The following is a 49,922-nucleotide window of genomic DNA, read 5'->3' on the forward strand; positions in this document are numbered from 1 at the left end:
GTACAGTGCTGTCGCGAGGGTTTCGAGGTCTGTCGTCACAAACGGACCAACGAGACCCTCGCTTCATGCGCCCGAAGACTTCGGACTTACTCGTCTAGGAGATCATGGCCGCGGGCCGGTCGGGCCGGTCGGGCCGGTCGGGTCGAGGCAGAGCACAGGGGCAGGGGAATCATGGTCGCTTTCCACGCATCCGCGCTGGACGGAGTCGCCGCCAACCCGGCACTGCCGACACCGCTGCTGCTGCGCTTGCTGACCTTCGACGGCGGCGGTCACGGCCCGCCCCGTCGTGTCCTGCAGCGGGCCGCACTTCCTGAGCCGGCCATAGCGGCGATTCTGGCTCACCCGCTCCAGCGTGCTCGGATCGACTTCGCGATGAGCGCCGGGGCCCGGCCTGCCGAGCGCGCCCGGCTCGTGGACGACCCCTCACCCAAGGTCCGGGCAGCTCTCGCGTACGGCCCGGAGTGGCCCGACCCGCGTACGCCGGTAGCACCTCTACCGGACGCCGTGTGCGCCCGCCTCCTCGACGACCCTGACCCTTCCGTACGGACGGCCCTGCTGGAATCGCCCTATCTGACACCGGCATTCGTGGCCTCGCTGGCCACGCACGGCGAACCGGAGGCGCGCCGCATCGCGGTGCGGGAATGGGAAGCCCTGCCGGCGGGCGAGCGGTCGGCGCTGTCGGTCGACCCCGACTCCGAGGTGCGGCGGGCCGCCGTACTTCGGGAATGTCGGCGGGACGCACGCCTCACCACCGAACTCCTCCGCGATCCGAAGGCCGCCGCCCAGGCGCTGCGCTACGGACTCCTCACCCTTGCCGACGCCGAACGGTGCGTCGCCGAACGGACGCACTTGGCCTCCCTGGCCGAGAACCCCTCCCTGCCCGCCGACCTCGTGGAACGGCTCGCCACCGACCCCGACGAGGCCGTACGGCTCGCGGTCTCCCTCAGGCCCGAACTGGACGAGCCCCAGCGCATGGCGATCGACTTCACGGTCGGGGACCACGCCAGGGGGGATGTGGAGTGGGTACGTCACGGACTCACCGATCCCGAAGTGCTGCGCCGGGCCGCGACCTCCGCCCATCCGCTGCTCCGGCGCACCGCCGCCCAGAGCCCCCACCTGCCGTCCGACCTCCTGCGCAGGCTCGCACGCGCCGAGGACCCCGTAGTGGAGAACCTCTTGAGCATCCACCACCCCGACACCCCGCAGGAGGTCTTGATGCGTGTGTTCGCGCGGCTCGGCGGGACGTTCTCCGCCTGGATGGCACAGACGCACCCCCGCTTCCCTCGCCACGGCCTCGCCGCGCGCTACGCGGACCACCCGGACGGGAACTACCGCCGGCTGGCCGTCCGAGACCCGGCCGCCACCCCCGAACTGATCGAACGACTCAGCCACGACCCCGAGGTCTGGACGCGCCAGGCGGCGGCCAGTGACCCCCGCCTCCCGCTTGGCCGCCTCCGGGAGGCCCTCCGTGTCCCCGAGCTGGCCTCCAGCGCGGGAGCCAATCCCGCGCTCCCCGAACGCGAGATGGCCGCCGTCCTGGACCGTGCCGACGTTGCCGCCTGACCGCCGGCCAGAGCCTGCCCAACCGTGTGTGGCGCTTTCCCCGACGGATCGCCCGGACGGTCTCGCCACACCCCGCACCCCACGCCCTGCGGCGGCGGCAGCTTCTAGGATCTGCGGCATGGCAACAAGACTCGTGCAGATCAATATGAAGGCCCAAGACGACTCCGCGCTCGGCCGGTTCTGGGCGGAGGCGCTGGGGTGGGGGGTCGACAGTGAGGGACCCGGCGTCACCAACCTCGAACCCGTGGGTTTCGCGTACCCAGACCCCGTCGCCGTCTGCATCGACATCGTCGCCCGCCCGGAAGTCAAAACGGTGAAGAACCGGGTGCACCTTGATCTGGCCACCACCTCGACCGCCCATCAGACGGAGTTGGTCGCGCGCTTGAAGGATCTCGGAGCGACGCTCGCCGACGTGGGTCAGGGAGACGTCCCCTGGACGGTCATGGCCGACCCGGAAGGCAACGAGTTCTGCGTCCTGGAGCCCCGCCCGATCTACCAGGACACCGGGCCGATCGCCGCCGTGGTCGTCGACTGCACCGACCCCCGAAGGATGGCCCGGTTCTGGGACCAGGCGATGGACTGGACGCTGCACGAGGTCACCGACGACCACGCGTCCATGCGATCCGCCAAGGGCGTCGGCCCCTACCTGGAGTTCATCCGCACCCCCGACACCAAGAGCGTGTGGAACCGCGTCCATCTCGACATCAGCCCCTACCCCGGTGACGACCTGGAAGCCGAAGAAGCCCGACTGCGTGCCCTGGGCGCCTCCGACCCCGGGATCGACCAGTCCGCCATCTCCTGGACGGTTCTGACCGACCCGGAAGGCAACGAGTTCTGCCTCCTCACTCCTCGCTGACCTGAGTAGCGGCTCCCGTTTCGCTTTCGGGTCAGCGGTCAGCGGTCAGTGGTCAGCGGGGAAGACCGCTGGCGTCAGCGCAAGCCGGCAGAGACGAGGACGGCGCTCCCGGTGATCCCGTGCGTCATTGGACGCCAGGAAGATCACGAGCTGCCCGCCGTGGTCTTCGCCGGTGCCGTCCTGCCCGTCCTGTCTGTCCTGCCCGTCCTGCCCGTCCTGTCCGGCCTGCCCCGGCGCACCCGGGCCGCGGCGGGGACCGCACAGGCGGGCCGCTTGGCTGAAGGTGGCGCACCGGTTCCGCCAGATCACCTTGGTCTCGGAGTGGTTCGCGAGGCAGGCGGCCACGACGTCCGCGGTGCGTCGGGTAGCCGGTCGATGCACCTGTTCCGCCATGGCCAGGCGGGAGCACAGCCCGTCGTCGCATAAGGACCGCCGGGTCCACAGGAGGAGCAGCACCCGCCTTGCCGGCCCCCAGCGGCCGGCCCGGCCCACGCACGTACGTACTGCGCGCACGCGACGCCGCAAAACCGCACGAAGGGCACTTCACCATCGTCTGACCGGCATGCAGACAGATCCGATTCCTCACCCGGCCTTCCTCCACCTGGGGCACTTGTCGGCGCGCATGCCTCAGCATGTAGACCTGCACCCGGCAGCATGACGGCGTGAAGCAGATCGGTGGTGGGAACGAAACTGCTCCAGCGTTCGACGATATTCAGGCCGGAGTGGGCAAACGGCTGGACGACGTGGCCAAGATCCTCGCCGGGGCCCTGGTCACAGTGGCCGGAGTCATAACCGCTCTTGGGTTGACGAGTGACCTCGTCTTCGTGGCGCTCAACAACGACTCCTGGCCCATCTACGTCGCCTCGCTCTGCGCCATCCTCGCGATCGTCTGCAGCATCGTGGCGTTGCTCATCCGCCCGACCAAGAGGGGCAACCTGTGGGAGACCGTCGTACTGGTGGTCGGCGTGATCCTCTACATGGTCGCCCTGAGCGTGGCGGTCGTCGGCGCGGCCAAGGCAGCAGGCGGCAACGGCAGACCGACGATCAGCAACGTCGAACTCGAAGGACCGAGATCGAGACTCAAGCTGAGCTTCGGCGTACGGGCCGACGGTGTCGAGACGTGGGCGACCGTCGGCGTCTACGTCGTCGCCGTCGACAAGGAGGGGAACTCCCTCGACGGCCCGTCAGACCTCTATGCGAGCAGCCTGAGGCCCGACGACCGGGGCAGGATCATGCAGAACGTCAGCATGCCGGTCTCGGCCGCACGAGACGCCTGGGGCCTCGAGATCGTCGCGATCAACGCCGGCGGTTCCGATGAATGCGAGGCCAAGGTGGTGCGCGGAGCCACGTGCACGACGATCCAACTTCCTTGATCACGATCTTCCGAAGACAGCGCTGCCACAGCCTCGTCAGAAGCGATCACCTGTGGGTGGGGACGTCCACTGAGCAGGTGTGCGGTCGTGGTCGAGCCAAGCCGAGCAAGGACGAGCCAAGCCGACCCGAGCCGAGCAAGGACGAGCAGGGACGGCCGGTACTCAAAGGTCGCCATCAACGTCGAGGACATGGAGTTGCCGCGAGGATGCTCCTCGTTCGCGCGCGTATGGCCCCCACGGCTGTGTGCGTCGTCCCGTACGTCATGACATCGTGGCGCCATGACCATCGCAGTTCGCCCGGCTTCAGTCTTCGAGGATGTCCGTACGCTCGTCGGTCCGAAGTCTCCTGAGGCCAACGTCTGCTGGTGTCTGAGCTACCGGATCCCGTCCAAGCTCAACAACGAGCTCCGTGGGCCGGCCCGCGGTGAGTACGTCGCCGATCTGTGTCGGAAGGCAATCCCTCCGGGGGTGCTGGCTTACGACGGTGACGAGCCGGTCGGCTGGGCTGCCGTGGCACCGCGTTCGGACACCGCATTCGCGCGCAGCCGCAAGATCCCGCACGTGGACGACCTGCCGGTCTGGTCGCTGTGGTGCATCCGTGTACGCCCCGGTCATCGCAAGAAGGGGGTCTCGCACGCCCTCATTGCCGGTGCGGTCGAGTTCGCCCGAGACCACGGCGCACCGGCGATCGAGGCGTACCCGCTGGACAGCGGCGACGCCAAGGTCGACATGACGATGGCGTACGCCGGGATCCGGAAGAACTTCGAACGCGCCGGGTTCACCCATGCCGCCGACACCACTTCGGTGCTGGCCGGGCATCCCCGGGTCGTGATGCGGCTCGACCTGCGCTGACGGATCCGCCCCGGGTCTGTACGGCCGACAGGCCGGTGGCCATCGGTCGGCGATCGAATGCGGCCGGCGACCGCAGGACCGACGTATTGCAGTGAGGGCTGGAGCCCTTCACCCGTTCGCGGTGGCGGTCTTCGACGTCCTCGATGGGGCATTGCTGCGGAATGGGAACGCGCGACGCGACCGGTTCACACGCGGCCGTGATAGGCCAGGTTCACGGCCAAAGCGGCCGCAGGCAGGCAGAGGAACACGAACCACGGGCCCAGTGCGTAGTCCCCGATTCGGAGATGAATCCAGAGGGCGCCGGTGAAGTACAGCATGAGACCGGCAGCGGCGAGGGCCCCCACCAGTGGCACGGCGAACCCGGTCAGCAACCCCAGCGCGCCCGCCCCCAGCAGCGTTCCGAGCGGTCGCATCCAGGAGCGGGGCACGCCCAACTTGTCCGCCTGGCTCTTCGGGTAGTCGTGCCCGATGAGGTTGGCGACGGCAGCCACACCGTTGACCAGCGAGGCGACGAGAGTGACGCATAGGTAGGCGGCGAACATGTGGGTCTCTTTCCTTCCGGACGGGCGACGAGAGCGGGGTGTTCACCGCATGGACGAAACGAGCCCCCTGGAACGTGACACGTCAGGTGCTCGTTTCGTACGCCATTCGCGGACGGCTGTCCGAGCGTTGCCCTGGTTCGTCGCATCCCCTCCTCGATCCATTCCGATGGTTGGTCTTCATGGCCCTGCATCGAGGCAGCCCTGACTTACGGGTCATGCAGGGAGCGATGACCGCCCAGTGCCGGGTCGGTTCTTGACGGGGTAATAGGCTGTGCCAATGGTGTTGTTGAACCTGCGTCATTCGGTTCGTGCGATCATTCTGGATGAGGAGGACCGCATCCTGCTGTGTCGGTTCTCTCTTCCCGAGAGGGTCGTCTGGGCTGCTCCGGGGGGAGGTATCGAGCCGGGCGAGAGCCCTTATGCGGCCCTGTGCCGTGAGCTGGACGAGGAGGTCGGACTCGTCCTCGTGGAGCCGCCGCCTCATGTGTGGCATCGAAGAGTGGTCGAGCCCGGCTACGTACAGGAGTATGACGGAGCCATCCAGGACTACTTCCTCGTCCGCACCGCGGCATTCCAGCCGCGGGGAGCGCTGTCGCATGAGCACCTGGTCGCGGAGAACATCACGGGTTTCCGCTGGTGGCGTTTGTCGGAGGTCGCCGAGTACCAGGGGCCGGATCTTTTCGGCCCGCGTGATCTCGCCGGCCCGCTGAGCAAGTTGATCAAGGGCGGAGTTCCCGAAAGGCCGCTCGAACTCGGTTTGTAATGCCGGTGGTTCCTGGTATGGGTGGCTGTGCTGGGGAAACGCTCGTGTCTGTGTTGTCGTCGGTCCCTGCGAGCTCCGTGCATCCGGCCGTGAGCGAAGCAGACCGCGCCTTGTGGATTCCTCTTCATGTCTCGTGATCGCATACTCCGGACGCTGTTGCCTGGTCCGCCCTGTCCCCGCGACACGGCTTAAGATCGAGACCGTGACCGAGGAGATCCAGAAGATCGTGGCGGAATTGCCGGGGCTGACCGACGTAACCGGTGTGAATGCGATTGTCGATGAGCGGGTCGCGCGCGGGGAGGCGGCTTTCGCCGCGGATCTCGGCATCGCGCTTTCTGCGGCACGCAAGGCCGCAGGGCCGTCGGCGTGGCAGTACGAAGCGGTCCTGGATCACCTGCTGCGGCTGCTGGCCACCACCCCAGGCCCCGGGAACGCCGCCCAGGCGCTGCGGTTGGTTGCCTCCGCGTTCGACTCCAGCGGCAAGGGGGCGCGGTACCCGGCCTCGCTGTTGGCCACCGGTCACACGGCGGAGGACCTGGCACCGGCGTTCACCGGCTCCGCCTCCGACGAGCTCCGCAGCTGCTTGCTCCAAGAACTGGTCCTCAGGGGTGCGCCCGTCGCGCAGAATCCGGCAATCGCCACTTGGGCGGCCGCGCCGGAGCGGCTGGGCCACCCCTTGTCGTGGCTGCCGCTGACGTTGTCGGGCATCGAGTCAGAGGCGGCACTGCCCAGCCACGGCGTCGGGAGCAGCGGCTGGGCAACGCCGTACGGGCCGTCGAGCCACAGATCCGCTGCAGCGGCCCGCGGCACCGTCACAACTGGGGTCGTCGACACGACCTCGCCGGCTCAGGCCGCAGCGATGGCCGCGGCAGTGGCGACCTGGACCGACGAGTCCAACGGGCGGGTCGAGGCTCGCGTCTTCGACCTCACGGAGCCTCTGGACGCCGAGGCGATCCCGGGCGCGCTTCTGACGCTGGGGCTGGAGTGTCTGGCCGGCGTAGAGAAGAGCTCCGGTCTGTCGGGCATCATGCGGACGCCGGCCGAGGCGTGGCGGGTGCTCTTCGCGGCGGCATCGACCGGAGGGGCATACGGGTACGGCGCCTTCGGCGCCTACGGCCGACTGGCGACCTGGCGGTCCATGGCAGCGCTGGTGGGGAGCCCCGAGGACGCGACCCCCGCCGAGGTCGAGGCGCGGGCGCTGGACTGCGTCTGGTACGGCTTCGACGCCGACACCGAGTGGTTCGAGCAGGTGGCCTGGGACTTCGGTCTGGCCGCCCTCTCCCCGAACCGCCGACGGCTGACCGTACTGGCGGCGACGGACACCGACTGACCCTCGTTGCGGTTGCGGTTGCGGTTGCGGTTGCGGTTGCGGTGTCCGGGGAGCCGGCCCGTCGACGGTGTCGACGGCGTGGGCGCCTGCGTCCGGCGGGTGGGGTGGCTTTTACGGGGGAGAGCTTCGCTGTTTACGGCCCTGGGGGACTGGCTTGGACACCCGCCCCAGAGGCGCGGGGTGGAGAGTTCCCTCTGGCAGTGGAGCCGGCGGGAAGTGGCTGTGGGGTGGATCACGGTTGAGGTTGACCTTGGGTCAAGGTGGAGGCTCATCGCATCGGCGCGACGCCGACCGGGGTACAACCGATGTGAGGGAGCAACATGTCCATCAACCTTTCCGGCCAGGGGCAGGATCGTCCGCAGCTGCAGGAGGCGATCGAGGAGTTGGTCGAGTCGGGTTTCGTCGGGGTCCAGCTCCGGGTGAACGACGAGCAGGGGGAGTGGGTCGGCAGCGCCGGAGTGCGCAGGCTGGGGCAGAACGCCAAGGCGGTGGCGACCGGGCACTTCCGTATCGGCAGCAGCACCAAGAGCTTCGTCGCCACCTCGGTGCTCCTACTGGTGGCCGAGGGCGGGATCGGCCTGGATGCCCCGGCCGATGACTATCTGCCCGAGTTCGGTCTCGACCGGCGGATCACTGTGCGGATGCTGCTGCAGCACACCAGTGGGATCTTCAACCACACCGGTGAGCTGTATGAGGACGGGACGATCGCGCGAGGGGTTCCGTGGCAGGGCAAGGAGTGGGTGGACAACCGGTTCAAGACCTACCTGCCCGAAGAGCTGGTGCGGTTGTCGTTGTCCAAGCCGGCGCGGTTCGCGCCGGGTACGGGCTGGAGCTACGCGAACACCAACTACGTGCTGGCCCGACTGGTGATCGAGAAGGTCACCGGCCGTTCGTTCGCGGAGGAGTTGCAGCGGCTGATTCTGGGACCGCTGGGGATGACCGGCACCCTGGCGCCCGGCGCCTCGCCGGAGATCCCCGAGCCGCACAACCACGGCTACTACCGCTACGAGGACGGAGGGCAGGAACGAACGGTCGATGTCACCCGGCAGAACCCGTCCTGGGTCGGAGCCGGCGGAGACATGACCTCGACCACCCGTGACCTGCACACGTACTTCTCCGCGCTGATGGGCGGCAGGCTCCTGCCGGCCGAGCTACTGGCCGAAATGCGCACGCCGGAGGCGACCGTCGGCTACGGCCTGGGGGTGTTCGCCCAGGAAACGCAGGGCGGCACCGTCTTCCACCACAACGGCGCCACCATGGGCTCGGCGGCGCTGATGTACAGCACCCCCGACGGCAGTAGGACCCTGACCGCCGGACTGTCCTGGGTCGACGACGCCGACCTTTCGATAGCACCGGCATTCCAGACCGCCCAACAGCGTTTCGTCGACCAGGTGTTCTGCGGCAAGCTGGACTGATGAGGAACGGAGTCACGATCGGGCAGGCGGCCGCGTTCGTCGGCGTAACGGTGAAGACGGTGCGGCACTACCACAAGCTCGGCCTGGTCGCGGAGCCGGAACGCGACAGCTCCGGCTACCGGCGGTACGGATCCGGCGAGCTGCTGCAGCTGGTGCAGGTACGGACACTGGCCGCCGCAGGCGTGCCACTGGCCGAGATCGAGCCCATGCTCGACGCCGACGCTACGCAGTTCGGCGCCGCGCTCACCGACGTCGAGCGGCAGCTCACCGAACACATCGACGAGCTGGTCGCCCGCCGCGACACACTGCACCGACTCGCCGACGGCGACCGCGCCCTGCTGCCCGACCGCGCCTGCGCCATCCTGGACCGGATGCCCGGCCTCGGCTTCGGCCCCGACTACGTGGCCGCGCAACGCGAGGCCCTCGTCCTGGCCCGGGCACTCGTACCGGAGGGCTTCGACGGCTTCCTGACCCAGCTCGAACACGGACTGGACGACCCCGAGTACATCGCCTTGACCAAGCGCGGCTGGGAGGCCGAGACCTGGGAACCGGACGACCCCAGGATCGACGAACTCGCGACCGCCATGGCCGACCGCTACCTCGCCAACCCCGCACTGCTGGGAGACCACGCCAGCCGCCAGGCATGGGCCAAGGCATCGGCCCAGTACAAACTGATCAACAGCCACCGCGAGGACCAGGCCCCGGTCGCGGCCCGCCTGACCGCCCTCACCGAGACCAAACTCCGCTCCGCAGGCGTACCCATGCCGTACCGATGACGGAATCCCCGTCCCGCCGAAAACGGGACCCCGCACCTCGCTCCGCCAGAGTCCCGAGCTGGCGCGGGCTCAGTCCGGTGAACGGGCTGTGCAGGACGGCTCCGATGCCGTGAGCACACCGGCCACAGCGTGCATGGGGCCATAGCGACCTGGCCAGGCCAGGTCAGATCTGGTGTCCCTCATGTTCTTGGGCGGCGTTGTCCTCGGCGCTGCCCGAGCGGTCATGGGATGGCCCAGCCGTCAGGGCCCGGAGAACTTTTGCGGTACAGCACTTAGGTGGTGCTGGTGGTGCTGGTGGTGCTGGTGGTGCTGGAGGGCGCGGCCTGCTGGTAAAGCGCCACCAACACGCCGTGCAGGGGCTGTTCCTCAGTGTCTTCCTCGGCCTCGTCGACCAGTCGGGCGAGGGTCTCGCCGAGCTCTCTCGCCTTCGCCGGGTCAAGGCGCAGGTGGCGCAGCGTCAGTTGGGTCTCGGCGGGGGAGCGGTCCAGTTCCTGGGCGACGGCGGTGAGCATCGCGGCGGTGCCGGCCGCTTGGGGTTCGGTGACGACCATGTGGCGGGCGGTGCGCTGGTGGTACTGCTCGGTGCCGCCGCGGACCTGGCGGGTCTCGGCGATGTGGATCAGCCCGGCTTCGCGGAGCACTTTGAGGTGGTGGGCAACGTTGCCCTTCTTCGCGTCGAGCTGCGCCGCAAGTTGGCCGGCGGTGGCGGGCCGGTGGCCCAGGGCGAAGAGCAACCGCTGACGCAAGGGATGTGAGAGCGCCGCGAACTGTTCAGGTGCGCCGATCTCCAGGACGTCCTCAGGAGGCGGCAGGTAGGGAGGCTGATCATGCATACCAAAGTGTCTAAAGTCTTTGACGCTTTGGCAAGGGCGGTGCTCTACTTCCTGCCGTGACGACTTCAACGAAGCTTCTGCCGGCCCCCGTCATCGACGAGACGGTCCGTCTGGTGACCGAGCACTACGTGTTCCCCGAGATAGCCGAGCAGCTCGCCGGCCTGCTGCAACGACGCCTCGCCGAGGGCGCCTACGACGTCGGCGACGCCGAGGAGCTCGCTCGGCTGGTCACCGCGGACCTGCAGTCCGTCAACGGCGACCGACACCTGAGACTGAAGCACCACGCCGACCCGGTGCCCCCGGCAGAGGGGGCGGCCACCCTGGACGCCATCCGCCGGGACTTCGACACCTCGCTGGGCGGTGCGCCCCGGGTGGAGTTGCTCGACGGAGGCATCGCCGTCGTGGAGCTGGCACCGATGCTGTTCCCGCTGGAGTGGGCCGCCGAACCACTGAACGCCGCGCTCACCCTGGCCTCCCGCGCCCAGGCGCTGATCGTGGACCTTCGAGCCAACCGAGGCGGCGCCCCGGACACGGTCGCCTTCGTCTGCAGCTACCTCCTGGACGAGCGCACCCACCTCAATACCATGCAGTGGCGCGGAGGCAAGCGCAGCGAGCAGTCCTGGAGCCAGCCCCACGTTCCCGGCGCGCGCTTCGGCGGCACCAAGCCGCTGTACGTGCTGACCAGTGACAGCACCTTCTCCGCCGCCGAGGAGCTGGCGTACGACCTCCAGCAGCTCGGCCGCGCCGTAGTCGTCGGCGAGCGCACCCGCGGCGGCGCACACCCCTGCCAGGGCTGGACCGTGCACCCACACCTGGAGGCCACCGTTCCCGTCGGCCGCGCCGTCAACCCCGTCTCCGGCACGAACTGGGAAGGCACCGGTGTCCAGCCGGACATCGCTTGCGCCGCCGCCGACTCCCTCGACCGCGCTCACGCGCTGGCCCTCGCCCGACTGGCAGGCTGACCCAGTCCGTGATCGTCCAGCGGTTCGGCGAGATCGTGCGATGGTCCGACTGGGGAGTCCCGTAGGCGGCTCGCGCCGGCATGCCCTGCTCTTCGCCGGAGCCCCACTTCGACTTCGACGTGAGTCGGTACGACGCCGAAATCGCTTGCGCCGAAACGGACCGCTGGTGGCAGGCGTACCTGTAGCCAGTGCCGCGGGAATCACGTTTGCTCCCGCCATGCGTGGGACGGTCGTACGGCCAGGGGCCCATGGGTTTGGTCAAGGCGGTCAGGTCGGTGTCGGGCGTGAGTTCACCCGGCGCGGTCACCAAGAAGCCCGCGCCCGCCACCCTCGCGTCCGGTCCGAGGATCTGTGCGACGTGACGGGGGAATCCCGCCGTACCACCGGCGCCGTTCTTCTCCGTCTCGTCGCCTGGCATCGGGGATCAGCCTCCGGACTCGTCCGTGGGCGAGGGATGCTCGAGGGCCTCCCACTGCCAGGACACCGTCGCTTTCAAATGGCCTTCGGCCCGGCTCTTCGTGATCACCGTCCCGGCCTCGAACGCCAGGTCGACCCCGAACTCGACCGTGATGACGTCCGGCCGTGCCTTGCGCAGCTACTGGTGAGTGGCACGGGCCACCTCCGTGACGGGTTCCAGGGACGCCTGCAGCGTGCCCGGCAGCTCGCGCACGGCCTCGCCCATGTGCCCGGGCCTTCACCGGTCCGCCCGTCGGGGACGGGCCTTCGACAGGGACGAAGCCTCCGCCTTCCAGGGAATGCGGGTCGGCGATGTCACGACGCCTCTTCCGTGCGTCGGGCCGCTGCATGCGATCGGCTTCGCTCGACGGAGGTGGGCGGAATCAGCCCAGGGCTCACTGCCCGAATCGTCGATTTCGGCGGCCTTGGCATCCCGACCCGTTTGCGCGAGACACCCGGGCGTCGCAGCGCGACGGCCGTGTGACACCCGATCGCCGTATCACGCACCGTGTCGGGTGCCTGTCGAGGGTCGAACGCCTGATAGAGCTCTCGTGTGAGCACGCTCCCCCGCTTGAAGCACTCGGTCGTCACCGTCGTCACCTGTGCCGTTCTGGCCGCCTGCGGCACGGCCCAGCCCACCCACGTGACCGCACGTCAGGCGACCCCGACCGCTCCTGCGGCCACCACTCCGTCCACGGTGCCACCGAAGCCGTCGCCCACTCCGTCCCGTATCGAGCCCCATCCGGTGGACTGCCGCAAGGCTCGCTGCGTGGCCCTGACCTTCGACGCCGGCCCTGGCCCCTACACGGCCCGACTCCTGGACATCCTCAAGGCCAAGCGGGTCAACGCCACCTTCTTCCTCATCGGGAAGAGCGGCATCGCCCGCTTCCCCGACCTCGTACGCAGAGAGGTGGGGGAGGGGCACGAGGTGGCCAACCACACCTGGAGCCATCCCCGGCTGACCGAGGTCCCGGAGGCCGAGATCCGCCGCCAACTCACCCTCGTACAGGGGCAGATCGAGCAACTCACCGGGCGCCCCCCGACGTTGATGCGGCCACCACAGGGCCGTACCGACCAACGGGTGGCGGAGGTCAGCCGCTCGCTCGGGCTCGCGCAGATCCTGTGGACGGTCACGGCCAAGGACTACCGCGACCACGACCCCGAGCTCATCACCCGGCGCGTCCTCGCCGGCGCGGCTCCCCGCGGCATCATCCTGCTCCACGACGTCTACCCGGGCACCGTCCCGGCCGTGCCCGCCATCATCGACGGACTGCGCCGCCGAGGGCTGACCCCCGTCACCGTCTCCCAGCTGTTCGCCCCCGACACACCTCAGCCGGGTCGCGCCTACCGGAACGCACCGTGAACGCACGGCCGGCGGCCGCGGCGACGGCTACGGCCGGGAGCCCCAGGGCGCCGGGCTCCGGTCGTCAAGCAGGGCGCAGAGAAGCGTTCCTCGGTGGCACCTGGACGCGTCAGGAGGGCCGGGTTCAGCGTGACCTGGCTGGTGACGGAGACCGTCACCGAGCGCCGGCCGTCGCGGGTGGCGGCGGCGAGCTGTGTGTAGCCAGGGTGTTGCCGGCGTGTCCGAGGACCGCGCCGCAGCGGGCGGTGTAGGGGAACGGACCCATGCCCGCCGCGTTGGCACCGGGGCCGGCCGGTTCGGAGGCGCCGCCGGGGAGGAAGTCCTGTCGGGCGTGGCGGGTGGCGGGGGTCAGCACCGGCTGCCCGGCGGGAAGAGCAGACTCTGACCGGCCACGAAGTCGAGGAGGCGACGGGAGTCGAGGTGGTGGCGGGGTCAGCCCGGACGGTGTCCTGGAAGGCCTTGCTCTTGCCGAAGTCCGGAAGTCCGCTGTCGTGGTTGAGGAGTTGACGCAAAGTCACCGCGTTTCAGCCGGTGAGCAGATGGGGCAGGCGCTGTCCGATCGTGTCGTCCAGGTTCAAGGCGGTCGGTCCACGAGACTCAGCGCGACCGCGCCGCTGAAGGCCTTGGCCACACTCGCGACGCGCATGTGGTCGCGGGGCCGGGGCGCGCCATCCGTGCCGACCTCGGCCGTGCCGGCCCGGTAGGCCCGTCGTACGCCGTACTCGTCAGGACGGCGCTCGCACCGGGCGGGTCTCCCGGAGCCGCCACCAGGTCGGTGAGGGCCCGCTGCAGCGCCGGGTCACCGTGATCGGAGTCGTACGGAGCCGATGGGGCGGCCTCGACCGGTGCGGTCACCGCGCCGCTTGCTCAAGCCCCTCATCAGCGGTCCGTCGATGCCTCCGGGCCCGGTGACACCACCCTCCGGATCATCAATGACAGGAGGGGGAAGTCATGCCGGACCCGAAGGCCGGAGGCCCCGTTGCGGAGCCACGGGAAAGGTGACGGGGATGGGGAGACGTGGGCTGTCTGCTCCCGGCTGCGTGGGGCCGATCCAGCATTCGCGTCCAGCATCGAGCGCCTCGACCGCTCTCTTCGCACGTGCGGGGGGATGTCTCGGAAGCCGACTCCCAGGCTCTGCGTCCCGTCATGTTGGATGGCTGCATGGCTAGGCGTCAGAGGAAGAAGCGGCCCCCCTTCGGTTTACCGAAGACGATCATCTTGCTGGCGACGCCGGAGGGCTGGGGCCACAGCATCCGCACCGTCGAAGGCGGCATGGTCTGCGGACGTCTCAGCACAGAGTTGCTCGATCCCGAAGTGGCGCTGGCTGCTGCTGCCGCGAACCTGAAGGAACTTGCCCGTGCCCTCCACGACACCACCGTGGAGGTGATGTGGGACCCCCGCCAGGAACCGTGGACTTGGACTGGGCAAGTCATTTCCGTTGCTGACGACGAGACCGTCCAGGCTGACAGCGGAAGTTAGAAGGCAAGCAGACTGCACGAGGACGAGCCCGGGGATGTCCTCCTCGCCCGGATGCGCCGCACACTCGAAGCAGTCGATGCTCACCGCGTCCACACCGAGGCCCTGCGCCTTGAGGGCGTGCCGCACGGTCACCGCCTTGTGGATCACCTTCACCCCCGTGTTCTTGAACGCCGCCACGTGCTCCGCCGGATTGCTCCCGGTCGTCTCGACCACCGTCACGCCGCTCTCGACGACGGCCGCGCGGTACTCCGCGTACGGCACGGGCTTGAGGGTGGGCAGGATGGTCAGGTTGACGCCGAACGGCCTGTCGGTCATCTCCCGGCACTGCGCGATCTCGCGCGAGAGGGACCTCCGGCGTGGACTGTGTGAGCGCCGTCAGAAACCCGAGGGCGCCCGCCTCGGCCACGGTGGAGATGAGCTCGGCGGTCCCACGCCGGTCACGCCGCCGCAGACGATCGGATGATCCACGCCGAAGAGGTCGGTGAAGGGAGTCGAAATCATGAGCGGGGCCGGCCAAGGCCCTCCCCGTTCTTGCGGGCACCGCGTACACACGCGGCGACCTCCGTGTCGCGGGCGGCGTGGCGCACCGACCGTTAGATTCGAACTCGAATCGACTTTGGATTTAATAGGCGCGGGCGCGGGCGCGGGGCTGTCAATCCCGCCCCTCGGAGGGAAGTTGTCTTGAGCGGCGAGACCCACAATGAGAACCAGAACCAGAACCAGAACCAGAACCAGAACGAGAACGAGAACCACGATGCGGGCTATGTGACTGAGCGATGGAAGATCAAGGGCACCGCATGGCGCGTGTTCTTCTGCGTCTTCGGCACGTACGTGTTCCTCAACGTGGTGGGCATGCTGGGGGCGCACGCGCAGAAGTAGTGCCCCTGCCCGGCGAACACGGCGGAAGGTCGGCCATCGGCCATCGGCCGACGGCCACCCCTCCGCCGTGATCCAGCCCGTCCCCGCTTCCCGTCGGCCTTCCCGGTGGCGGGGGGCGACCGCGCCGACCTGCACGACCCGGGATCGCACTACGAGCCCCCACGACCTATCGCGTCCACACGTGCCGGTGCCCCGACTGCCGCGCCGCCAAGAAGCGCTCCGCTGTGCGGGCCCGGAAGCAGATCCGGTGAACGCCGTGCGCGCCTGAAGCCTCCCGTGGGGAGCCGGGAGGCGGGCGCGGCCCCGCCCTTGCGGGCGACGCAGGGTGGGGCCGGTGCGGTGTCGCATCGGGGGATGTGTCCGCTGCGTTCACCCTGCCACCGGGCCGGTCGGGTACGCCAGAGGCGTGCACGAAGCATCCGTCGGCATATGCCCCGCTCGCACCGCCCTCAACGCATGCAACATGCGCCGACAGGAAAGGGCACTGGGGCCTTTCCGCTCCTCGTGCTTGTGGACACGGCATGAAGACGAGAGGACGGAAGGCCCAGCGGGTGAAGGTGACGACCACGACGGTCCCCGTGGAAGCGGAGCGGGTCGGGGGAGAGGTCCGGGTGGTCGACCTCGTAGCGGCATGAGTACGCGGCGACGTCCAACAGACCGCGGTGCCTCGGGTCCAGGGTGACCAGCGCCCCTGTGCCGCCTGCATGGCAGATGCCATGGGGCGCCGGCGCACTCCTCGCCGGCTTGTCACGGACGCGGAACAGGTGAGCCGGCCGGAGGTGCGACCGAGTTCTCGGCGGATGCGTTCCGACGAGGCCCGGCGAAGCGAGGGCTTCGCTCTGCCTCGCTTGGTGCCCATGTGGGATGTCCCGTAAGGGCAGCCGCTCCTCAGCGCGGTGAATCACCGCTCCCCGCGCGCGGTGAGGAGAACGGCTGTTGGGACGGGGTGGGGCGCGCTGAGTTGGCTGTCAGGGGCGAGGGCTAGGGTCGGTGGCGGACGACGACCACCAGCAGGAGACCTCATGCCGTCATGGCACACGCAGCAAGACGCCGTCGGGGCCCGGCCGGCCACGCCCCGGTTGCTGGCGCCGGTCCCATTCGACGTCGAGGCTGTCTTCCCGGAGCTGACCGGCACGGCCCGCGGGGTCACCTTGCTCTACCCCCGGGTTGGGCAACCGGGCCCGGGTGACAGTTCCATCGGTGGTCCGCTGTTGTGGCCGGCCGACGAGCCCTGGCCGATGTGTGCCGCGCAGGATCACTACAAGCCGCTCGCCCCGCCCGTCGGGCCCGAACCGGTCGCGATGGTCCCGGTGGTCCAGTTGTACGCATGGGATGTGCCCAGCCTCGTCTTCCCCGCAGGCACCGATCTGTTGCAGATCCTGTGGTGCCCGCTCGTACACGAGGACGGGCAGTACGCGGCCAACCCACGGCTCCACTGGCGCAGCGCGGTGGTGACGGCCGCCGGCGCGGTTGCCGGGGAACCGCCGCGCCCGCACACCGCGGAGGGGGACTATCTGCCTCGCCCGTGCACACTGTCGCCCACCACGGCCGTGGAGTATCCGAACTGGGACTTGCCGGAGGGGCTCGGTGCCCTGCTCGAGGAACGGTTCGAGGCCCTCAAGGAGGAGCGGGGCTACGACTACTTCGAAGTGGCCACCACGCAGCAGAGCAAGGTCGGCGGCTACCCGGCATGGACCCAGCAGCCTGACTGGCCGGACTGCGCCGACTGCGGCACCCGCATGGAGCGCCTGCTCAGCGTCACCGCGACCGAACCGGGCGTGGGCCGTTGGCTCCCCCTGGACGACCGGGACCCGCGCCACGACGCGACCCCGTCCTGGCGTGTCGAGGCCGATCCCGGCGCCCTCGACACGTTCGGGCACGACATGTGCCTGGGCGACCTCGGCGGCATGTACTTCTTCGTCTGTCGCCGCTGCCCCGACACCCCGTACACCCATCGCTACGACTGCTGAGCCTGACCTGGCCGGCTCGCGCGGGCAGCAGCAGGGCGCCCCGAAGCCATGACGGCCAGTTGACGCCCGCGCTGCCCGCGTGCGGGATGGTCTTGTATCAGCGACACGCTTGGGTCGCTGTGGTGTGTGGTGAGCGCTGTCGGGTCTCCTGGCCGCCGCCCTGGTCCGATCCGGTGCCGGTTCGAGAACGGCGTCCTGGTCGAGCGAGAGGGGGTCAGTGATGCGGCATGACGGGCCTCTGCCCCGGCGGTCGGCTGATCAACGCGGCACTGCGGGCCGGCCGGGGCATCACCGCGGGTGGGGACGTTGTCAGCGGCCGCTCGATGGGGCGAAGGGCCCGTCCAAGGCCGCCCATTGCAGGAGGAGGATGGTCTTCCCGTCGATGACGCGTCCGTCGCGGGTCATGGCGAGGGCCTGGGCGAAGGGCAGTTCGAGGACCTCGATGTCCTCCCCGTCCTCCTCGAGTCCGCCGCCGGTCCCGGTCCGGTCGGCCGGTGTGTAGGGGGCGGCGAAGAAGTGGAGGCGTTCGGTGACGGAGCCGGGGCTCATGTAGGCGTCGAGGACATGGGTGAGCGGGCCCAGGGTGACGCCGAGCTCTTCGGCGCTCTCGCGTCGGATGGCGGAGGGCGGGTCGTCCGCGTCGAGCAGGCCTGCGGCGGCTTCGACGAGCATGCCGTCGGGGTGGTCGTTGACGTAGGCCGGGTAGCGGAACTGGCGGGTGAGAAGGACGCAGCCGCGTTCGGTGTCGTAGGGCAGCACGACGGCACCGTTGCCGCGGTCGTAGGTCTCGCGCTGCTGGGTCTCCCAACGTCCGTCGCGGCGGCGGTAGTCGAAGGTGGTGCGCCGCAGGACGTGCCAGCCCTGGGAAGTGAGCTCGACGTCGCGGACCTGGATGTCGGGGTTGCGGTCCAGCCCGCGTCCGGCCTGGTCGAGGCCGGTGCGGCCGCGGTGGTCGGGGGTGTCGGTGCCCGGGCGGATGGTCACGCGGTCTCCCGCGGGGTGCGGCGGGGGATCTCGGCCACGTCGTGGTAGACGGGCAGGCCGAGGCGGCGGGCGGTGGCGACGTCCTGGTCGGCTCCGGCGGAGTCGCCGGGCAGGCGCAGTACAGCGTCGCAGTGCGCGAGCAATCGGTCGGCGGTCGGGTAGAGGACCTGGTCGGCGAGGGGGTCGGCGGGGCCCGCGCCGGCTGAGCGCAGGACGGGCAGGGCGATCCACTCCCCGATCACGGGCAGGTGACCGGTGGCGAAGACGGGCCAGGCGGCGGCTTCGAGGCGGGCGAGGTTGGCTGCCATGGCCTGCGCGTCGCCGTCGGTGCCGGAGCGATAGGGGCCGGCGATGAGGATGAGCATGGGCTTGTCGGGCATGTGCGCTACGATACATGCAGAAACGTGCAAGAACAGGAGAGAATGCGGATGCTGGCTGCTGAACGGCGTGACCACCTGCTCGGTCTGCTGGCCCGCGAGGGCAAGATCGTCGCCAAGGACGTCGCCGCCGACCTGGGAATCTCCGAGGACAGCGTGCGACGCGACCTGCGCGATCTTGCCGCCGAAGGACTCTGCCAGCGGGTCTACGGCGGCGCGTTGCCCGTCTCGCCGGCGGTGGTGGACTACGCCGCCCGGCAGAGCGTGGCCCCGGACGGCAAGCGGAAGGTCGCCTCTGTGGCCGCCGCACTGGTACGGCCGGGCGGCACGCTGATCCTCGACGGCGGCACCACCGCCCTCGCCGTCGCCCACGCACTCCCGCAGGACCTGGCCTGCACCGTGATCACTCACAGCCCGACGATCGCCGCGGCCCTGCTCGACCATCCGCACGCGGAGCTCTTCCTGCTCGGAGGCCGGATCTTCAAGCACTCGGCGGTCGCCTGCGGTGCCGCCGCGGTCGAGGCCGCGCAGAACATCTCCGCCGACCTCTGCCTGCTCGGCGTCACCGGCGTGCACCCCGAAGCGGGACTGACCACCGCAGACGCGGAGGAGGCCGCGATGAAGCGCGCCCTGGCCGCACGTGCCGCGGACACCTACATCCTCGCCTCCTCCGAGAAGATCGGCACCGCTTCACCGTTCCGCGTCCTGCCCTGGGAGAAAGTCAGCGGCCTGATCACCGACGCCGACCCTCACGACGCAGTCGTCGAGCAACTCAAGGCGCTCGGCCTGGAAGTCCTGCCGGCCGACTGACGGTTACGAGCCGACACGGGGTCGCGGACCGGCCGGTATCTGTCCGGAGCGCGATCCCGCCACCACCATGGCGCCGTCCGCTGCGTAACTGATGAAGAGGCATTGTTCCGACCGTGCGCAGCTCCGCAGGGCCTCTATCGGCGGCAGTTCACCAGCCATGCTGAACATGACCGTGTCGCAGGCGGCACAACTCTTTGCCGATCCGCGGATGGCGTCCTATCCTCGGCCCCCACTGCTCCCGCCCGGAAGGCCGTTGATGTCTGTCCGCCCCGCGGTCGCCCGCGACGCCGACTTCCTCTGGCGCGTCCTGCTTGAGGCGTACGACTGGAACGGCGAGCAGCGGTTCACCGCTGAGCAGCTCGCCGCTGACCCGTGCGCCGCGCGCTACCTCGTCGGCTGGCCTTGCAGGGGCGATTTCGGGGTCATCGCAGAGACTGACGCCGGTGAACCGGTCGGTGCGGTCTGGGCGCGGCGTTTCTCCGGAAGTGAGCCCGGATACGGCTTCGTCGCTCCGGACGTTCCCGAGCTGACCCTGGGCGTGTTGCCCGAACACCGCGGGCGGGGGCACGGCCGGGCCCTGATGGAGGCGCTGATCCAGGCCGCCGTGGAGGGACCGGCTTCGGTCGCTCGGCTCAGCCTGAGCGTCGAGGACGGCAACCGGGCTGTGCACCTCTACACCGCCCTCGGCTTCACTCGGGTCGGACGCAACGGCAACTCGGACACCATGGTTCTGGACGTCCAGCGCGCCCCGCACCACTGAACATTCCTCGCCTCGTGCGAGGACGTGGTGGGGTGGCTGTGTCGGGTGGTTTGCCGGATTCAGCGGAAGCGGTCCGGCCGGGCTGTGTCCGGACGATCGCTCGCGAGGCGTGGGGACCGGGAGAGGTCCTGGTCTCACACGTCACGGTCTGTCGGAGCCGGGGTGCCACTCGGCCAGCACGATGGTGGCGTCGTCCCGGAGGCGGTGGTCCTGATGGTTCAGGAGGTCCTGTAGCAGGCGGCGCAGGGCTTCCGGGGCGGGATGGCCCGCGGCCATGGCGCGGATCACGATGTCGGCGAGTCGTTCCTCGCCGAAGAGGTCCCCCTGCGTGGAGCGGGCCTCGGTGACGCCGTCGCTGTAGAGCAGGACCCGGTCGCCGGGCTGCAGACGTGTCCGGTGCACTGTCGGCGGGGAGGAGGTGTGGAAGGCCCACCCGAGGGGGAGGTCGGGCTCCCGTTCGAGCATGCGCGGCAGTACCTGGCCGTCGCGGATCAGCAGCGGCGGCGGGTGGGCGCAGTTGACCCAGGTGAACGTGCCGTCGAGGACGTTCAGGTTGGCGATGACCGCCGTCATGAGCCGGTCGGTGAACCACTCGTTGAGGACGGTGTCGATCGCCGGGATGATGTCGGCGAGGGTGCCGCCGGAGCGGCGTGTGGCTCGGCAGGCGGCGAGACCGGCGGCGCTCGCTCCACCGGATGCGAGGTCGTGCCCCATGGAGTCCAGCAGTGTCAGGTGCAGCGTGTCTTGGGTGAGGCTGTGGTCGAAGGCGTCGCCGCCGATGTCGTACGCGGGCTCGAGCACTGCGGACGACGTCACGCGCGCGGTTCCGATCGTGCGCGGGGGCAGGAACGCCCACACCAGCTCGCCCTGCACGGTCATCTTCCGGCGCCGCCCCGCTTCGATCAGCAGGTCGTTGTGCGACGACTTCGACACCAGCAGCAGAGCGGCCACACTTGCCAGTGCCTCGCACCACCTGATCAGGTCCTCGTCGAGATCCGGTGCGGTGGCCTTCAGTACGCCGAGGCGTTCGATTCCGTCGATCATCGGCACCCAGACGGTGCCGCCGTCCCGCGAACGCTGTGTGCGCTCCGTGCGGTACGCCAGGCCCGCCAGCGAGCTGTCGATGTCCAGCATCCGTGCCTCGGCCGCCACGGGCTGTGGCAACGCCACCAGGCAGCTCTGCTGCAGGTCGGTCACGTACATGCAGGTGCCGTCCAGGCCCATGCGCCGACCTGCCCGGAACACGAGCCCGGCGAGTTCCCGGCCCGCCACTGTGTGTGAATCGGCAACCAGGTTCGACAACGCCTTCTCGTGCGACTCCATGGCATAGCCCTTCCGCCGGCGCACGGGCACGGCCCCACTGGATACCGAGCCTAGCTGCCGAAGCGAGCGCCGACCGGGTGGCGTGCCCGGTCATGCCGTGGCCGGATGCTCTCACTCCCCGTGCGTCGGCGTACTCGTCCAAGTGCCCGGCCGGTGAGACGGAATGGTCCCGAGGGCTCGGATTCCGGTACCAAGGTCCGGCCGGCAGGGTTCAGGGAATGATGACGACCTTGCCGCGGATCCGGCCTGTTTCGCTGAGGTGGTGGACGTCGGCGAGGTCGGCCAGCGGCCGTGACGCGCTGACGTCGATGCCGAGCTTGGTCGCGTCGACGAGTTCCACCAGCGCCGCAAGGTGCCTGACATCGTTGCGGGCGACCATGTGCATCGCGCTCACCCCGGTGTCCGCAGACGTCTCGATGGGGGTGGCGATCGAGATGACCCTCCCGCCCGGACGTACTCGGCAGCCGCACCCCCTCCGTCGAGACGCCGATGACCCGGTCGCCGACGGCGAAGCCTCGCACTCCCTCGCCGATCGCGGCCACGGTGCCCGCGACGTCCCAGCCGAGCGCGTACGGCAGGTCCACGGGAAGGAACGCCTGCAGCATTCCGGCGCGGAGAACGGCCTCGGCGGGATGGAACGAGGTCGCGGCGAAACGGATGATCACTTCGGGAACCGGTCCGGTCGGGCCAGGGTGACGTGGTGTTCCTTGCTCACGGCAGCGGCACACCCTGGCCGACAGCCCTGAATCCCTGGCGGCTCCAGCTGCCTGCGACCCCGACGACCACGAGCTGTACGACGCCTGGATCTCGGCCGGCGTCGACCGGAGCGGAGACGGCGGTCCGGTGACCGTGGTGCTCTGCGGGGCCTACGAACTCGACCCGGCCCGTGCTCACCCGATCCTGCTGGGCCTCCCTGATCTGATCCACTTGCCGGCCGACCCGGACCGTCACCCGGAGTTGTGCCCGGCCATGACACTCCTGGCTGCCGAGTCGGAGACACCGCACCTGGACACGGACGCGGCCGTCCCGGCGCTCCTGGACACCCTGCTGCTCTACATCCTGCGCATCTGGTTCCGCCGACAGCGCGACCGGGAAGACACCACAGGACGTGCCGCCGCCCTGAACGACCCCCCGGTCACCGCAGCCCTCCACGCCGTCCATCAAGACCCGCCGGCACCTTGGACCGTGGCGAAACTCGCCGCAGAAGCCGGCCTCTCCCGGGCACCCTTCGCCAGGCGCTTCGCCGCGCTCGTCGGCCAGCCGCCCCTCGGCTGCCCCGCGAACCTCCGTCGGCTGATCGACGACCAGACCGCCACCCGCGTTCCCCGTGCCGCGCCGGTCGCCGCGGCAGAGCCCATGAAACCGATGGGGTGTACTGGTGGTGCACACCATCAGTGCGTACTATCGATTCATGCCTCTTCCGCGCTTCGACCGCCTTCCCGCTGAACGCCAGGAGTCGATCCTGACCGTGGCGCGCCGCCACTTCGCCGACCACGGCACCGAGGCCGCCTCCTACAACAAGATCATCGAGGCCGCAGGGTTCTCGAAGACCGCCGCCTACCACTACTTCGACGGTCGGGAGGACCTGCTCGCAGCCGTGCTCGACGGTGTGCTGGGGCGGCTGCTCGGGGCTCTCGGACCGTGGATCGCAGCACGCGACGAGCCGGAGTTCTGGGACCGGCTCGGCGCCGGCGCCGGCGCGCTCGCGGCGCACCTGCGGGACCACCCCGACGATCTGGCCCTCGCCGATCCGGCCATCGGACAGGTGCGTGAAGGGGACGGGCCGTGGCTGGCGTGGTTCGACGCACTGGTCTCGAACGGGCAGGCGCTGGGAGTGATCCGCACCGACGTGGACCACGGACTCCTGGTGACGGTGACCGCGGCGGTCGTCAGGGCCGCTGACGCCTGGGCTCTCGCCCGCATGAAGGCGTCGCCTGTGTCCGAGGGGAGGGTGGACGGCGATGAGAGCGCACAGCTGTGGGGTCTGCTGCGCGGTTTGTGGAGCGAGACCGGGTCGTTCTTCGACGAGGGGAAATCCGATGCGCACCGACCTTGAGACCGACTGGGAGATACCCGAGACTCCGCCTGGGCTCGCGGGCCGCGTGCAGCGGTTCATGGGCCCGGGGAAGTCGCGTTCCGAGTCGACGGTGGAGACGGCGGGCCTCGTCGTCTGCGGCGTGCTCCTGGCGGCAGGGGTGTGGGCCTCGGACGTCCGGCACGGGTGGGCGGCTGCCCAGTTCGTGCTGGTGACACTGGTGGGACTGGATCTCATCGGCGGAGTGCTCACCAACGCGACCAACTCGGCGAAACGCTGGTACCACCGTCCGGCCCCGGAAGCGAGGCGCGCACGGCTGCTGTTCGTCTCCGCGCACCTGCTCCACCTCGTGGCCATGGGGCTGGTCGTACTCTCGGGCGACTGGCGTTGGACACTGGGCAACGGCGCCCTCCTGCTCGCCGGGGCGGCCGCCGTGGAGTTCACGCCACTGCACCTCAAGCGCCCCGTCTCGATGTGCGTCCTGATGGTCGCCATCCTGATCAATCTGTTCTGGCTCGAAGTGCCCGCCGCCCTCGCGTGGTTCGCGCCGCTGTTCTTCCTGAAGCTGCTCGTCTGCCACCTCGTCCCCGAGGCGCCGCTGGAGCGGAGGCGCCGTGACTGAGTCCACGCCGCCCTGGAAGATCCTTGCGAATCCGGAGCCCGTCGCCTGCGCCCGCACGCTGGCGGCTGCCTTCTCCCGGGAGCCGGCCGTCTCATGGATCTGCCGGGACTCGCACCCCGTACGGACGGCCTGGTTCGAGGCGACTGTGCGGGCCCACGCCACCCTTCCCGGCTCTCTGCGTTACGGACTCGCGACCCCTGATGGGCAGCTGGTCGCCTCGGCGATTCTCACGCCGCCGGGCGCGGCACCCAGGGCAGTGGAGCGTGCCGCCTGGGCGGCACGGACCGCGATCCGGTGCGGGCCCCGTGCCCTGGTCAGGACGTTGCGCTACATGCGCCACGTCGAAACCGCCGCCCCGGTCGGCGCGTGGACTCTGGAATTCATCGGTGTACGGCCCGACACCGCGGGCCGCGGCGCCGGACGGTACCTCCTGGACCACGTGCTGGCGGCCACCCCCGCCCAAGCGGGCTTCTTCCTGACGACGGCCGACCCCGCGAACGTACCTCTCTATCGCCGCTTCGGCTTCGCCGACCTGCGGCGGACGACGCTGGGACCGCTCGACGTCAGAGCGATGGTGAAACCAGGTACTGGCACGCGGCCGGGACCCGCGCGTCCGCAGGCCCCGGCCCGGACACCCCTCAGGCGAAGGTGAACCAGTTGACGTTGACGAAGTCGGCGGGCTGGCCGCTGTCGAAGGTCAGGTAGACGTCGTGGGTGCCGGTGGTGCGGCCGATGTCGGCGGGTACGGTGCGCCAGGCCTGCCAGCCGCCGGTGTTGGCGACGGCGAAGCTGCCGACCGGGGTTGCCGTGGGACTGCCGAGGCGGACCTGGACCAGACCGCTGACGCCGGCGGCGGCCCCGGACGCGACGCGGGCGTTGAAGCGGGTGGCGCCGGTGGCGCCGAAGGCGACGGACGAGAACTTGAGCCAGTCGCCGTTGGACAGGTGGCCGACGTCGGAGCCGCCGCCGCTGTCGGAGCACGCTTCGACCTGGGCTCCCGACTGGGCGTTGAACGCTTCGGCCTGGATGGTGGCGAAGGCGCTGACCCCGCCGCCCGTGGCGGTGGCGGTCGGCGTCGGGCTCGGCGTACCGCCTCCGCCGGCCGTTCCGCCGACGGTGATGGTCCAGAGGCCGGGGCTGCCGGACTGCACCTTGCCCTCGAAGTCGACGCCGGCCGGGTGCACGTCGTCGTACGGGAAGGCGTACCCGAGGTGGTCGGGGGTCGTGGCGTGCAGGATGCGGGCGTAGTGGTTGGTGCGCGGCCGGGTGTAGAAGGCGGCCGGGTTCTCGGCGGTCGGCTGGTGGGGGTTGTCCAGCAGGGTGGTGCGGTTGAACGCGGCGGCGAGCCGTGCGCTGAGGTTGCCCATCAGGTCGTTGCCCGTGGTGAAGGGCGCGTCGCTGCAGGAGAAGATCGACAGGGTCGACGGCTTGGCGAAGCTGCCGGCCCCGGGGAACGCGAGGGTGTCGCCGTTGACCCGGCCGGTGAGGGTTCCCCAGGTGAACTGGGTGTCGATGCGCAGGTCGGTGGAGCGGTACTTGTTCCACACCTCGTCGACGTAGCTGTCGAAGTAGCCGCTGAACAGGGCGTTGTTGCCGCGGATCGCCAGGTTGGGGCTGAGTACGCGCAGGTCGCCCCCGCCCTTGGTGACGATGAGCCTGCTCCAGTCGCTGCCGTCGGCGGCGGACTGGGCGCGCAGGGCCGCGGCGACCCGGGACAGCCCGTCGGAGGGCAGCCCGCGCACCGTCTGGGTGCCCTGGCCGGTCTCCAGCTGGAAGGCGATCGGCAGCGAGACCATGTCGACGAACGTGATGTTCGCGTACAACTGATCGGCGTTGAAGGTGAATTCGCAGAAGTCGTGGTGGACGTTCGCGTTGGGGTCGGTGGGGTTGCTCACCGACGGCAGGGCCAGCCCGCCGCCGCGGTTCATCAGGAAGGTGAGCTTCGCGCCGACGGAGAAGTAGATGCGGCCGCTGTACAGCCGCGGGAGCGTCACCCTGCGTGCCCCGGCGCCGGACGCGTTGAGCGCGATGGCGCAGTCGGCCCCGAGCGGGGTCTGGTCGTTGGCCGGGGCCGGAGGGTGGTACAGGGTGGAGCCGTTGGCCTGGATGAAGGCCCAGTTGCCGCCGGCTGCCGGGTCGCGGCCGAGCACGTAGGCGTACACCGTGTTGTTGCCGGTGGTGTTGACCAGGTCGAGGGGGAGTGTCGGCGTGGTGGCCGCGTTGGCGCCGGCCTCGAGCCAGGTGGCCACGGCGGGGACCGCCACGGCCAGGCCCGCGGTCGCGGCGAGGAGTTTTCTGCGGGACATCGTTCGCTGGTGGCGTGCCGTCACGGTGGGGGTCCGTTCTTCGTGAGGTCGGGTGGGGAGCGATCGGATGCGGGGATTCAGGAGGGGAGGGGACGGGGGAGGCCCGGAGGAGAGGCTCGTGCGGTGGTGTGGGGCGGTCAGCCGACCGTCCACTTCTGGTTGGGGGCGCCGGTGCAGGTCCAGGTCTGGAGCCGGGTTCCGTCTGCCGAGGAGTTGCCCTTGGCGTCCAGGCACTTGTTCGCGCCGATGTTGGTGAGGTCGTGGGCCGCGGTGTACGTCCACTTCTGGGCGTTGGTGCCGTTGCAGGTGTAGAGCTGGACGACCGCGCCGTCCGCGGTGGAGCCGCCGGCCACGTCCAGGCACTTGCCGAGGGCGCGGACGGTGCCGTCGCCGCCGATGGTCCACTGCTGGGCCGCGTTGCCCGTGCAGTTGTGCAGCTGGATGGGGGTGCCGTCGGCACTGGAGGCGCCGGCGACGTCGACGCACATGCCGCCGATGCCGCGGATCGGGCGTGCGGCGGGGGCGCTCCCGGAGGAGGAGGCGCGGACGTAGTCGACGGTCATCGTCTGCGGGAAGGCCGTGGAGCCGTCCGGGCTGCCGGGCCAGTCGCCGCCGACCGCGAGGTTGAGGATGATGAAGAACGGGTGGTCGAAGACCCACTTGTTGCCGCCGGTGTCGGCCGGGGTGAGGGTCTTGTACGCGGTGCCGTCCACCGACCAGACGATGGAGTCGGGGCTCCAGTCGACGGCGAACACGTGGAAGTCGTCGGCGAAGGCGCGGCCGCCGGGCAGGCTGTACGCGGAGCCGAGGCCGCCCGCTCCCGAGTAGCCGGGGCCGTGCACCGTGCCGTGCACGGTGTTGGGCTCGCGGCCGATGTTCTCCATGATGTCGATCTCGCCGCTGTTGGGCCAGCCCACGGTGCCGAGGTCGTTGCCGAGCATCCAGAACGCCGGCCAGATGCCCTGGCCGCGCGGGATCTTGATACGGGCCTCGAAGCGGCCGTACGCCTGGGTGAAGGTCCGGGCGGTGTTCAGCCGGGCCGAGGTGTACTGACACTGCCCGTACCAGCAGCCGAGGCCGGCGTCGGTGTTCTTCCTCGCCGTGATGACCAGGTGGCCCTGGCCGTCGAGCGCGGCGTTCGAGGTGCTGTTGGTGTAGTACTGCAGTTCGTGGTTGCCGAAGCCCGAACCGCCGGTCTCCAGTGTCCACTTGGCGGCGTCGGGCGCGCGGCCCGCCGCGCCGTCGAACTCGTCGGACCAGGTCTGCGCGGCGACCGCGGCACCGGCCCGTGGGGCGACCGAGCCGCTGAAGGACATGAGGACCGCCGCGACGAGGGCGGCGGTGACGACGAGTACCGCTCCGCCGAAGGACCGGCGTCGTGCGCGATGAGCAGCCATGGGCGTGCTCCCTTGTCTGGGGGATGGGGAACGAGGGTGACAGGGCAGGGCGAACCGTGCGGGCGTCACCTGAGAGCGCTCTCAATCGTGACGAGATGTCACCCGTGGGCAGTGAGTATTACGGAGGGGTAACTGTCATGGCAACGTCAGGGTTCACTCCTTACGCGCCTCTGAACTGCGGTTTTCTCCGGAGACCTGCAACTTAACGCTCCCTTAAGGCTGGCTTGAGGGAGCGCGGGAGATGGGATTGGGGCCTCTTGGGCGGTCGGTCGTACGGTCCGACCCGAGGTGTCCGCCCCGCGGAGTGGGCTGTGGACGTGTTGAGTGAAGGGCGGTCGTTCCTGTCGAGCCGGGTGGATCCCTGAGTCCCTCGAGCGGGGTGCGTGCTGCACGGGTACTCCCTGAGCGGCTCGGCGCGGTGTACAGCGATGTAAGCCCGTGCCGCGGCATCGCGTGACGATATGTGCGTGCCAATGTATCGGTGCGGGACCAGGTGCTTCGCGCGGCGGTAGTTGTTTGATTTCATGGTTTTCTGCGGGTGATTCCGTTGAGAACTGTTCCGTGTTGGGTTCCCTGGCGCCTCGGCCCATCCGAGGAGCGGGGCGCCTGCCCGCTGCACGAGCCGATCGCCAACTCCGCATGGAATCAACGGACTTCGACCGGCCCCACGGCCGGCGTGCCGGCGAGTCCGGGCGCCGTCCTGCCCAGGAGGAGTTCGTTGCGACGCATCGTCGCCTGCCTGGCGGCCCTGTTGGCGATGGCCGGAGGACTTGTCTTCACCGGCTCCACCGCCGCCTCCGCCGTCGTCCCGAAGACGCCGCCCCTGACCACCCCGTGGACCTCCCAGGTGTCCACCACGAACCCGCCGCCCGACTACCCGCGTCCCCAGATGACGCGGCCCGACTGGCTGTCCCTGAACGGGGAGTGGGAGTTCCTCAACCCGCCCGTCGACGGCGCCGGCAACGTCGACCGCAACGCCGCGCCCCCGCTCGGCCAGACCCTGCCCGAGCGCATCCTCGTCCCGTACCCGGTGGAGTCCGCGCTCTCCGGGATGATGCGCAACGACAACCGGGACCTCATGTTCTACCGCCGCACCTTCACCGTGCCGCAGAACTGGTCCGGCCGCCGGGTCCAACTGCACTTCGGCGCCGTCGACTACGAGGCCATCGTCTGGGTCAACGGCACCCGCGTCACCGGCCACCGCGGCGGCTACGACCGCTTCGAGGCCGACATCACCCCACAGCTGCGCGCCGGAGCCAACGAACTGGTCGTGCGCGTCTACGACCCCACCGACGGGCGCGGCGAGAAGCAGCCCGTCGGCAAGCAGACGAACAACCCCAGCGGCATCTTCTACACGCCCACCTCGGGCATCTGGCAGACCGTCTGGCTGGAACCCACCCCCGTGTCGTCGATCTACTCGGTCGACATCCGGGCCGACCTCGCGACGAACACCGCACGCGTCAAGGTCTTCACACGGGGCGACGTCACCGGCCACAGCGTCCAGACCGAGGCGCTCGACGGCGCCCGGGCCGTCGGCACCGCCACCGGAGGCTTCACCGAGTTCTCCGTACCCGTGCCGAACGCCCGGCGCTGGTACCCCGACGACCCCTTCCTCTACGACCTGAGGGTCACCCCGCGCAACGCCTCGGGCGCCGCCGTCGACACCGTCACCAGCTACTTCGGCATGCGCGAGATCGGCAAGAAGCTCGTCAACGGCGTCATGCGCCCCACCCTGAACGGCGAGTTCGTCTTCCAGATCGGCACCCTCGACCAGGGCTTCTGGCCCGACGGCCTCTACACCGCGCCCACCGACGCGGCCCTCGCCTCCGACCTACAGAAGCACAAGGACCTCGGCTTCAACATGGTGCGCAAGCACATCAAGGTCGAGCCCGCGCGCTGGTACTACCACGCCGACCGGCTCGGACTGCTGGTGTGGCAGGACATCCCGTCCACCCTCGCCTTCGACGCCGACCGCACCCCGGCGCAGATCGCCGAGTTCGAGACCGAGGCCCGCGAGATCATCGACGAACACCGCTTCTCGCCGGCCGTCGTCACCTATGTGCCCTTCAACGAGGGCTGGGGGGAGTGGAACCTCGACGACACCCGACGCATCACCACCGATCTGGAGAACTACGACCCCGGGCGGCTGATGAATCCGCACAGCGGCTACAACTGCTGCGCCTCCAAGGGGGATCAGGGCACCGGCGACATCATCGACTGGCACGTCCACACCGGTCCCGACGGGCCCAGGCCCTCCGCCACCCGCGTCTCCGTGCTCGGGGAGTTCGGCGGCATCGGACTGCGTACACCCGGCCACGAGTACAGCCCCGACGGGCGGTTCTTCGCCTACGACCAGGTGTCCAGCGCCGCGCAGCTCGACGACCGGTACACCGGCATGATCCGCGACACCCAGCAGCTCATGGTCACCAAGGGCCTGTCCGCGTACGTCTACACCGAGATCACCGACGTCGAGGGCGAGTGCAACGGCCTGTTCAGCTACGACCGCAGGGTCCAGAAGGTCGAGACCGGACGTCTCCGGGCCGCCCACGGCGCCCTCATCGCTGCCTCCCGCAACCTCGACGCCGCACCGGGCCTCAGCCTGGGCCACGTCCGCTCCTTCCGGGTCACCACCCCCGGCCACACCGACCGCTACCTCCGGCATGCCGACTCCCTGGCCAGGACCGACGTGCTGACCGCGGCCTCCACCGACGGGGCCCGCCAGGACGCCTCGTTCCGCACCGTCAGCGGGCTCGCCGACCCGCGCTGCCACTCCTTCGGGTCGCTGAACATTCCCGGCTCCTATCTGCGCCACTCCGGCGGCCGCGTACGCCTCGACGGCGACACCGGCGGGCCGTTCGCGGCCGACGCCACCTGGTGCGTCCGCACTGGACTCGCGGCCGGCGGCGCCTCGTTCGAGTCGCTGAACTTCCCCGGCTCCTATCTGCGCCACTTCGAGTCCGCGGTGCACATCGCCTCGGGCGCCGGAAGCGGGGGCTTCGACCGTCCCCAGACCCTCGGCGCCGACAGCAGCTGGTCGGTCGAGGCGCTCTGGGCGCCCTGACGGGAACCCCGTCCGGCCCGCGCGGGCCGGACGGGGAGCATCACCGCGGGTCCTTCCGAGCGCTTGCGCCCGGAAGGACCCCTTCGGTGTCGCGGGCTCAGGCGGTGTGCAGCCGCAGGCCGTACCGGCCGAGGATCTCGTTGATCGGCTGGAACCACGTCTCGCCGCCGGAGGAGCAGTTGCCCCAGCCACCGGAGGTGACGCCCTGGGCCTGGTCGCCGCTGAGGAACGAGCCGCCGGAGTCGCCGCCCTCGGCGCAGACGCTGGTCTTGGTCATCTGGTACACGGCACCCTGGCTGTAGTTGACCGTCTCGTTCTTGGCCAGGACCGTGCCGCAGCGCCAGTGCGTGGTCGAGCCGGAGCGGCAGATCGAGGAGCCCACCGGCGCCTCGGCCGAACCGCGGACGAGCTGGTCGGGTATGGTGCCCCAGCCGAGCACCACGGGCACGGTCCACCAGCCGCTGTGGATCGAGACGTACGCGTAGTCGTCGCCGGGGAACGACGAGCCCTGGAAGGTGCCCATCGCGGAGCCGTCCCAGCCGCGCACCGCCGCGCCGGCCCGGCCGCAGTGCCCGGCCGTCACGAAGCCCCCGTACACGGAGAAGCCGATCGAGCAGCGGACGTTGCCCGTGTAGTACGGGTCGCCGCCGACCGTACCGGCCGCGTAGGTACGGGGGGCCTGCGCCGTCTCGGCGACGGTGACGGGGCCGCCGGCCCGGGCCCTGTCCACGAAGGACCGCACGGCGGGGGTCTGCCGCTCGGAGCGCACGACGTCGACCACGACGCTGTTGGTCCTCGGGTCGACGTGCCAGCCGGCCACGCCGGCGGGGGCGCGCAGCGTGTCCAGGCGGGCCTTGGCGCGGTCCAGCGCGGCCGCGCTGTGCCGGACGAGCCGCGTGTCGGCGCCCAGGGCCCGGACCTCCGCCTCCTCGGCACGGTCGGTGACGGCGACGACCAGCCGACCGTTCGCCGGGTCGAACCACGAACCGCCGTAGGCGGCGCCCGCGCTCCGACGGGCGGCCTTCTCCACCGCGACGGCGGCCTTCTCGGCGCTCAGCCGCTGCTCGGCCTCGGCGGCGGTGAGGCCGAGGTCCCGGCTCATGGCGTCGAGCAGTCCGGCCGAGGCGGACGGCGCCGCGGCGGGCTCCGGAAGCGGGGCCGCGCCCGCCGCGCCGGCCTGGGCGGCGCCCAGGCCGACCGTCAGAAGCAGGGCGGCGATGGCGGCGCGCAGGGGGGTGGTGCGTTTCACGGGACCTCCTGATGTGGGGGGTGAGCCTTCCTTGAGAGCGCTCTCAGCGAGCGTCGGCGCCACGTTAACCGGACATGCTTGTCAGGTCCATACCAGGTTTCGGCCGTCGTGACGGCGGGCGGCCTGGGGCGCCGCACCACTGGGTCGGTTAATCGGTTGCGGGCCTTCGGGACGGGGTGTCTGATCCCGGCTATGGCGATTGTGCTGGGAACACCGGCGGTGGACGGGGTACGCGAGGTCATCGCCGCACTGCGGGAATGGCAGTGCGACCAATCGCCGATGCAATTGCATTCGGGGGACATCGGCTGGAACTACCGGCTCGGGACGGCCGAGACGGCCGCGGCGGTCCGGACCTGGAGGCTGGACGGACGGATCCTCGCGGTCGGGATGCTGGACTCGCCGACGGTGGTGCGGATGACGGTCGCTCCCGACGCTTTCCGGGACGAGGGCTTGGCGCGGCGGCTCGTCGAGGACTTCTCGCTGCCTGAACGCGGCGTGCTGCCGGAAGGAGCGGTGTCGATCGAGGCGCCGCTGGGTCTGCTGCTTCACGACCTGTTGACCAAGGAGGGCTGGGGCGTCGACGCGCCATGGACGCCGCTCTTCCGCGGCCTGGCGGAGCCGGTGGAGGAACCCGGTGTGCGGATCAGGACGATCGGCCCGGAGCAGGCGGAGGACTTCGCAGGCGTCTTGCGGTCGGCGTTCAACACCTCAAGGCCCACGCGCGAGTACTGGCACGCGATGTCGGCGGGACCGTTCTACGGAGACGCCCGCTGCCTGGGCGCCTATGACGACCAGGGCAACGTGGCGGCGGCGGTGACGGTGTGGTCGGCCGGCCCGGGGAAGCCGGGGCTGGTCGAGCCGATGGGCGTACACCAACACCACCGTGGTCGCGGCTACGGCCGGGCCATCACTGTGGCCGGGGCAGCCGCGCTGCGAGAGATGGGCTCGTCGAGCGTGCGGGTTTGCACGCCGAGCTCCAACGTCGGTGCCATCGCAACGTACAAGGCGGCCGGGTTCGAGGCGCGGCCGGAGGTGCGGGACCGGATCCGGACGGCCTGACACCGTGGCTGCCCGGCAAAGCGGGCCCGGGTTCCCGGCGATCGCCGAAACGCGGGACCGGACTCGGGCCGCCTGACGTCGGGTCACGCGCGCGGGGCCATCGCGACGCGCAGGCTGATCCTGACGGTGCACGTGGGCACGACCGGCGACCCGGCCTCCGCCGCTCGTCGGCGATCCGTTCGCCCATCGGCTGCAATTACCGCTCTGCCAAGGCGAGTTCATCCTGCTGTATGCCGGCGTCGGTCACCGGCGCTGGCGCACGGACCTGTCTGCACTGGACGCCAGCTCATTTCCCCGCTCACCGACAGCGGCACGAAGTGCTGATCCTCGCCGACTCCACCCGACCATGGATCCACCGTGCCGGCCGTCGGTCAGCAGGCTCGCCCGCGTCGGTGAGGACAGCGGCGATACCCCCAGGTCTTCAGGGGTGACAGGTCCTCAAGGGGCGTGGCTCTCAAAGCTGTCGGAATGGCGACAGCGTCGGATTTCCGGTGTACCACCGGGCTTCTGCCGCCCCTACTGTCTGGGCCGACGTCCCCACCCCCACCAGGAGGAAGCATGAAGCGGCTCGCGATATCCGCGGGCCTCACGCTGGCAGTCTCCGCTGCGCTGGGCACGGTTCCGGCAGCGGCCCGAAGCAGCGCGGCCCGAAGCGGCGCGGCCCGGAGCGGCGCGGCCCGAAGCGGCGCGGCCCGGAGCGGCGCGGTGCAGGCCGGCGAAGGCGGCCGGTACGTCGTCGTTCTGAAGAGCGACGCCACCACGGACCCGGTCTCCGTCACCCGGTCCGCCGGGGCGTCGAGCTCGGGTCGGTGTACCGCTCGGCGCTCAGCGGCTTCTCCGCCGAGCTGACGCCGGCGGCTGTGGCCGCGCTTCGGGACAACCCGAACGCCGCCCCGCACGTGGCCGGCGCCGCCGCCTGGCTCACCCGCGGCACCAACAAGCCCAAGGACCGGGCCGAAGTCCTCGCCGTACGCGACAAGCTCGTCAACGCCGGCAACGCCAACTGGACCGACAACTCCGGCGACGGCGCCAAGGAGCCGCTCCTGGACCTCCACGACCCCACCCTCTTCCCCGCGGGCGGCACCGGCGGCCCCGACGCCACCTTCACCGGCGTCTGCGACAACACCGGCAAGACATGCACCCTCGACGCCGGCCTCTCCACCGGCAGCGGCCTCACCTACCGGTGGGACTTCGGTGACGGCACCACCGGCACCGGCGTCAAGCCCATCCACACCTACCCGCCCACCACCTGCACCGCCTCCTGACGCAGGCCCACCAACGGCGGGTCGACCCGAAACCCCTAGGGCCTGTCTGACAATTCGCGTCGGATCAGGCCGGCCCGCCCGGCACGCACGCTCGCCGCACGGCCGAAACGCCCCAGTAGCTCCGCTACGAGGGCGCCCCGGCCGCACGCCGATCGCACGCACCGAACGCACGCGAACCCGATACAGGTCGCCCGTCCCCTCACACCTGGCGCCCCGCCCTACCGCCCCTTGTGCGAGGCGCCAGTCAGCCGACGCGTCGCCGGATGGAGATCATCTCTGTGATCCCCGTCGGCGGACTTTCTCGATCTGGCCTGGGCGCCGTTCCTGCTCGAACGGGTCTGCACTGGAACTCGGCCCTGGAGTCCTAGCTCAGGCACCAGCCTCAAAGTAGGTCGCGGGTAGCCGAATGAGTTCTGCTTCCCGGTCCTGGGCGTCGCCGTTGGTCTGATCGAGTGATCGAGGCCAAAGGGGCGGGCATGCGGCAAGAGTGGTCGCCAGAGGAACTCTTGGCGAACTGGACGCTGGTGGACGGCGACTGGGACCTGGTGGCGAACAAGAGCGGGACGGCCCGGCTCGGCTTCAGCCTCTTGCTGAAGTTCTTCGAGCTGGAAGGCCGGTTCCCCGATGTGCTGGAAGAGGTCCCGCCGGCCGCGGTGGAGCACGTCGCCGATCTGGTGAAGGTCCCGGCCACCGACTTCGCGAAGTACGCGCTGGTCGGCCGGACTGCCGAGTACCACCGCAAGCAGATCCGCGAGGCCCTGGGGTTCCGGCCCTCGACGGTCGCGGACGAGAAGGCGCTTGCCGGGGGGCTGGCCGTGGAGGTCTGTCCGGTCGAGCTGGTGGCCGCCTGGCGGGCACGGGCTATCAAGATGTACCCCTCGGACTTCCGTGACACGTCGGAGGACGTACGGATCACCTTGCTCGCGGCGCTGTACTCGTCCCGGCAGGCGGAGATCGCTGACGCCCTGGTCGACCTGCTGGTCGCTCTGGTCCACAAGATCGACGCACGCGCCGAGCGGCGGGTGGAGAAGCAGCTCACCGCCGAGCTGAAGAAGGTCCGCGGCAAGGAGGGCATCCTCTTCAAGCTGGCGACGGCCGCCGTCGACAAACCCGACGAGGTCGTACGCCGGGCCCTGTTCCCGGTGGTCGGTGAGAAGACGCTGCGCGAGCTGGTGGCCGAGGCGAAGGCGAACGAGAAGGTCTTCAAGGCCAAGGTGCGCACCACGCTGCGGTCGTCGTACAGCTCGTACTACCGGCAGATGCCGCCGCCGCTGCTGAACACTCTGGGCTTCAAGTGCAACAACACCGCGTACCGGCCGGTGATGGATGCGATGCAGCTGCTGAGGAAGTACGCCGACGTCGACGGCAAGACCCGCTTCTACGAGGCCGGCGACGACGTGCCAATGGACGGCGTGGTGCGCAAGGACTGGCGCGAGGCGGTCGTCGACGACAAGGACAAGGTCGAGCGCATCCCCTACGAGCTGTGCGTCCTGGTCGCGCTGCGGGACGCCGTAGGGCGCCGGGAGATCTACGTCGAGGGCGCCGCCCGCTGGCGCAACCCGGAGGACGACCTGCCCGGCGACTTCGAGGCCACCCGCGCCGTGCACTACGCCGCGATCCGCCAGCCCTTGAACCCGCGGGCGTTCATCGCGGACCTGGAGAAGCGCATGACCGCGGGCCTGGACCATCTGTCCGGTGCGCTCGCGGACGGCAGCGCAGGCGGGGTGGAGGTCACCACCCGCAAGGGCGAGCCGTGGATCACCGTTCCGAAGCTGGATCCGCTGGCCGAGCCCACCGGCCTGGCGGCCCTCAAGGAGGAGGTCGCGCGCCGCTGGGGCGTCCTGGACCTCCTGGACGTGCTGAAGAACGCCGACTTCCTCACCGGCTTCACCGAGGAGTTCTCCTCCGTGGCCGCGTACGAGCGCATCGAGCGGGATGTCCTCCAGCGCCGCCTGCTGCTGGCCCTCTTCGCGCTGGGCACGAGCATGGGAATCCGGGCGATCGTGGCGACCGGCGAGCATGGCGAGAGCGAGGCAGCACTGCGGCACGTGCGTCGGCACTTCATCACTGTCGACAACCTGCGGGCCGCCGTCACCAGGCTGGTGAACGCCACCTTTGCCGCCCGCGACACCGCATGGTGGGGCCGCGGCACCGCGTGCGCGTCGGACTCGAAGAAGTTTGGTTCCTGGTCCTCGAACTTCATGACCGAGTACCACGCCCGTTACGGCGGCAACGGCGTGATGATCTACTGGCACGTCGAGCGGAAGAACGTCTGCATCTACTCCCAGCTCAAGAGCTGTTCGTCGTCCGAGGTCGCGGCGATGATCGAGGGCCTGCTGCGGCACTGCACGGACGCCGAGATCGAGTCGAACCACGTCGACACCCACGGCGCGAGCGTCGTCGGGTTCGCCTTCACCGAGCTGCTGAACTTCCGCCTGCTGCCGCGGCTGAAGAGCATCGGCAGCATCCGCCTGTACCGCCCGGACGACACCCCGCCCGGCTGGCCCGCGCTCGGGGCCTCACTGACGAGGCCGATCCGCTGGGAGCTGATCGAGCAGCAGTACGACCAGATGGTCAAGTACGCCACCGCGCTTCGGCTCGGCACCGCCGAGGCGGAGCAGGTACTGCGGCGCTTCACCCGCGGCGGCCCCAAACACCCCACCTACGCCGCGCTCGAAGAACTCGGCCGTGCCGTGCGCACGATCTTCGCCTGCGACTACCTGGCCAGCCCCGGCCTGCGCCGGGAGATCCACGGCGGGCTCCAGGTCGTGGAGAACTGGAACAGCGCGAACACCGTGGTCCACTACGGCAAGGACGGCGCCCTGACCGGGCCGGACAAGGAGCACGCCGAGACGACGATGCTCGCCTTGCACCTGCTCCAGTCCGCGCTCGTGCACGTCAACACCTTGCTGGTCCAGCAGGTGCTGGCCGAACCAGCGTGGGCATCGAGACTTTCGGACGAGGACCGGCGCGGCCTGACCGCGCTGTTCTGGTCGAACGTCAACCCGTACGGCACCTTCCGCCTGGATATGGACGCCCGGCTCGACCTGGGACCGGTTGCCGCCGTGCCCCGCCCCGCACATCTGCCGGCGCCGCCGACCGATCACGCACGCCGCCACGATGAGGGACTTCCGGGGGTCATCGACCGGGCCGCCCGACCCCCGAGCCGGCCTCGGATCCGAGCGGACTCATCTCGACCGGCTAGGTGGACGAAAGCCGGCCGCTGAGCAGCTCACTGCGTGGGCTCGCGGTTGTAGAGCTTCTTGGCCCACAGGTAGCCGCCCAGGGCGATCAGGGCGCACCAACCGAGGGCGAGATTCGCGTTGTTGCCGATCGGGGTGCCCATCAGCAGGCCGCGCAGGGTCTCGATGAACGGGGTGAACGGCTGGTAGTCGGCGAACCATTGGAGTCCGGCAGGCATTGAGTCGGTGGGGACGAATCCGCTGCCCATCATCGGCAGGACCATCAGCGGTGTCAGCATGTTGCTCGCGGCCGCGACGCTCCTGGCCTTGAGGGCCAGCGCGACGGCCAGCCAGGTGAGCGCGAAGATGATCAGAACGAGCAGGCCGATCACGCCGAGCCATTCCGCGAAGCCTGCGGTGGGCTCGAAGCCCACCAGCAGGGCGACGCCGGTGACGATGGTCATGCTCAGCAGGGTCTGGGTCAGGCTGCCGAGCACGTGGCCGGTGAGCACGGAGACCCGGGCGATGGCCATGGTGCGGAACCGGGCGACGATCCCTTCGGTCATGTCCATCGCCACCGAGATCGCGGTGCCCTGGGCCGCGGTGGCCGCGGTCATCAGGATGACTCCGGGGACGACGTAGTTCACGTAGGTGTCGCGCCCGCCCGACGGCCCGCCGAGGCCGCTGCCGAGAATGCCGCCGAGGACGTAGACGAACAGCAGCAGAAAGACCACCGGGACCCCGGCGGCGGTGAGGGTGAGCGTCGGGTAGCGCAACATGTGCCGCAGCTGGCGGCGCAGCATGGTCGCCGAGTCGGTGAAGGCGTGGGCGGCGGCGCTCATCGGGCGGGCTCCTGTTCGGCGACGGGGGTGCCCGTCAGGGCGAAGAAGACATCGTCGAGATCGGGGGTGTGGACCTGGAGTTCGTCCACGGCGAGTGAGGCGTGGTCGATCCGATCGAGGAGTGCGCGCAACGACCGGACGTCGCCCCGGCCGGCAATCTGCAGCGTGAGTGCCTCATCGTCGCGGGACAGCACGTCCAGGGCCCGGGCCGCGCTGTCGTGGCCGTGGGCGTCGGCGAACCGCAGGGTGATGTGGCCGCCGCCGACCTGCCGCTTGAGATCGTCCGGTGTGCCCTGGGCGACGAGCTTTCCCTGGTGCAACACCGCGATCCGGTCGGCGAGTCGGTCGGCCTCCTCGAGGTACTGGGTGGTGAGGAAGACCGTGACACCCTCGTCGGTCACGAGCGTGCGGATGATCTCCCACATGGTCCGCCTGCTGCGCGGGTCGAGCCCGGTGGTCGGCTCGTCCAGGAAGATCACCCGGGGCCGGCCGACCAGCGTCATCGCGAGATCCAGGCGGCGCCGCATCCCGCCGGAGTACGTCATCGCGGGCTTGCGGGCCGCGTCCACCAGGTTGAACCGCGCCAGGAGTTCGGTGGCGCACCGCCGCCGTTCCCGGCGGGGCAGGTGGTGCAGGTCGGCCATGAGAAGCAGGTTCTCCTCGCCGGTGAGGAGGCCGTCCACCGCGGAGAACTGGCCGGTGACGCCGATCGCCGCACGGACCCCGTCCGGATCACGGGCCACGTCGTGGCCGGCGACCCGCATCTCGCCGGCGTCGGCGCGGATCAGCGTCGACAGGATCTGCACCATCGTGGTCTTGCCCGCGCCGTTCGGGCCGAGCAGGGCGAAGACCGATCCTGCGGGGATGTCGAGGTCGATGCCGTTCAGCACCACGTGGTCGCCGTACGCCTTGCGTACAGCAGTCGCCGAGAGGGCGGGGGGACCGAGGTCGGTGTTCATGGGGGTTCGCTTCCGTCGATGAGCTGCCATCCATCCTTCACTGCTTAGTGATAGTTGCGTTGCATACAGCAATCCGTCAAACGCATTCAGGTGAAGCAGCGACATAATTGCAGGTAGACGAAGCCAATCGTTGCATGATGGGTGCTAGGTAATGCAACGGCGATGCGTTGCATTAAGCTGGTTCGGACGTCGAACAATGGAGGACGCCGCGATGCCTGGCGACCGACTCACGCTCCAGGACCGGCAGCAGATCGCCGCGGGGCTGCGCGCGGGACTGACCTACGCCGCCATCGGCCGCCGCATCGGTCGGCCGACCTCTACAGTCACCCGCGAGGTGATGCGCAATGGCGGGCCGCGCGGCTACCACGCCGAGGCGGCGCACCACGCGGGCGGCGCAGGGCACGCGCGTCAGCGCAGGGTCCCCTCGCCGGCGACCTCAGCGGGAAGCGCCGACTTCGGCGGGCGCGATCCGCGGCTCGTGGACGAGGTGGGCGCGCAGAGCGTGGAGCTGATGATTCAGGCCGGGCTTCCGCCGATGATGGCCAAGGTGCTCGCCGCGCTCTTCACCACCGACAGCGGCAGCCTCACCTCCGCAGAACTCGTGCGACGCCTGCAGGTCAGTCCGGCCTCCGTCTCCAAGGCCATCGGCTACCTGGAGAACCAGGCACTCATCAAGCGCGAGCGCGACCCCCGCAGCCGCGCCGAGCGCTACGTCATCGACGACGACGCGGTGTTCACATCCATCATGGCCGGCGCACGCAACCAGACCCGGATCGCCGAAGCCTGCGCGGCCGGAGCCCGGAAGCTCGGCGTCACCACCCCTGCCGGTACCCGACTGGAGAACACGAGCCAGTTCCTCCGCCACATCATCGAGGACCTGGTCCGCTCGGCCGAGCACTGGCACAAGGTCTACTCCACCAGCCCTCGACAGACACCCGAAACCGACTGAGCGGGCCACGCCGACTGCGGTCTCGCCGCATCGCTTCCGTCACGACATCCACCGTCACGCTTGACGGCCCCGGTCTCTTATAGCCCTGTCCAGGTGGCGCGTAGCGCTGCGCAATGCCCAGGGCCGAGACCCCCCGAGGGGTCGGGTCGGCGTTTCATAGGTGGTCGCTCGTGAAACACGCGGCCGCCCGACGGTTCACCTGCGGCGACCACGTTTCATGAGTTGTTGCAAACGCCTGGACGCTTGAAACACCCTCATGAAACGATCTTTGGTCGTGAGCGACGACTTCAAGCGCGTGGAATCGCACGACTGCCCGATGTCCACCTGCGCCGCCCCCGCGGGCTCCCCGTGCCGGACCGGCAAGGGCAAGGTGGCCGTCCAATACCACACCGCCCGCTTCCGCCTGGTACCCCAACTCGCCAAGGCGCTCAGCGTGCCGACCCCTGCCGTACGCAAGCCGGGCTCGGTATGGACCGAACTGCCCCGGCCCGTGCGCGCCGGCGCCGAACCGGTCGGCCACGTCCGCCTCGGCTACGCCCGCGCATCGACCGCCCGGGAGTCCCTCGACGCACAACTCGACTCGCTCGGCGAGGCCGGGGTCACCCGGGTCTTCTCGGAGAAGATCTCCACCCGCGCCACCAAGCGCCCCGAGCTGGAGGCTGCCGTGAAGCTCGCCAGGGAGATCCGCTCCTCCGGTGTCGCCGTCACCCTCGTCGTCCACGAGCACAAACGGCTCGGCCGCGGCATCGAACTCGCCATGCTCGCCGAGGAGCTGAAGGTGGGCGATGTCGGCCTGGAGTTCCTCACCGGAGAGCTGAAGGGCTCGCACGACCCGTCCGGCATCGTCTTCACCGTGCTCGTGGCCATGTCCGGCATGGAACGCGAGTACATCCGCGACCGGACCCTCGAAGGCCACGAGTCCGCGCGGAAGCGCGGCAAGACCATCGGCGGCGCCGGGGTAACCGACGACGACATGCTGTCCATGGCCCTCCACCTGCGCGACCAGGAGATGAGTCTGCGCGACATCGCCAAGCGCCTCGTCATCACCACCGGCGCGAAGAGGGGCCAGCATCCCTCACCCGCCACCGTCATGCGGATGCTGCGGGAGCACGACGAACAGGCCGCCACGGCGACGGGCGCGTGATCATCCGGCTAGTTTGCGGCTGGTGTCTGAGCTAGGACACCGGGGCCAACTCGGTGGGGTCCGTAGGGAGGCCGCGGCGGAGTTCGGTGACGGCCCGTTCGGAGCGGTGCCGGAAGTGTGCCTCGGGCAGTGCGGCGAAGACCGGCCGTATCCGGGTCGGTCTTCTGCCGGTCGGGACGCGCGGTGACCACCTGAAAGGACGTGGCGTCCTGCTCGTGAGGCGTACGCCTCACGACGAGCGGCCGTCCGTTCCGCCGCTTCGGAGTCCTGAGCCGGAGGAGTGGGAGCCCCGCGTCAGGGCCGGAGTCCGATGCGGTTGAGGGCGATCATGCTTAGGTCGGTGATGGCTTGCCGGTCCCCCTGACGCCAGGCGTCGGCCCATCCGCCTGGCGGGGCCGGGAGTTCGTCGAGTGCGCCCGGAGGACCGGTGAGGGCGCGCAGGGCGAGCAGGTCCGTGCCTCCGGGAGTTTCCGCGAGGCGACGCAAGGTGCTGCTGCGCCGGATCCAGAGCAGACGCGGCGGGAGCCACAGCAGCAGGACGAAGAGCACCGGGATGAGAATGAGGGCCGTCGTGATCACGTTGGCGACCTGGCCGACGGTCTCCTGGAGCGACACTCCCGCGTCGGCGAAGCCGGAGCTGGCGCTGGCCGCGGACTGGAGCGGCTTCTTCAGGATGTCGCCGATGAGCGGCACGTCCGATGCCGCGTCTCCCGCGTTGCCGAGTTCTTCGGCGAGGCTGTCGCCGGCACTCTCCACCTTGCGCCCTGGTTCGGCCAGCAGCAAGATCGCCTCGCGGACGGCAAAGGCCGCCCACACGGCGGCGCCGATCAGGGCCACAGCGATCAGGTCCACAAGCACCTGACGGTTTCGGCGTGCGGGTGTCTGGGCGTAGAAGCGCAAAAAGGAGCTCCTGTTCGAGTCCGGGCGTCGAGGAAGGTCAGGCCGCGACCCAGCCGACCAGCCATCGGATTCCACTGTCCCACCGCGCCTCATGGGTAAACCTGTAAGACACGAGGCACCTCGGGAGTCCTGTGCCAATGCCCCGCCTGCCGTCCGGCCGGGGCCTGCGGACGGAGGACCGTGTCGCTGCAGGGGAGGGTGCGTCCGTTCCGGTCGATGAGGACAGATTCGGTGCCACCGTGGACTACCGCGCCGCCTGCGGCACCGCCCCGCCCGAACGCGAAGAGGACGAGGGCGTCACGGCGCTGGAGGCGGCCGGGGAGCGGTGCCCGGCTCCATGGCCCGCCGGCTGCTCCTGCTGCGCCGAGCCGCGCTCGCCGAGCATCGCGCCCCCGCCACTACGCCGCGGGCTCTGCCCTCGCTGTGCAGATCGCCGCAGCTTGCTACACCGAGGCGCCCAGGACGCCCTTCTCTCAGCCATCGCATTCCTCGTCCTGATGCTCGCCCTGGCCTAGATGACCGGCTACCTCGTCCAGGAGCGCCGCAAGCACGCCGAGACGGTACGCGCCCAGACCGCAGTCCAGGCGGTCAGCGCCGAGCTGCTGCGGATCGCCCGCGAGCTGCTGCCGCCCTCGGAGGGCTATTTGTTCACGGTGAAGCCGTGGTCGTTGCCGTACTTGACGCTGGCGTCCTGCCAGGCCTTCAGGCCGTCGGAGAGTGTCGTCGAGGAGATGTAGGCCTTGCCGACGGTGTCGTTGAAGATGGAGTTGGCATAGACCTGGTAGGGGAGGTAGGTCCAGTCGGGGCCTACGTTGCGGGCGGATTCGGCGAAGATCTGGTTGGCCTGCTGGCCGCCGAAGTAGGGGAACTTGGTGTCGAGGAAAGCCTTGGATTCGAGGTCGGCGCGGGTGGCGGGGAAGGCGCCCTGGGCGACGCGGGTGGTGGCGCCGGTGCCGGTGGTGGCGAACTCGGTGAAGGCGTAGGCGAGTTCCTTGTTCTTGGCGGCCTTCGGCATGGCGAGCGAGCTGCCACCGTTCTCGGCCGTCGTCTTGTCGCCCTCCGTCCACTGCGGCAGCGGGGCGACCCGCCAGTCGCCGGCGGCGGAGGGGACGCCGGAAGTGAAGTTGGCGGGCATCCAGGCGCCGATGGAGAGGGTGGCGATGGAGCCGTCGGCCAGGCCCTTGTACCAGGCGTCGCTCCAAGTGCTGATCGGCGCGACCAGCTTCTCGTCGAGGAGTTTCTGCCAGGTGGTGGCGTACTTCCGGGTGCCCTCGTCGGTGAAGTCGATGGTGACGGCGGTGCCGTCGGTCTCGTAGGGGCGTCCGCCGGCCTGCCAGATCAGGCTGGTCGTGGCACCGGCGTCACCGGTGTCGTTGGTGATGAAGATCTTGGGGTCGGCCTTGTGGAGGGTGCGGGCGGCCTGCACGTACTCGTCCCAGGTGGTGGGGACGGCGATGCCGTGCTTGTCGAAGACCTTCTTGTTGTAGAAGAACGCCATGGGGCCCGAGTCCATGGGCAGCGCGTAGACCGCCTTGTCGCCGGTGACGGCATCCCACGGTCCGGTGGTGAAGCTGGTGCCCCACCTCTGGGCGCCGTAGGGAGAGAGATCCTCGACGGACTTGCCGATGGTGAACTGGTCGAGCGCGTAGTACTCGATCTGGGCGACGTCGGGTGCGCCGGACCCGGCCGCGAGGGCGTTCTGCAGGGCGGTGTACTGCTCGTCGCCGGTGCCGGCGTTGACCAGCTCGATGTCGACGTTGGGGTACTTCTTCTCGAAGTCCTCCGCCACCTTCTTCAGCGTGGGCTCCCATGCCCACACCGTGACCTTGCCGCCCTTCTCCAGCGCGGCGTTGATGTCCGGCGGGGTGGCGCTGACGGCACCGGTGTCCGGTTCGTCGGAGCCGCAGGCCGTGGCGGTCATCGTGAACGAGGCGAGAACAGCGAGTGCACCGAGCAGTCTGCGGGTGCTGTGCGTACGCATGGGAGGTGCTCCTGGTCGGTGGTGCGGGGGCGGGAGGAACGTCCGGGAGGGCGGTCACGGGGCGGTCATTCCTCGATACCGTCGGCAGCCGGGCCGATCGCCCGTATCGCTGGAGCAGCGGGAGGACGTCTGGCGATCGGGATGATCGTCAGCGGGAACCGGTGACGATGCGGTCGAAGACGGCCTCGCCGCCGGCCGTCTGGGTCTGGGTGTTCCGGGCTTCCAGGTCAAGGGGCAGGGGTACCGGTATCCGTCGGGGTCCTTGATCCTGATCAGCGACAGGAAGTGGTCGTTCCAGGTCGCGACCATGGAGAACTGCAGCTCGGCGTCTTCGACAGAGATCAGCCCGTGCGGGAGGGACTCTGTCGCTCGTGCCAGGGACTCTTGTGTGATGATCGGCGGCCCGGTGGCGCTCTCATCGTCTCCGTAAGCTGCATCAAACTGGAGTGCCCCAGATGCGGCGACGGCAGCCGCGGCCCGGCGTCCCCGGCATTCGGAGCGATAGGTGCACTGGGCGTTCATGCACTCAGAATGTGCCGATGCGGGGTGCGCGGCACTTCCTGCGGCGGATACGGTTCGCCGCGCACCATGCCGCCACAAGATCGCGGCGCCGGGACCGCCGCGCCACGGCTACGTGCCGCTCACCAGGCAGTGCGCGGGATGGTCGCCCTGGGCATGTGAGCCCGACATGCGGCCGCACCTGGGAGAACACCTCAAACTGCACGTTACGTGATTGCTGTTCGACTTAGCGTCACCATTCGGGGGCGGGCCGGTCGTAGCGTAAGAGGACGCTCACGCGGCTGGAAGACGCGCAGGCGGAGTTCGACCGCGACACGAGTGACCCGAACCAGCTCGACGAGGACCAGGACCCTGATGACGGCATCGCCTGCGAAGCACTGCCCAGGCGTCACGACCGGCGCAGTGCAACCGGTGAGCCCGAGTGCTACCGCCTTCCAACCGGTGAGTCCGAGCGCTACCGCCCTCCAACCGGGAGCGGGCGGGGCGCGGTTTCCCTTGTCCGGGTCGCGGACCATACTGGTGGGGCCCTGATCGCCCACTGAATGGTTCCATGGCCAAGAACAGCATTTCACCGACCATCGTCCCCGACACCGTCTGGCTGGGGCGTGGGTGTCACCCGGGGCCCGAGCCCGAGCGGGACGTCCGGCGCAACCTGATCGCTCTCAAGGCGGCCGGGGTGATCGACGACTTCCTGGACCTCGACCCCGTCGAGGCGGCGCGTTCCACCGACCTCTACCCCAGGGACGAGTCTGCCGATCCCGGCCCGTCCGCTCGCCGCGTTTTCGAGGCCCGCTGGTGTGTGGCCGACGGCCTCACCGTGCGCGCGCAGCTGACTACGTACGAGCCCGAGTCGCGCCGTAAGAAGAGCGAGGGCGTCACCTGGGTCCTGGCCGCCGAGGCCGAGCGGGCGTGGGAGGCGGGCTGGCCTTCGCCGGCCACCATGTTCTGGCCCGACAGCGACCTGGTCGCTTGGGACCATGAGCCGGTGCCGGACGTGCGCCTGCGGACGACGAACCACCTCCCGAAGGACGACGACGAGCTGCGCCGCCTGCTGCGGGCCTGCACTCGGCAGAGCTGGTCCATCCATGTCGTGGTGCACGAGGCGATGACGCCGGACGCCCTGGGACGCCGACCGATCACGGCGTTCCTGCCGCCGAGCCTGCGGCACCGGGTGGTCGAGCACCGTGCCACGCCGGAGCAGGCGTTGATCGCCGACTTCGTGATGAAGCGTGAGCTGGGTGTGGGGATACCGCGCGGCGGCGCCGTGATCCTCCCCCTGACACCGCAGGCCCTCGATGACGACGCGGAGTACTTCACGGTACGCAATGTCTTCCTGGACGGCACGGAACCCACCGAACTCCTGAACAAGATCGCGGAGTTCGCCTCACTGCCCCGGCCACTGCCCGCCGATGCCGAACAGGCCCTGACACGACTGCGCCAGGGCTGGCATCTGCTCACCCCCGCCGAGGAACTGATCCACGCACAGGCCATGGTCACCAGGTATGCCAAGGCGCTCGAGGCCATGACAGCATCCTGCGACTTGTACCGGGAGGCCGCCGAGTCGGCGCTCGACGCCCTCGCCGAGGCGACCGGCGGCGACGGCGCACCACGGACGGCACCGTCGGCGACGGCCAAGGAAGACCCCTCGCCATGGAAGGCCCTCACCAAGACGCTCGCGCGCTTCCGGGGCCCGAACCCTCAGGCGCCGGATGCGGAGACCCAGCAGCGTCCGCACAGCCAGTGAGAGGTAGGGGAGAACGGACAGATCTTGACGACAACTCCTCGGCCCTCCTGAAGTGGGGCCGAGGCCGGTCGTTCGCCGCTCGCCTGAGTGACGTCAAGCACATGTTGACCGTAGACCTTCGGTGAAGGCAGGCGCAATGGACATCACGGTGCAGTGGATCAAGACGTCCTGGACGAAGCAGTCCCGGGGCGGGGCGGCCGCTGCCCGCAGGAACGCGGCGCCGGTCGGCTTCGCGTTGCCTCAGGTGCCCTCTGGGTCTGCCCACTTCGTCCAGATGGCTGAGCGTGACGGCTTCGAGCCACGTTCGAGCCAGAAAGACCTTCGCGAGATCGGTGTCAGCCTGCGGGACGAAGGCGATCGGCTCCGAGTGCTCGCTCGTGTGGAGCCGCTCTTCGGGTTGCCGCCTCGTCCGCGCAGGCCGCCGGCAGTTCGACTCCTTCCCGGGCAGTGGGTTCGCTGGCAGTTGAACTACCGGTTCACCAGCGCCCTGGGGATCCGTGGTTGGTCGTACTGGCTGGACACGTTCAACATCGCTTACGGCCCCGTCGGCCGGGACGTCTTCCTGTCGGAGCCGACCATGATCGTCGATGAATGCGGGGCCGTTCGATAGCGCAGGCTGACCGCGCTCAGACAGGTGCCCGCTCCGCTTGGGCTCTGGTGGCGGCGAGTCGGTAGGAGTCGGTTCCGGTCTCGATGATGTTGCCGCCGAAGGTGAGGCGGGCGACGATGGCAGCGCAGAGGCGGGGGCCGGTGAAGGTTTCGGTCCAGCCGGAGAAGGACTCGTTGGAGGCGATGGCGACGCTTTTCTTCTCCTCGCGCAGCGTACCGAGCCAATTTGAGATGGCGCCCAAAGGGCCGGACTGACCATTGCTTTGGCGCTGTCGTCTGCCGGGCAAGAGCCGTACACCCGGGGGATCGTGTTGAGGTGATGGTCTCTCATGCGCACTGCAGCCACGTTGCCGGTGGTGGCTGGATGTACGTCGGGGACGGAGCAGCCGCGGGAGCCCGCGAAGCCGTCAGCCGCGAAGCCCTCGGCCGCGACACGACCGGCAGCCACGCCACGGCCGTACGACAGATTGCCGGCGAGGTCACCGGGCAAGGCCGCGTCCACCGGCCGCGACTCGGTCTTCCTGCGTAAGGCTTTTGCTTCCAGTCTGCCGGCTGAGTATCAGGTTCCGCCGGTCGACGTCCGTGCCCTACTGACAGGGCAGTGGTGTGCGGCCGTCGGCCGCACACCACCCGATGGGGCTCCGGCCTGGTTCAGTCCCACCAGAGCGGCCGTAGTGTCGAGCGGGCCATCGTGTCGCCGGTCTTCACCGGGTCGTGCACGGTGTCGCGCTGCATAGGTGGGACTCACGGTCATCGGACCGGCACAAGGGTGCTGCATGCGGCCCGCCGACCATGGCCGCACAGCTGACGGCGCAGCCGCCGGAACGCCGACATCGACTGCTGGAGGCCTGACCTCCCAGCGGCTGGGACGACACCGATGGACCATCGAACGCATCATGGCCCGGCTGGCTGGCTGTCGCCGACTCCACCGCCGTTACGAACGCAAGGCCGACCACTGCCTCGCCTTCACCAGCATCCCCTGCGCCCTCATCTGCTACCGCAGACTCACCAGATGAGATGACTTCTCAGAGGGGGCGGACCTGTTCGGCCTGCGGGCCTTTGGGGCCTTGTGATGTCGTGTACTCCACTCGCTGGTTCTCTTCCAGCGACCTGTAACCGGAGGAGTCGATCGCGGAGAAGTGCACGAAGACGTCCGGCGTGCCGTCGTCCGGCGCGATGAACCCGAACCCCTTCTCCGCGTTGAACCACTTCACAGTCCCCTGAGCCATGCGATGCCTTCCTTGTGCAGAAACCGGACACGTGACTGTGCCCGAGAGTATGAGGATTTTCTATCAGTTCTTGGCATTGAAGATGGTTTGCCAGGTTTTGCACGCGTATGGGTGAGTGACTCAGGGCACTGTTGACCTTTGCTGTTCTTCCCCTGGGCCGCGTAGGCAGCGCGGCCGGCGAGGTGCTGGTCGTCGTATGAGCCGCTGCCCGTGAACACCGCGGCTGGGTCGGCGAACTCTGTGAGGGCGTGCACGAGCGCGTCCATCCGGTCGGGGGATTCCATGTCCGGGATCGACGTGACGAACCGCCCCTCCGGCCGCGGGCGCTCGCCAACGTGGTGGACCAGCCCCTGGGCGCAGAGCTGGTCGATCGGCTCGGCATGAAGTCTCTTGCCCACCTTGGCGTGCACCGGATTCAGCGCGGGCATGAGCCGGCCCTTCGTTCCGCCCCACCGTTCCAGGTCAGCCCACGCCTGACGGACGATCTGCTTGGCCTGGTCGCCACCGAAGTTGCTTCGATGATGGTCGTGTCGGTGTCGGTGTCGGTGTCGGTGTCGGTGTCGGTGTCGGGCTTGAGGGCGAGGCGGCCCGCCTCGTGGCTGCGTGCGCCGTAGCGCTCGGCCACAGCGCCTGGCCGGGCTGTCGGCCAAGTGGGCCGTCTCTCATCAGGCCGACGGCACCCCCGTGTCCATCGGCGACAGGACAGCGCTCCTGCACCTTCGACCGGCCGGCCGCATCACAGCCGTCCACACCGACGGCCGGAGCGAGCGCTACGCCTACGACCTGGCCGGCGACATCACTCGCGCCGACTTCCACCCAACGCTCCCGGCAGCGACACCGGCGGCGAGCGCCGGTACACCGGCAGCCGTCTCACCCGCGCCGGACGCACCACCTACACCTTCGACGCTCAGGGCCCGAACCACCCAGAGACAGCCCCGCACCTCAGCTGCAGACACGACCACCGGATCTTCGTGTACGTCCGTCCAGCCTGGATCCCCCCTCGAAGAGGTTGCGGGAGGAAGGGAGGGACACATCGGAACCCCACAGTCGTGGTCATGGAAGGGGTAGGCCGCTGATGGAGCACTCCGTGTGCCCGCATCGGTTGTCTAGGGCGTGTTTTGGAAGTAGGTTTCGCCGCTCGCCCTGTGCCGTGATGATCGCGGTGTGGGGCGAGGGGATCTTTCTGACGAGCAGTGGGCCGTGC

General features: G+C 69.6%; 44 protein-coding genes and 3 pseudogenes. 28 read left to right on the plus strand and 19 right to left on the minus strand.

Translation table 11 applies throughout. The features are described 5' to 3' along the window. Window positions 1-171: 171 nt before the first annotated feature. Entirely contained in the window at window positions 172-1,563 is a 1,392-nt protein-coding gene (locus OO54_RS35845) for a hypothetical protein (protein ID WP_033211103.1), read from the plus strand. Between the two features lie 118 nt (window positions 1,564-1,681). After that, window positions 1,682-2,419: a VOC family protein gene (locus OO54_RS35850; RefSeq protein WP_033211104.1), complete on the plus strand. Its 738-nt coding sequence runs from the start codon at window positions 1,682-1,684 to the stop codon at window positions 2,417-2,419. Between the two features lie 45 nt (window positions 2,420-2,464). Here OO54_RS35850 and OO54_RS35855 read toward each other — a convergent pair whose 3' ends face one another. Next, window positions 2,465-2,812: a hypothetical protein gene (locus OO54_RS35855; RefSeq protein WP_157856574.1), complete on the minus strand. Its 348-nt coding sequence runs from the start codon at window positions 2,810-2,812 to the stop codon at window positions 2,465-2,467. Window positions 2,813-3,081: 269 nt separating this feature from the next. On the opposite strand from OO54_RS35855, the gene OO54_RS35860 reads away from it, so the two are divergent. Continuing rightward, the gene (locus OO54_RS35860) at window positions 3,082-3,792 is read left to right on the plus strand and encodes a hypothetical protein (RefSeq protein ID WP_157856575.1); all 711 of its coding nucleotides are present in this window, start codon (window positions 3,082-3,084) and stop codon (window positions 3,790-3,792) included. A 279-nt stretch (window positions 3,793-4,071) separates the two neighbouring features. Then, window positions 4,072-4,644, plus strand: coding sequence for a GNAT family N-acetyltransferase (locus OO54_RS35865; RefSeq protein ID WP_017238049.1), 573 nt, complete (start codon window positions 4,072-4,074; stop codon window positions 4,642-4,644). A gap of 185 nt (window positions 4,645-4,829) precedes the next feature. Here the strand turns inward: OO54_RS35865 and OO54_RS35870 are convergent, their stop codons facing one another. Further along, entirely contained in the window at window positions 4,830-5,186 is a 357-nt protein-coding gene (locus tag OO54_RS35870; RefSeq protein WP_033211107.1) for a DoxX family protein, read from the minus strand. Window positions 5,187-5,463: 277 nt separating this feature from the next. Here OO54_RS35870 and OO54_RS35875 point away from each other — a divergent pair, with 277 nt between their 5' ends. From OO54_RS35875 to OO54_RS35890, 4 genes are all read left to right on the plus strand, one after another. Beyond that, a complete protein-coding gene (locus tag OO54_RS35875) occupies window positions 5,464-5,949 on the plus strand; it encodes an NUDIX hydrolase (protein ID WP_033211108.1) in 486 nt (161 codons plus the stop codon). Window positions 5,950-6,151: 202 nt separating this feature from the next. Further along, window positions 6,152-7,279 (plus strand): DUF6183 family protein, encoded by a 1,128-nt coding sequence (locus OO54_RS35880; RefSeq protein WP_033211109.1) that lies wholly within the window; start codon window positions 6,152-6,154, stop codon window positions 7,277-7,279. 320 nt (window positions 7,280-7,599) lie between these two features. Next, entirely contained in the window at window positions 7,600-8,694 is a 1,095-nt protein-coding gene (locus OO54_RS35885) for a serine hydrolase domain-containing protein (protein WP_033211110.1), read from the plus strand. Further along, window positions 8,694-9,470 (plus strand): MerR family transcriptional regulator, encoded by a 777-nt coding sequence (locus tag OO54_RS35890; RefSeq protein ID WP_033211113.1) that lies wholly within the window; start codon window positions 8,694-8,696, stop codon window positions 9,468-9,470. The genes OO54_RS35885 and OO54_RS35890 overlap by 1 nt, the downstream gene beginning before the upstream one ends. Before the next feature lie 272 nt (window positions 9,471-9,742). Here the strand turns inward: OO54_RS35890 and OO54_RS35895 are convergent, their stop codons facing one another. Then, a complete protein-coding gene (locus OO54_RS35895) occupies window positions 9,743-10,303 on the minus strand; it encodes an ArsR/SmtB family transcription factor (protein ID WP_033211114.1) in 561 nt (186 codons plus the stop codon). 56 nt (window positions 10,304-10,359) lie between these two features. On the opposite strand from OO54_RS35895, the gene OO54_RS35900 reads away from it, so the two are divergent. Further along, the gene (locus OO54_RS35900) at window positions 10,360-11,265 is read left to right on the plus strand and encodes a S41 family peptidase (protein WP_033211116.1); all 906 of its coding nucleotides are present in this window, start codon (window positions 10,360-10,362) and stop codon (window positions 11,263-11,265) included. A 424-nt stretch (window positions 11,266-11,689) separates the two neighbouring features. Here the strand turns inward: OO54_RS35900 and OO54_RS47860 are convergent, their stop codons facing one another. Then, entirely contained in the window at window positions 11,690-11,860 is a 171-nt protein-coding gene (locus OO54_RS47860) for a CU044_2847 family protein (protein ID WP_324611707.1), read from the minus strand. Window positions 11,861-12,274: 414 nt separating this feature from the next. On the opposite strand from OO54_RS47860, the gene OO54_RS35910 reads away from it, so the two are divergent. After that, window positions 12,275-13,084: a polysaccharide deacetylase family protein gene (locus tag OO54_RS35910; RefSeq protein WP_399524109.1), complete on the plus strand. Its 810-nt coding sequence runs from the start codon at window positions 12,275-12,277 to the stop codon at window positions 13,082-13,084. 1,200 nt (window positions 13,085-14,284) lie between these two features. On the opposite strand, the gene OO54_RS48435 is transcribed toward OO54_RS35910, so the two are convergent. Continuing rightward, window positions 14,285-14,878 (minus strand): NAD(P)H-dependent flavin oxidoreductase, encoded by a 594-nt coding sequence (locus OO54_RS48435; RefSeq protein WP_280818594.1) that lies wholly within the window; start codon window positions 14,876-14,878, stop codon window positions 14,285-14,287. A gap of 366 nt (window positions 14,879-15,244) precedes the next feature. Between OO54_RS48435 and OO54_RS35925 the strand changes: the two genes are divergently transcribed. Both OO54_RS35925 and OO54_RS35930 read left to right on the plus strand, forming a co-directional pair. Next, window positions 15,245-15,442 carry a hypothetical protein gene (locus OO54_RS35925; RefSeq protein ID WP_033211117.1) on the plus strand — a complete coding sequence of 66 codons (198 nt, stop codon included), beginning with the start codon at window positions 15,245-15,247 and terminating at the stop codon, window positions 15,440-15,442. Between the two features lie 1,238 nt (window positions 15,443-16,680). After that, complete coding sequence (locus OO54_RS35930; protein ID WP_078905534.1) at window positions 16,681-17,412, plus strand: hypothetical protein; 732 nt, start codon at window positions 16,681-16,683, stop codon at window positions 17,410-17,412. Window positions 17,413-17,721: 309 nt separating this feature from the next. On the opposite strand, the gene OO54_RS35935 is transcribed toward OO54_RS35930, so the two are convergent. After that, entirely contained in the window at window positions 17,722-18,396 is a 675-nt protein-coding gene (locus OO54_RS35935) for an NUDIX domain-containing protein (RefSeq protein WP_033211119.1), read from the minus strand. Further along, the gene (locus OO54_RS35940) at window positions 18,393-18,776 is read right to left on the minus strand and encodes an NUDIX hydrolase (protein ID WP_033211121.1); all 384 of its coding nucleotides are present in this window, start codon (window positions 18,774-18,776) and stop codon (window positions 18,393-18,395) included. The genes OO54_RS35935 and OO54_RS35940 overlap by 4 nt, the downstream gene beginning before the upstream one ends. Before the next feature lie 48 nt (window positions 18,777-18,824). Here OO54_RS35940 and OO54_RS35945 point away from each other — a divergent pair, with 48 nt between their 5' ends. Together OO54_RS35945 and OO54_RS35950 are read left to right on the plus strand one after the other, a co-directional pair. Beyond that, a complete protein-coding gene (locus tag OO54_RS35945) occupies window positions 18,825-19,583 on the plus strand; it encodes a DeoR/GlpR family DNA-binding transcription regulator (RefSeq protein WP_200146795.1) in 759 nt (252 codons plus the stop codon). A gap of 256 nt (window positions 19,584-19,839) precedes the next feature. After that, window positions 19,840-20,343 (plus strand): GNAT family N-acetyltransferase, encoded by a 504-nt coding sequence (locus OO54_RS35950; RefSeq protein ID WP_033211124.1) that lies wholly within the window; start codon window positions 19,840-19,842, stop codon window positions 20,341-20,343. Window positions 20,344-20,484: 141 nt separating this feature from the next. On the opposite strand, the gene OO54_RS35955 is transcribed toward OO54_RS35950, so the two are convergent. The 3 genes and pseudogenes from OO54_RS35955 to OO54_RS47875 all read right to left on the minus strand — a co-directional run. After that, window positions 20,485-21,666, minus strand: a complete 1,182-nt coding sequence (locus OO54_RS35955; RefSeq protein WP_033211126.1) for a PP2C family protein-serine/threonine phosphatase — start codon at window positions 21,664-21,666, stop codon at window positions 20,485-20,487. Window positions 21,667-21,877: 211 nt separating this feature from the next. Next, window positions 21,878-22,300: a zinc-binding dehydrogenase gene (locus OO54_RS49065; protein WP_324611708.1), complete on the minus strand. Its 423-nt coding sequence runs from the start codon at window positions 22,298-22,300 to the stop codon at window positions 21,878-21,880. Continuing rightward, window positions 22,212-22,394 (minus strand): annotated as a pseudogene (locus OO54_RS47875) (NADP-dependent oxidoreductase); the annotation flags it as partial. The gene OO54_RS49065 and the pseudogene OO54_RS47875, both read right to left, overlap by 89 nt. Before the next feature lie 22 nt (window positions 22,395-22,416). On the opposite strand from OO54_RS47875, the gene OO54_RS44385 reads away from it, so the two are divergent. From OO54_RS44385 to OO54_RS46130, 4 genes are read left to right on the plus strand one after another with little or no spacing between them, the layout of a single operon-like run. After that, window positions 22,417-23,112: a cupin domain-containing protein gene (locus OO54_RS44385; RefSeq protein WP_234439647.1), complete on the plus strand. Its 696-nt coding sequence runs from the start codon at window positions 22,417-22,419 to the stop codon at window positions 23,110-23,112. After that, entirely contained in the window at window positions 23,045-23,722 is a 678-nt protein-coding gene (locus OO54_RS35965; protein WP_234439642.1) for a TetR/AcrR family transcriptional regulator, read from the plus strand. Before OO54_RS44385 ends, OO54_RS35965 begins: the two co-directional genes overlap by 68 nt. Beyond that, window positions 23,706-24,323 (plus strand): hypothetical protein, encoded by a 618-nt coding sequence (locus OO54_RS35970; RefSeq protein WP_033211131.1) that lies wholly within the window; start codon window positions 23,706-23,708, stop codon window positions 24,321-24,323. Before OO54_RS35965 ends, OO54_RS35970 begins: the two co-directional genes overlap by 17 nt. After that, on the plus strand, window positions 24,316-24,975 hold the full coding sequence (locus OO54_RS46130; RefSeq protein WP_157856576.1) for a GNAT family N-acetyltransferase: 660 nt from the start codon (window positions 24,316-24,318) through the stop codon (window positions 24,973-24,975). The genes OO54_RS35970 and OO54_RS46130 overlap by 8 nt, the downstream gene beginning before the upstream one ends. Here the strand turns inward: OO54_RS46130 and OO54_RS35980 are convergent. Both OO54_RS35980 and OO54_RS35985 read right to left on the minus strand, forming a co-directional pair. Further along, window positions 24,962-26,629 carry a glycoside hydrolase family 64 protein gene (locus tag OO54_RS35980; RefSeq protein WP_033211132.1) on the minus strand — a complete coding sequence of 556 codons (1,668 nt, stop codon included), beginning with the start codon at window positions 26,627-26,629 and terminating at the stop codon, window positions 24,962-24,964. The two genes, OO54_RS46130 and OO54_RS35980, sit on opposite strands and share 14 nt — an antisense overlap. A gap of 137 nt (window positions 26,630-26,766) precedes the next feature. Next, a complete protein-coding gene (locus OO54_RS35985) occupies window positions 26,767-28,026 on the minus strand; it encodes a glycoside hydrolase family 16 protein (RefSeq protein WP_033211134.1) in 1,260 nt (419 codons plus the stop codon). Between the two features lie 757 nt (window positions 28,027-28,783). Between OO54_RS35985 and OO54_RS35990 the strand changes: the two genes are divergently transcribed. Beyond that, window positions 28,784-31,087 carry an AbfB domain-containing protein gene (locus OO54_RS35990; protein WP_106970171.1) on the plus strand — a complete coding sequence of 768 codons (2,304 nt, stop codon included), beginning with the start codon at window positions 28,784-28,786 and terminating at the stop codon, window positions 31,085-31,087. 97 nt (window positions 31,088-31,184) lie between these two features. Here OO54_RS35990 and OO54_RS35995 read toward each other — a convergent pair whose 3' ends face one another. Then, window positions 31,185-32,336: a S1 family peptidase gene (locus OO54_RS35995; protein ID WP_033211135.1), complete on the minus strand. Its 1,152-nt coding sequence runs from the start codon at window positions 32,334-32,336 to the stop codon at window positions 31,185-31,187. A gap of 192 nt (window positions 32,337-32,528) precedes the next feature. Between OO54_RS35995 and OO54_RS36000 the strand changes: the two genes are divergently transcribed. The 3 genes from OO54_RS36000 (at window position 32,529) to OO54_RS36010 (ending at window position 37,887) form a co-directional block, all read left to right on the plus strand. Beyond that, complete coding sequence (locus OO54_RS36000) at window positions 32,529-33,395, plus strand: GNAT family N-acetyltransferase (protein WP_033211162.1); 867 nt, start codon at window positions 32,529-32,531, stop codon at window positions 33,393-33,395. A gap of 809 nt (window positions 33,396-34,204) precedes the next feature. Further along, window positions 34,205-34,660 carry a PKD domain-containing protein gene (locus tag OO54_RS45420; RefSeq protein WP_033211137.1) on the plus strand — a complete coding sequence of 152 codons (456 nt, stop codon included), beginning with the start codon at window positions 34,205-34,207 and terminating at the stop codon, window positions 34,658-34,660. 506 nt (window positions 34,661-35,166) lie between these two features. Continuing rightward, entirely contained in the window at window positions 35,167-37,887 is a 2,721-nt protein-coding gene (locus OO54_RS36010; RefSeq protein WP_234439643.1) for a Tn3 family transposase, read from the plus strand. A 5-nt stretch (window positions 37,888-37,892) separates the two neighbouring features. Here the strand turns inward: OO54_RS36010 and OO54_RS36015 are convergent, their stop codons facing one another. Next, entirely contained in the window at window positions 37,893-38,684 is a 792-nt protein-coding gene (locus OO54_RS36015; protein ID WP_033211139.1) for an ABC transporter permease, read from the minus strand. Next, window positions 38,681-39,643, minus strand: a complete 963-nt coding sequence (locus tag OO54_RS36020; protein WP_033211140.1) for a daunorubicin resistance protein DrrA family ABC transporter ATP-binding protein — start codon at window positions 39,641-39,643, stop codon at window positions 38,681-38,683. Before OO54_RS36020 ends, OO54_RS36015 begins: the two co-directional genes overlap by 4 nt. Window positions 39,644-39,854: 211 nt before the next feature. On the opposite strand from OO54_RS36020, the gene OO54_RS36025 reads away from it, so the two are divergent. After that, entirely contained in the window at window positions 39,855-40,592 is a 738-nt protein-coding gene (locus OO54_RS36025) for a helix-turn-helix domain-containing protein (RefSeq protein ID WP_033211166.1), read from the plus strand. A 274-nt stretch (window positions 40,593-40,866) separates the two neighbouring features. Next, window positions 40,867-41,736 (plus strand): recombinase family protein, encoded by an 870-nt coding sequence (locus tag OO54_RS36030; protein WP_033211167.1) that lies wholly within the window; start codon window positions 40,867-40,869, stop codon window positions 41,734-41,736. A 294-nt stretch (window positions 41,737-42,030) separates the two neighbouring features. Here the strand turns inward: OO54_RS36030 and OO54_RS36035 are convergent, their stop codons facing one another. Together OO54_RS36035 and OO54_RS36045 are read right to left on the minus strand one after the other, a co-directional pair. Beyond that, window positions 42,031-42,588 (minus strand): hypothetical protein, encoded by a 558-nt coding sequence (locus tag OO54_RS36035; RefSeq protein WP_234439644.1) that lies wholly within the window; start codon window positions 42,586-42,588, stop codon window positions 42,031-42,033. Window positions 42,589-43,276: 688 nt separating this feature from the next. Beyond that, window positions 43,277-44,617 (minus strand): ABC transporter substrate-binding protein, encoded by a 1,341-nt coding sequence (locus OO54_RS36045; RefSeq protein WP_033211144.1) that lies wholly within the window; start codon window positions 44,615-44,617, stop codon window positions 43,277-43,279. 1,069 nt (window positions 44,618-45,686) lie between these two features. On the opposite strand from OO54_RS36045, the gene OO54_RS36050 reads away from it, so the two are divergent. Both OO54_RS36050 and OO54_RS36055 read left to right on the plus strand, forming a co-directional pair. Continuing rightward, on the plus strand, window positions 45,687-46,880 hold the full coding sequence (locus OO54_RS36050; protein WP_033211146.1) for a hypothetical protein: 1,194 nt from the start codon (window positions 45,687-45,689) through the stop codon (window positions 46,878-46,880). Window positions 46,881-47,016: 136 nt separating this feature from the next. Then, a complete protein-coding gene (locus OO54_RS36055) occupies window positions 47,017-47,490 on the plus strand; it encodes a hypothetical protein (protein WP_033211147.1) in 474 nt (157 codons plus the stop codon). Window positions 47,491-47,506: 16 nt separating this feature from the next. On the opposite strand, the pseudogene OO54_RS36060 reads toward OO54_RS36055, so the two are convergent. Next, window positions 47,507-47,704, minus strand: a pseudogene (locus OO54_RS36060) (ATP-binding protein); the annotation flags it as partial. 636 nt (window positions 47,705-48,340) lie between these two features. Here OO54_RS36060 and OO54_RS47880 point away from each other — a divergent pair. Then, window positions 48,341-48,505 (plus strand): annotated as a pseudogene (locus OO54_RS47880) (IS5/IS1182 family transposase); the annotation flags it as partial. Between the two features lie 9 nt (window positions 48,506-48,514). Here the strand turns inward: OO54_RS47880 and OO54_RS36065 are convergent. After that, the gene (locus OO54_RS36065; RefSeq protein ID WP_033211150.1) at window positions 48,515-48,718 is read right to left on the minus strand and encodes a cold-shock protein; all 204 of its coding nucleotides are present in this window, start codon (window positions 48,716-48,718) and stop codon (window positions 48,515-48,517) included. Window positions 48,719-48,966: 248 nt separating this feature from the next. Here OO54_RS36065 and OO54_RS36070 point away from each other — a divergent pair, with 248 nt between their 5' ends. Next, window positions 48,967-49,332 carry a hypothetical protein gene (locus tag OO54_RS36070; protein ID WP_157856577.1) on the plus strand — a complete coding sequence of 122 codons (366 nt, stop codon included), beginning with the start codon at window positions 48,967-48,969 and terminating at the stop codon, window positions 49,330-49,332. Window positions 49,333-49,922: the final 590 nt, after the last annotated feature.

The organism is Streptomyces wedmorensis (genome assembly GCF_000716445.1).
GTDB lineage: Bacteria > Actinomycetota > Actinomycetes > Streptomycetales > Streptomycetaceae > Streptomyces > Streptomyces wedmorensis.

Excerpts from the sequence above, each read along its gene's own strand:
- OO54_RS35940 (WP_033211121.1), bottom strand. The coding sequence starts at position 18,776 with ATGCCCGACAAGCCCATGCTCATCCTCATCGCCGGCCCCTATCGCTCC.
- OO54_RS35870 (WP_033211107.1), bottom strand. The coding sequence starts at position 5,186 with ATGTTCGCCGCCTACCTATGCGTCACTCTCGTCGCCTCGCTGGTCAAC.
- OO54_RS48435 (WP_280818594.1), bottom strand. The coding sequence starts at position 14,878 with ATGACCGACAGGCCGTTCGGCGTCAACCTGACCATCCTGCCCACCCTC.
- OO54_RS35865 (WP_017238049.1), top strand. The coding sequence starts at position 4,072 with ATGACCATCGCAGTTCGCCCGGCTTCAGTCTTCGAGGATGTCCGTACG.
- OO54_RS36045 (WP_033211144.1), bottom strand. The coding sequence starts at position 44,617 with ATGCGTACGCACAGCACCCGCAGACTGCTCGGTGCACTCGCTGTTCTC.
- OO54_RS36065 (WP_033211150.1), bottom strand. The coding sequence starts at position 48,718 with ATGGCTCAGGGGACTGTGAAGTGGTTCAACGCGGAGAAGGGGTTCGGG.
- OO54_RS35845 (WP_033211103.1), top strand. The coding sequence starts at position 172 with ATGGTCGCTTTCCACGCATCCGCGCTGGACGGAGTCGCCGCCAACCCG.
- OO54_RS35895 (WP_033211114.1), bottom strand. The coding sequence starts at position 10,303 with ATGCATGATCAGCCTCCCTACCTGCCGCCTCCTGAGGACGTCCTGGAG.
- OO54_RS36055 (WP_033211147.1), top strand. The coding sequence starts at position 47,017 with ATGGACATCACGGTGCAGTGGATCAAGACGTCCTGGACGAAGCAGTCC.
- OO54_RS35950 (WP_033211124.1), top strand. The coding sequence starts at position 19,840 with ATGTCTGTCCGCCCCGCGGTCGCCCGCGACGCCGACTTCCTCTGGCGC.
- OO54_RS35890 (WP_033211113.1), top strand. The coding sequence starts at position 8,694 with ATGAGGAACGGAGTCACGATCGGGCAGGCGGCCGCGTTCGTCGGCGTA.
- OO54_RS35980 (WP_033211132.1), bottom strand. The coding sequence starts at position 26,629 with ATGTCCCGCAGAAAACTCCTCGCCGCGACCGCGGGCCTGGCCGTGGCG.
- OO54_RS35955 (WP_033211126.1), bottom strand. The coding sequence starts at position 21,666 with ATGGAGTCGCACGAGAAGGCGTTGTCGAACCTGGTTGCCGATTCACAC.
- OO54_RS35930 (WP_078905534.1), top strand. The coding sequence starts at position 16,681 with ATGTGTGCCGCGCAGGATCACTACAAGCCGCTCGCCCCGCCCGTCGGG.
- OO54_RS35985 (WP_033211134.1), bottom strand. The coding sequence starts at position 28,026 with ATGGCTGCTCATCGCGCACGACGCCGGTCCTTCGGCGGAGCGGTACTC.
- OO54_RS35855 (WP_157856574.1), bottom strand. The coding sequence starts at position 2,812 with ATGGCGGAACAGGTGCATCGACCGGCTACCCGACGCACCGCGGACGTC.
- OO54_RS36000 (WP_033211162.1), top strand. The coding sequence starts at position 32,529 with ATGGCGATTGTGCTGGGAACACCGGCGGTGGACGGGGTACGCGAGGTC.
- OO54_RS35875 (WP_033211108.1), top strand. The coding sequence starts at position 5,464 with ATGGTGTTGTTGAACCTGCGTCATTCGGTTCGTGCGATCATTCTGGAT.
- OO54_RS35990 (WP_106970171.1), top strand. The coding sequence starts at position 28,784 with ATGGCCGGAGGACTTGTCTTCACCGGCTCCACCGCCGCCTCCGCCGTC.
- OO54_RS35970 (WP_033211131.1), top strand. The coding sequence starts at position 23,706 with ATGCGCACCGACCTTGAGACCGACTGGGAGATACCCGAGACTCCGCCT.
- OO54_RS35945 (WP_200146795.1), top strand. The coding sequence starts at position 18,825 with ATGCTGGCTGCTGAACGGCGTGACCACCTGCTCGGTCTGCTGGCCCGC.
- OO54_RS35885 (WP_033211110.1), top strand. The coding sequence starts at position 7,600 with ATGTCCATCAACCTTTCCGGCCAGGGGCAGGATCGTCCGCAGCTGCAG.
- OO54_RS36015 (WP_033211139.1), bottom strand. The coding sequence starts at position 38,684 with ATGAGCGCCGCCGCCCACGCCTTCACCGACTCGGCGACCATGCTGCGC.
- OO54_RS36025 (WP_033211166.1), top strand. The coding sequence starts at position 39,855 with ATGCCTGGCGACCGACTCACGCTCCAGGACCGGCAGCAGATCGCCGCG.
- OO54_RS35850 (WP_033211104.1), top strand. The coding sequence starts at position 1,682 with ATGGCAACAAGACTCGTGCAGATCAATATGAAGGCCCAAGACGACTCC.
- OO54_RS36050 (WP_033211146.1), top strand. The coding sequence starts at position 45,687 with ATGGCCAAGAACAGCATTTCACCGACCATCGTCCCCGACACCGTCTGG.
- OO54_RS36020 (WP_033211140.1), bottom strand. The coding sequence starts at position 39,643 with ATGAACACCGACCTCGGTCCCCCCGCCCTCTCGGCGACTGCTGTACGC.